Below are 46,826 nucleotides of genomic sequence, written 5' to 3'. Positions count from 1 at the left end.
GGGGCGGGCGGAGGTGGGTCGGCGAGCGAGAAGAGGGAGGATGCAGAGCATCCGGACCGTGCCCCGAAGGGAGACCGGCGGGGGAAGAGAATGAATCGATACCGATTCCAAGCGCCCCGGACTCCGAGAGGGATACCCCGTCCGTCCCTCTCCCCCCACCGTGCCCCGAAGGGAGAACGGCGGAGGAAGGGGCCGCGCCGCGGCCGAAACCCACCTCTAGAACTGCCGCTCGTACCGCTTTTTATCGAAAGGTTCCTTCGGGCGGGGATTCCAGTACGACTCCGCGGAACGATCGATCTTCCTGGAAAGGAGATCCTTTCCGAAAAGTCGCAGGAGAAGCCCGATGGGGGTGAAGACGACGTAGAAAAGTAGAATCAGGATGAGCCGCGTGTTGAACCAGCCGAGGGCGTGGGCCACCTTCATCAGAAGCCAGTGCGTGGGGCGGAGCGCCGCCGGGAGAAAGGCGAGCGAGAGCAGCGCGTAGGCGACCAAAGCGTAGAGCACGCGCGCCGAAACCGGGTGTCCCCTCCAGAGACGGATCGTCGCGATCGCCCCTAAAAAGACCGCCATCGCGATCCCGAACTTGCGCAGCTCCCTCCGCGTCGGCGCCGCCATCGCTCCCCTCTAATCCAGCTCGAACTCGGACCGCCAGTCCGAGTCCTCCTCGAGCGGTTTCTGCTCGCTCTTGTCGAGCAGGTAGTTGCCCATCACCAGGTAATCCATCTCGGTCCGCATAAAACAGGTGAAGGCGTGCTCCGGCGTGCAGACGATCGGCTCGCCGCGCACGTTGAAAGAGGTGTTGATAATCACCGGGCAACCGGTTTTGGCTCGGAAGGTGTCGATGAGACGATGGTATCGAGGATTCGTCTCTTTCTCCACCGTCTGGATCCGCGCCGAATAATCGACGTGCGTTACCGCCGGGATCTCCGAGCGGGGAACGTTCAGCTTGGCGATTCCGAAGAGGCGCTTTTCCCCGTCGGTCATGTCGATCCGCCGCTCCTTCCGCACCGGCGCCACCAGAAGCATGTAAGGGCTCGGCCTGTCGATCTCGAACCAGTCGCTCACCCGCTCCGCCAGCGCCGTCGGCGCGAAGGGACGGAAGGATTCGCGGTATTTGATCTTCAGGTTCATCACCGACTGCATCTTCCCGGAGCGTGAGTCGCCCAGGATCGAGCGGTCGCCGAGGGCGCGCGGCCCGAACTCCATCCGCCCCTGGAACCAACCGAGCACCTTCTCGCCGGCGATCAGATCGGCGGCGCGATCGAAAAGCTCGTCGTCCTCCAGCCGGTGGTAGGGAGCGCCCACGCCTTCCAGAAAGGCGCGGATCTCCCCGTCGTCGAACCCGGGACCGTAATAAGAACCGTTTTGCGAGTCCCGGCCCGGCGTGACGGTCCGCCCATTCTCCAGGTAGCGGTGCCAGACGAAGAGTGCCGCGCCGAGGGCGCCTCCCGCGTCTCCCGCCGCCGGCTGGATCCATATGTCCTCGAAGAGCCCCTCCCGCAGAATCCTCCCGTTGGCGACGCAGTTGAGCGCCACGCCCCCAGCGAGACAGAGGTGCTTCAACCCCGTCTCCCGGCGCACATGGCGCGCCATCCGCGTCATCGCCATCTCCGTCACCTCCTGCACCGACCGGGCGAGGTCCATCTCGCGCTGGGTGAGGGCGCTCTCGGGGCGGCGCGCCGGCCCGCCGAACAGCTCCTCGAAACGACGGCCGGTCATGGAGAGGCCGGAGAGATAGTTGAAATATTTCATATCGAGACGGAAGCTGCCGTCCTCTTTGAGGTCGATCAGCTTGTCCAGGATGACGTCCACGTATTTCGGCTCGCCGTAGGGGGCGAGGCCCATCACCTTGTACTCGCCGGAGTTCACCTTGAAACCGGTGAAGTAGGTGAAGGCGGAGTAGAGAAGCCCGATGGAATGCGGGAAGTGGATCTCCTTGTCGATGGCCACCGTGTTCCCGCGGCCCGCGCCGTAGCTGGTCGTGGTCCACTCGCCCACGCCGTCGATGGTGAGGAAGGCCGCTTCCTCGAAGGGGGACGGGTAGAAGGCGGAGGCGGCGTGCGACTCGTGATGATCCACGAAGAGGACCTCTCCCGCGTAGCCGAGTTCCTTCCGGATCGTCTCCTTCATGAAGAGCTTCTCTTTCAGCCAGAGAGGGACCGCCTTGATGAGCGACCGGACGCCGAGGGGCGCGGTCATCAGGTAGGTTTCCAGGATCCGCTCGAACTTGGTGAAGGGACGGTCGTAGAAGACCACGTAGTCCAGGTCGGCGGCGGTGATCCCCGCTTCGCGGAGACAGTAGGCGACGGCGTCGCTCGGGAAGCGAAAATCGTGCTTCTTCCGGCTGAAGCGCTCCTGCTGGGCGGCGGCGACCACCTCGCCGTCCCGCACCAGGCAGGCGGCGCTGTCGTGGTAGAACGCCGAAATCCCCAGGATGTGAATCGCGCCCATGATGCGGCTCCTCGTCTCGATCCCCCCGCTCCCTTCCTCGTATCGACAAGGGGACGGCCGGACCGGACCTTTCTTAAGTGTATTCTATTAAGGGGATTCACGGAAGCGCTTCCGGCCGGGGAATGACGGCTCCGGCGACGACCGGCCGGGGCGAAGAAGGCGGGTTCGGGGGGGCGTTCGCCGCCCGCGCGGGCGCTCCCGTGGACCGGACCGGACCGATCCCTTACCATGGGGGAAAATCAGGGAAGGAGCCCCATGATGCTGGAGAGAGAAAAATCCCTTCTGGTGGTGATCGACGTGCAGGAGCGCCTGCTCCCCGTTATGTCCGACCCGGATCGCGTGCTCGATCGCGCGGTGCGGGCGGTGAAAGGGTGCGCCGCGCTCGGCGTCCCGATCCTCGTCACCGAACAGGTGCCGGCGGCGCTCGGACCCACGGTGGAGGCGCTCCGGGAGGCGCTCGAACCGTACGAACCGATCACCAAGGACAGCTTCTCCTGCTGCGGCGAACGCGCCTTCGTGGAGGCGGTGGACCGGATCGACCCGCGCGAAGTGCTCCTCTCGGGGATCGAAAGCCATGTTTGCGTCTTCCAAACCGCGCGGGCCCTCATCGAAGCGGGCCGCCGCGTGCACATTCTTTCCGACGCCGTCGACTCCCGGGATCCGGAGAACCGCGCCGTCGCCCTCCGGCGGATGGAGAAGGAAGGGGCGATCCCGAGCAGCGTGGAGATGGCGCTCTTCGAGATGCTGAAAGGGGCGTCGGCGCCGGAGTTTCGAAAAATCGTGAAGATCGTCAAGTAGGACGGATGGCCCTAGAAGCCGAGAAAGAGCCGGGTGAAGAAGAGATAGATCGGGCTGATCACGAAACGGAAGAATCCGACGTAGAGAAGCCCGAAGATGATGAACATCCCGTACGGCTCGAGCTGGGCGAGCACGCGGCGGAGGCCGACCGGCGCGAAGGGGATGATCACCCGCGAGCCGTCCAGCGGCGGGATCGGAACCATGTTGAAGACGGCGAGGATGATGTTGATCGCCACGCCGTAGACGAGCATTGTGGCCACGAAACCGGGGCCGGTGATCCAGCCGAGGGCGACCGCGACTCGGAAGGTGATCGCCGCGAGCACCGCCAGGATGATGTTCGCCCCGGGGCCGGCGGCGCCGACCAATCCGATTCCCACGCGCGGGTTCCGGAAATTGCGCGGGTCGATGGGCACCGGCTTCGCCCAGCCGAAGAGGACCGGGCTCTGCACGATCATCAGGAAGAGGGGAAGCAGGATCGTTCCGAAGATGTCGATGTGCGGGATCAGATTGAAGGTGAGGCGCCCCGCGTCGCGCGCCGTCGGATCGCCGTTCTTGAGCGCCATCCATCCGTGGGCGATCTCGTGCAACACGATGGAGAAGAGAAGCACGAACAACTTGGGTAGCGCCTCGATCATGACAACCTCCCGGAATCCCATAAAAAATAAGGCTCTAGAGCCGTTTGCGCAAGGGGAACCCGCGCGGCCGGCCGGAGCGCGCGGCGGAAGGCCGGCCATCACGCCCCCCCCGCCGCTCGGTACGCCCGCGGCGGCCGCGCCATGGAGGTCCTCGTGAACGACCCCGACGTTTATACGGTGCTCGCCTCCGAAGGGTTCGCCGAAATCAAGGTGAAGGGATCCCGTTTTCTCGGATTCGCCTTTCCGATCCGCGACGCCGGGGAGGGAGCGGCGCGCGTCGAGACGCTCCGGAAAAAATACCACGACGCCACCCACGTCTGTTTCGGCTGGCGGATCGGCCACGGCGGGGGATACGAGCAGAAGGCGGCGGACGCGGGGGAACCCTTCGGCACCGCCGGCACGCCGATCGTACACGCCCTCGAACGGGTCGGAACAAGCGACGCCGCCGTCGCGGTGGTCCGCTACTTCGGGGGGGTGAAGCTCGGCACGGGCGGACTGATCCGCGCCTACGGCGAGTGCGCCCGCGAGGCGATCGACTCCGCGACGCGAACGACGCGCACCCTCCGCGCTCCCCTCGCCGTCCTCTTCCCCTACGCGCACGCCGGCGCCGTACTCCGTCTCGCCGAGAAGCACGGCGCCCGGACCGACGGGTCCGATTACGCCGAAGAGATCCGCCTCCTCCTCGCCGTCCCGGCGAGCCGCGTGGAACGCCTGAAGGAACAACTGATCGAGGCGACCGCGGGGGCCGTCCGTTTTCCGGGGGAGTGAGGCCGGAACGCCTCTCCCCTTTTTCCCGCGACCGCGTCGCTTCTTCGCGCGTCTAACCATCGGAACCGCTCGTCGACGAGAAAGGACCGGCTTGCGCGAATTCGAAGAACGATTGTCCGAGATCTATCCGGGCGCGATGCGTTTCGCCCGCGGCCTGGAGGGATCGGAGACCGACGGCGACGACCTGCTGCAGGACGCGCTTCTGCGCGCCTGGCGGGCGTACCCGAAGCTCCGCGATCCGGATCGATTCCCGGCGTGGCTCTACGCGATCATTCGCAACACCCACAGGAGCCGGGCGCGTAAGCGTGCGATTCGAAGGTGGATCTCCCTGGACCACGCCGCCGAGCGGCCGGCGCCGGAGGGAATCCCCTTCGAGGAGAAGGACGCGGTCCGGCGCGCCCTCGCCCGGCTTCCGCTCCCCGAGAGGGAGGCGATCCTCCTCTACGAGGTGGTCGGGATGCCGGTGAGCGGGGTCGCCCGCCATCAGGGAGTGACCGAGTCCGCGGTGAAGAGCAGGCTCGCCCGGGGCCGGGAACGTCTCCGGAAGACCTATGAACGGATGAACCGAGCGGGAGGGGCGAAATGAAACCGAACGATCCGATCGAGCGGGGGCTCCGGCGGCTCGCCGAGGAGACCCCTCCTCCCGGTCACATGACACGGACGCTCGCCGCAGCGCGCGCGGGCGTCCGGAGGAGAGAGAGAATGAACCGTCTGTTCGGACGAACCGCGATGGCCGGCGTCTTCGCGTGCGTCCTTCTGCTCGTTCTCGTTTTCATCCCCGTCTCCTACGATCTTCGCGTCGGAAGCGTCGTCGAGGCGGAGCTGGTCCCCGACTTCGGCCGGAGTCCGGAAGAGTTGGACCGCGCCCTTTTCCTCATCCAGGAGAGGATCAGCCGCGCGGAGGGCATCGTTCGCGGGCGCGCCGAACGGATCGAGGACCGCGTCGCGGTGCGGCTCCTCGCCGCTCGTGGACCGGTGGAAGCACAGGCGATCATCGACGGGATGATCGACAAGGAAACCGGGCTCCGGCGGACGGCGCTCGAAGTCAAGGAGCTGAAGATCCGCCTCGGCGGAAACGTGCTCGCCTGGGCCTCGGGCGGGCGGATCCGGATCAACGTCCGGGGGGCCACCGCCGAGGAGCTGGAGGAGGCGATCCGCGAGGAGTTGGCCCGCCAGGGGCTGGAGGCTTCCGAGGTTCACGTCGAAACGAGCGGAGACGGGAACATCACGACCGTCGAGATCACGACCCCCGAGGGCTCGGCCCCGGAAGGGGAAGGAAACGGCGAGGTGACCATCGATCTCCAGATGACCCTGGAGGAAGAGTAGAGATCCGGACGGCCGGCGCCGGGGCGTCGCCGAAACGCGAAAAAACGACGGGGGGACGGACCGCGCGGTCCGCCCCCCTTTTTCTCGTTCGCCCGGCCGGCCGCCTGCCGGGATGTTCCGGGCGCTCCTCGGCGCTTCTCAGTCGCCGGGGCTGATCGCCTCGACCGGGCACTCCTCGGCGCAGGCGCCGCAGTCGGTGCACAGATCGGGGTCGATCATGTACTGGTCATCGCCTTCGCTGATCGCTTCGACCGGGCAAACCGGCTCACAGGATCCGCACTTCGTGCACTCATCGGAGATCACGTACGCCATCTCTTCTCTCTCCTCCGTAATTATCCGGATTATCCGGTTGTGGCGTTCGCCGCCGGCCCTCTCGGGAATCGGCCGGCTGCCGTAAACAGTATACGGCATATTATGCGGCCCGAAACCCCGGGCAAGAAAAAAATAGAACTCTTATTATCACAACCGGTTGCGGGCGCGGACGGACCGGGGGCGGACACCGTTTCGGGATCTTTTCGGGGCGATCAACGATCCGCGGTCTCCGCCTCCCGCCTCAATCCATTGAGAAACGAAGCATCGATTCCATAAATATCACCGTCACCGCCCACGATCCGCGTGAAGAAGAGGATCCTCCCGTCCGGCGAGAGGGAAGCGCACATCTCCGTCTCCGGCGTGTTGATCGGCGGGCCGAGGGGAAGGGCACCGGTCCACTCCCCGTCCCGGTCCCGGAAAGAAACGAAGAAATCCATGTTCCGGACCCCGTCGCCCCGGTCCGCGTCGAAGAGAAGGAGGCTCCCCTCCGGCGCGACATAGGGGTGCGCGCCGGGACGGGGGGCGTTCACCGCATCGCCGAGAAGCTCCGGCAGTCCCGCTCCCTCCGGTCCGGGACGGGAGACGCGAATTCCTTTTTTCGTAAAGTACAGGTTTCCCTCCCGGTCCGGGCAGACGCCCATGGCGAAGCCGTCGTTGAGCGGCGCATCGAGATAGCGAGGCTCGGACCACCCCTCCCCTTCTCGGTCCACGCACCAGACCGGGCCCTTCCAACGCGCCTTCTCCGGTGCCGGCCGGTCGGAGACGTAGTAGAGCCTCGATCCGTCCGGCGTGATCATCGGCTCCATCTCCCCTTCGGGCGAGGCGAAGGACGCCGGCACCGGCGCGGTCCACCCTTTCTCGGTCGACCGGGTAAAGAGGATCCGGTTGGGCCCGGGATCGATCCGGCGGGTGAAGTAGTACTCCCCTCCGTCCGGCGTGAAGCATCCGGCGAACTCGAAGGCGGCGGTGGAGACCACGCCGGGCGCGAACACCACCGGCCGGTCCGCCGGGGGATCCCATTCGAGATAGGAGAACATCCCGGGAGCGGCGTCCCCCGCCGCGGCGGGGATCGCGGCGGTCGCCGCGAGAAGAAGGACGCAGGCCACGGCCGATCGCTTGTTCCCCATCCTTTTTCCTCCATGAGCGGTCCGGTCGATCGCGGTGGGACGAAAGGGGCGGTTCTGGACGGGGATACGCCCCGGAAGCAAGGACGGGAGAAGGAAGCGAAGGAACCAATAAAAAAGGGCGGCGGCACCGTTCGATTCGATCCCGCCGCCCTCGATTTTCCTTTCCCGCGCTTACTCCACGACCACCTCGCGCCGGAATTCCATCTCATCGGTCAGATCGACATCGGAGAAGCGGAACTCTTTCTTGGTGTCGTAATCGACGACGAGGATTTCGTACACGCCGGGTAGAACCGTGAAAGTCGCCCGGCCGCCAATCGACGTGTCCCCCATCTTCAGCCGTTCACCCTTCCCGTCGAAGAGGATCACGTCGCCGTAGCGGGACTCGCCGGAGGCGCCGTCCCGGAGCGCGATCTCGATGGTCCGCTCAGCGAAGATCGCCCGGCGGACGGTGACGTCCGTCTCCACCACCTCCACGCCCCGGAACCAGATCTCGTCGCCCGTCTCGTAGCTCTCCACCCGGATGTCGTAGGTCCCCTCCGGCACGAAGGCCCGTCCTCGGTTGCCGAGGGAGTTGTCCCCGGAGGCGACCGGCGCGGATTCGTCCCCGGCGGGAAAGACGTCCCAGTCCATGTACACGCTGCTGCCGGTGTCGTTCACCGCGGTGATTTCCAGATTGTGGGCGAGGGAGCGGGCCACGATCCGGTCGAAGGCGGCGGCGAGTTCCTCCGTGTTCCCCGCGCCGACGAGGAGGCCGCCGGACGGCTCGACGATGCAACGAAGGGTCGCGAGGGCGTTCTCGTCCAGTCCGAATCCGACCACGTGCGTTTTGGTGACCACCCCCGATTCACTCAATTTCCGCGCCGCCTCGCAGGGGTCGCCGTCGCAGCTTTCCAGCCCGTCCGTGATGAGTACGACGACCTTCCGGCCCGGCGCGTCCGCGCGGAAATCGTCGATCGCTTCGAGCAGCGAATAGGTGATCGGCGTTTTCCCCTTCGGATTGACCTCGTCGATGAAGGCCCGGAGCGCCCCGGCGTCCACCGGCCCGATGGGGAGGACCAGCTCCGAATCGTCGCAGCTCTTGGTCCGGTGCCCATACACCCGGAGTCCCACCTCGATGTTCTGCCGAGTCGCCAGATCGTCCACGATCCGCCCCATCGCCTCCCGGGCCATGGCGATCTTCTTCACTCCGCCGATCTCTCCCCACATGCTCCCGGAGGCGTCGAAGATCAGCTCGATCTGCGTCGCCGGTTCCTGCGCCTGGATCGTTCCGAAGAAGAAAAGAGTCGCGGCCAGTGCGGCGATCGCGTGAAACACGTCATGTGAAAACCGTTTCATGGTTCCTTCCTTTTATACGCCGGGATCGATGGTGATGCCTTCATTTTGCCGGAGACCCCGGTTTCCCGCAACACCGGATCCGCCCCGGCTCTACCCGCGAAAGTAGATCCAGATCGCGGCGACGGCGGCGACCAGGACCACGCTCCATGCTAGATCCCTCCGGCGCCGGGCCGGGTGGGACGCGCGCAATCCGAGCGACCCCTCCCCCTCGGCGGCGGTGGCGAAGGTGAGCCCCGCGAGACGCCGGCGCTCGGGCGCGGCGGTCGCCAGGCTGACCAGGACGAGCACCGCCCCGCAGACGAGAAACAGGTAGAAGGCGAAGTGGAGGAAGTTGATCCGCGCGTAGCGGAGCAGAGGACCGCCGAGTCTGTCCGCGTTCAGCTCCGTGACGAGCCGCGCCGCGCCGAGCAGAAAACCGGTGAGCAGCGTGACGATCGCCCCGCGCGCGTTGGCGCGCCGCCAAAACACGCCGACGAGAAAGACGGCGGCGATGGGAGGCGCGATGTAGGCCTGTACGCTCTGCAGATACTTGTAGAGCTGCCCCGAGATGTTCCGCATCAGCGGGATCCAGAGGATGCCGAGGACGACGAGAAAGATCGTCGAGATCTGGCCGACCAGCACGAGCCGCTTCTCCGGCGTGTCGGGGCGGAGCTTTTTATACAGGTCCCAAGTGATCAGCGTGGAGCAGGAATTGAAGACCGAGGAGAGGCTGCTCATCAGCGCCGCCAGCAATCCCGCGACGACCACCCCTTTGAGACCGACCGGGAGGAGCGCGCCGATCAGCACCGGAAGCGCTTCGTCGGAGCGGCCGAGGGCGATGCGGCCCGATCCGGCGAGGGCGGTGGCGATCACGCCGGGGACGACGAAGAGGAAGAGGGGGAGGAGCTTCAGAAAACCGCCGAAGAGGCTGCCGCGCCGCGCGTCGTCGATCCCGCGCGCCGAAAGGACCCTCTGCACGATGTACTGGTCGGTGCACCAATACCAGACGCCCAGAATCGGCGCGCCGAGAAGGATCCCCGTCCAGGGGAAATCGGGGTCCGACGCCGGCTTCCATATGTCGAAGAATCCCGCCGGCACGGCGCTCCGAAGCGCCCCCCAACCGCCCAGTTCCGCCAGTCCGATCAGGGTCACCGTGGCCGACCCGCCGATCAACACGAAGGCCTGCAGGAGATCGGTGTAGAGCACCGCCCGGAGACCGCCGAAGACGGTGTAGATCCCGGTCGCGATCACCACGATCAGCGCGCCCGTCCAAAAGTCGACGCCCATCAGGCTCTGGAAAACGATCCCGCCGGCGGCGATGGTGACGCTGATCTTGGTGAGCACGTAGCCGAGGACGGAGACGGCGGCGAGGTACCAGCGCGAGGCGGGCGAGTAGCGCCTCTCCAGGAACTCCGGCATGGTGTAGACTCCGCTCTTCACATAGAAAGGAACGAAGACCCAGCCGAGGAGAAGCAGGATCAGGCACGCGAGCACCTCGAACTGGCCGACGGCGACGCCGCTGTCCGCGCCGGTGCCGGCGAGCCCGACCAGGTGTTCCGATCCGATGTTGGACGCGAAGAGAGAGGCGCCGATGATGAACCAGCCCGCGTTCCGTCCGGCGAGAAAGTAGCCCGCCGACGTCTCCCGCGTCCCCTTCTCCCGCGTGGTCGCCCAGATCGCCACGCCGAACACCAAAACGAAATAGAGCCCGATCACGAACCAGTCGAGATTGCCGAGCATGGGGTTCGTCCTCCATCGTTCACGCGGATTCCGCGGTCTTCGTCGCGCTTCGACGCGAGAATCTTAGCGGATTCGCGGGCGATTCCCAGGAGGAAAAGCGCCGGCGGGGCGCCGGCCGGAAACGGCGCGGGCGCCGCACCGGCGCCGGATCGTGCCCGTGCGTTCCGTGAGTGTCGGGGGGCGCGTCAGCTCGATTGAACCCGAATGCTCGGCCAATCATAAATGGAAGCGATGGCGCACAGAACTTCGAAGGAGAGTTCGAGGCCACGCACGCCGTTCGTCATGACCACCGCTCCCTGGCCGGTTTCCGGAAAGCCGAAGTAAAAACAGGTCGCCCCCGGCATGTTATGACCGGGATGACAAAAACAGGGGCCGTGGTCGGTCTGCAGAAGAAAAACGCCCAAGCCCTGCGCGGCGAATCCCAGAAATCCGTCCGGCGAGAAGCGTCGCTCCGCGGAAAATGCGGCCCGAACGATCCGCGGCGAGAGCAATCCCGCCGTTTCGCCGCGGTAGCAGGCGGACATCTCGGCGATGAGGCGGGCGAGGTCCGCCGGCGTCGTGCGGAGACCGCCGTGCGCGAGAGCGCCGGGGAAAAGCGCCGATTCCAACGGCTCGCCGTCGGCTCCGTGATGCCGCGGGAAATCGGATCCGCGCGCGCCGCCGGCCTCCGTTTCGTAGCCGCTCCTCTCCATGCCGAGCGGGAGAAAGACCTCGTCCTCCATCAGCTCCGGAAAGGGTTTCCCGCCCGCTTCCTCGAGGAGCAGCTGGAGAATGACATATCCCATGTTGGAGTATTGGTGCATCGAACCCGGGATGAACTCGACGGCGGCGGCCGTGTTCACCGCGGGTCTTTCCCCGCGAAGAACCTGCGCCGTCGTCGGCGCGCTCCCCGGCTCGACCGAGAACCCGCCGTCTGGGCGGTTGATCCCGGCGGTGTGGGTGAGAAGACGGCGAACCGTCACCTTGTGCGCGCCTGTGTGCTCGTTCTCCGGCGCATTCCAAGAGGTGAGAAGTGTATTCACGTCGGCGTCGATGTCGAGCAAACCACGATCGACGAAGCGAAGCACCGCCACGGCCGTGACCGCCTTGCTCGCCGAAGCCGCCTCGAACCGGGTGAGCCGGGTGACGGGGGCTTCGCGGCCCGCCTCGAGCACGCCGTATCCCTCCGCCCACGCGACGGCGCCGTCCTGGACCACGGCGATCCCCAAGCCGGGCACGCCGTAGTGCGCCATGCGCGCCAAAAGACCCGCGGTGGGGAGCGCCGCGCCGAGGGTGTCCCAGGGCACGCCTTCCTGGAACCCATTCAATTCCAGGGCGGGCAACCCCCGTTCCACGGCGGATTTGAGATCGATCGGCGACCGGTCCGCTTCCGACGCGGTCGCGGCGACGAGGACCAGAATGGAAGAGGCGATCAGAGAGCGGGCGCGCTTGCGCATTCCGTGTACCTCCCGAAACGTGTGGTCGATCGTCCGACTCTTTCTCCGCGCTCTTCGCCTATGAACGGAGGACCGCCGCCCACGAGTCCAAAGGAAACGAGCCGCAACGCCCTAGACGAAGATTCTGAAAAGATGGATGCGCCGAATCGGCGGCCGGAACGCCCGCGGTGGGTGGAGAGACGTCCGGCCTTATCTCCTGGCGTCGGGGTTATCTACGAAGGGGAAGAACATCCGGTTTCGTGGGAAGTGCAATCCGGTCCGAACGCCGGCGGTTCTCCCGGGCGCGCTCAGGGCCAGCCGAAGCGGGCGAGGTCGACGCGGCCGCGGTCGTCGAAGAGAACGCCCTCCTCTTCGAGCAGCGCGCGCTGCACCTCCGCGCCGTAGCCGCCTCGGCGCGCGCTCACCTCGCCGCGCGCGTTGATCACCCGCTGCCAGGGGACGTCGATGTCCGGCGTCGCCGCCGCCATCGCGTAGCCGACCACCCGCGGCGACGGGCACCCGACCAGGGCGGCGATGCGCCCGTAGGTGGTGACCCGCCCGCGCGGGACGCGGCGCGCCGCCGCGTAAATCCGCTCATAAAGATCGGAGCGCCCGCGAGCGCCGCGCCCGCCGCCTCCCCTCGCCCCGCTTCTTTTCCCCATCAACGTTTTCCCTCCGGCGTGAGGATAAACGAAAACCCGCCGATCGATCCAGGGATCGGGCCGATCCCTCACTGCCGGAATCGCGTCTTTGCGCGATAAACCGGGAGAAGAGATGGTATGGTTTCACTCATCACGGAGTGGTTCTTTCCTTCAGGAGGCTGCCATGCGTTCCATCCCGGCTTTCGTTTTGTGCGTCTTTCTTTTCGCCTCGTGCGGCGACGACGGCGCATCGCCCGACTCGGGCGTCGCCGAACCGGACACGCTCCTCGTGCGGCCGGACGGCTCGGGCGTCTTTCCCACGATTCAGGCGGCGATCGATTCCGCCGGCGACGGCGACCGGATCCTTCTCGCCGACGGCTTGTTCGAAGGGGACGGCAACCGGGACATTCTCTTCCGAGGGAAAAAGCTCGCGGTCCGTTCGGAGAGCGGCGACGCCGCCGCCTGCGCCGTCGAGTGCGGCGGCGGCGAGGAGGAGTACCACTGGGGGTTCCTCTTCGTCGACGGAGAATCGCTCGACACGCGAATCGAGCACATCACGGTGCGCGGCGCATTCGGCCAATCCGGAGGGGGAATGATCTGCGGCGGCTCTTCTCCGACGATCGCCGATTGCGTCTTCGAATCGAACAAAGCGGTCCTCGGCGCCGCTCTCAGCTGCGTGAGCGGCGCGGACCCACTCGTCCTCCGCTGCCGGTTCCGGGAAAACCACGCCGATGCGGGGGGCGCGGTCTGGTGCCAAGACGCCTCGCCGACCTTCGAAGAGTGCGTGTTCGACAGCAATCTCGCCGGAGCGGCCGGCGGCGCGCTGGCGGGACAGAGTTCCTCCTTCCATCTGACCGGTTGCCTCTTCGACGGCAACGAGGCGGGGGAAAGAGGCGGGGCGGTTTCCGCGCTCTACGAATCGCCGGTGATCGAGGAATGCGTTTTCCGGGGGAACGAGGGGGGGGCGGTCGGCCTGGAGAACACGGATCAAGCGCTCGTGGAGAGCTGCCTCTTCGAAGAGAACGACGCGGAGGTCGGCGCGGCGGTGCAGTGCGGCGGCTCCACCGTTCTACGCGGCTGCGTCATGACCGGGAACAGCGCCTCTCTTTTCGGCGGGGCGGTCTGGTGCTGCGGCTCGGCCTTGATCGAGGAGTGCACCTTCGCCGGAAACGACGCCCCCGCGGGAAGCGCGCTCTACGCGTCTTGCGGCGACACGGTCCGCGTGGAACGCTGCATCGTCTCCCATCAGGGCGGCGGAGAACCGGCGGGCGCCGGATCGAGCACGACCGTCCGTTTCCTCTGCGCCGACATCTTCGGCAACGCCGGCGGCGATTGGGTCGGCCCCGCGGCCGGCCAGGAGAATAGTGAAGGGAACTTCTCGGGCGATCCGCTCTTCTGCGACCGCGAGGGGGGCGATCTCCGTCTCGGCGAAGGTTCCCCCTGCCTGCCGGGCGGGCACCCGGCAAGCGTCGATTGCGGGCGGATCGGAGCGAAGGACGCCGGCTGCGACTGACCGTTCTTAATCCGCGCCCGGCGTCTCGTGCAGAGGGGAGAACTGGTCCGCCGCGATCCACCAGCGGTCGTCCTCGAAAACAAGGGTCATCATGTCCCGGCCCTTGAGGTCGTAACGTTCCCCCTCGATCTCCACGACGATCTCGTACAGGTAGGTGACCACCGCCGCGTCGCCGAAGAGGCGCACGTCCTCGTCGGTCTCCTTCCAGGAGAGGATCCGCGCCTTCTCGGTGAAGGAGGTCCAGTCGGCCACGCACGCTTCGCGCCCGACGATCCGCTCGTTCCGGGAGGGGGTGATCAGCACCATCCTCTCGTGGAAGTGCTCCTTCAGCTTCGCCGGTTCGCCCCCGGTCCAGCAACGATTCGCGGCCCGGACCGCCTCCCAGGCCTGGCGTTCCCGTTCGTTCATGTCAAAACCTCCCGCCGTTCCGGATCTCGGCGCCGCGGTCCGGGGCGATGCGCCCGTCCTCGGGCGGCTCGGGTGGAGTGATCGGATCGAAATGCTTGAACCCGAAACGAGGATACACCGAACGGACCGCGAAAGCCAGAGTTTCCGGGCGAGGCGACGCGCGGCGTGAAGGCGCGGCGGGGACGTTTTCCTCCGGCCTAGTCCGCCCGAAGAGTCTCCCGCACCCGCCGCAGCTCCCGCTCCGTCTCCTCGATAAGGATCTTCAAGATCTCCCGCACCGGCCGGACCCGGTCGACGAGGCCGACGGATTGCCCCGCCATGAGCGATCCCCGGTCCACGTCGCCGTCCATGACGGCGCGGCGGAGGGCGCCGACCCAGAATTCCTCCACGCGCTCCTGCGCCTCGACGCGGCCGATCTCGCCGGCGTCCATGCGCCGGAGCAGGTCGAGCTGGAGGCGGCCGAAGTCGTCGGTGCTCTTGTTGCGGAGGGCGCGGACCGCCACCACGGGGAGGCGGCTGTCGTACTGGGGCGTGGAGACGGCGTCCCGCGCGTTCGCCCGGATGAAGCGCTCCTTGAACGCGGGGTGGGCGATGCTCTCCTCGGCGACGGCGAACAGCGTGCCGAGCTGCACCCCCGCGGCGCCCATCAGGAAAAGATGGGCGAGCATCCGGCCGCGCCCGATGCCGCCGGCGACGAAGACGGGAACCCGTTCCACCTCGAAGAGGACCTGCTGCAGGAGAACGCTCAGGCTGACGTGGCCCACGTGGCCGCCCGCCTCCATTCCCTCCAGGATCAGGCCGTCGACGCCGAAGTCGAGCATGCGGCGCGCGATCGAGTGGGTGGACGCGAAGGCGAGGACCCGGGCGCCGCTCTCCTTGGCGACGCGCACCTCCCTCTCCCGGGGAAAACTACCGGCGAAGATCACGAAGGGGAGGCCGAGATCGCGGACGATGGCCAGGTGTTCGCCGTAGTTGGGGGCGATGGTGATCAGATTCACGCCGAAGGGCCGGTCGGTGAGGCGGAGCGTTTCCTCGATCTGCGCGCGAAGAATCTCCGGCGGGGCGTTTCCCCCGGCGAGGGAGGCGAAACCGCCCGCGTTCGCCACCGCCGAGACGAGGTTCGGTTCGCTCACCCATGTCATGGCGCCGCACAGGATCGGCGTCTCCACGCCGAGGAATTCCCGTCCGCGCGCGAAAAATCGATCCGACAATCGTTCGCTCATCTCTCTCCTCCCCGGGGCCGCGTCGAAGAAAGGACGGGCGGCCGAAATGAGAGATCGCCCGGCCGCGCAGGGGGCGTAAAGGCGGCCGGCCGGGAAAGGGGCGGCGCGGCCCGCACTAACGCGGCTGGTCGGGATCCTTCGGAGCTCTCGGTGCCGGCTCCGCCTCCTCCGGCTCCAGATGGACCACCACGTCGACCACCGCCGGCGCGTATTCGAGAAGCCGCCTCTTCACCTCCTCGGCGATCTGGTGTCCCCGGCGGACGGTCATGCCGCCGTTCACGGTGACGTGCATGTCCACGAAGACCCCGGAGCCCATCCGGCGGGTGCGGACGGCGTGCACCGACTTCACATCCTCCATGGCGCGCGCCACCGCGCCGATCCTCTCCCGGATCGGTTCCGGCGCGCCTGCGTCGGCCAACTCGGCGAAGGCGGGTGCGACGATCTTCCAGGATGCGTGGATGATGAAGAAGCAAACCACTACGGCGCCCAGATGATCCACCACGGCCCAGCCGGGCCGAATCAGAGCGGCGATCACCGCCGCGGCGGCGGGAATCGAACTGAGCGCGTCGCTCCGGTGATGCCAGGCGTTGGCGATCACAGCCGAGGAACGCACCCGCCCTCCCACGGCGATCGTCCAACGATAAAGGATCTCCTTGACGACGATCGAAAGGGCCGCGCCCGCGAACGCGATCCACCCCGGCCGGGCGAGATGCATGGCCCGAACCGAGAGGACGGCGTGATACCCGATCCCGATCGCGACGAGGAAGAGGAGAACGCCGATGGAAGCGGTGATCATCGTCTCGATCCGGCGGTGGCCGTAGGGATGTCCCTCATCGGGCGGCGCGGACCAGAAGCGGACGCCGAGGAGAATGGCGAGATCGGTGGCGGTGTCGGAGAGAGAGTGGACGGCGTCCGCGACGACCGCCTGGCTCGACCCCAGAAATCCCGCGGCGAACTTGACCGCGGCGAGGAGCAGGTTGGCGACGAGGCCGATCCAGGTGATCCGCCGAACCTCCGCCGTCTCGGAGGCGGGGGGGGACGCCGCGCGCGCCTCGCGTCGCCGGCCGCCGGTATCGTGCCGATGCCGCATGGGGTCCCCCTCGAAAGCCGCGATCGCCTCGCCGCCGGGTGCGGCGGCGACAAAAGTACGATACGCGATGGAAAGGAGGGGAAACAAGCGGCGATCCGCGCGCCAGGAGAAGAGAAGCCCCGGCCGGCGGCGGTCGGCGCCCCCTCCCTTACGACCCCCCGGTGGCCGCCGATGAAGCGATGACCGGGATGATCACGGCGACCATCACCGCCGCGGCGACCGCGTCGTCGATCGCCTGTCCCGTCTCGCGGGCGACCATCTCCCCTTTGGCGATCCGCTCGATCCTTTTTTTGCGATCCTTCAGCACTCTCTTGTCGATGACGTTCCCGAGGAGGTTCCCCCGTTTCGTCAGGCCGATCAGGATCGCCGTGCGCGGGTCGAGGGCGCGCGCGTCGGAGACGATCGCGCGGCGGAGACGATCCACGAGCGCCTTCTCCGGCCGCGGATCGCGCTCCGGCCATCTCGTCGTCGGGAAGATGCCGAGCACCTTCCCCTCCTCCTTGCGCAGGATTCCCTTGCGGCGAAGCCCCTCGGCGGTGGTCTTCTTCAGCTTCCCCCAATGGGCGATGCGAGAGACCCAGCTCTTCACGTCGGAGCGCCTCTTCGACCGGGCGATCTTGCCCAGAAACTCGTCGAGCACCGGATCGCCGAATGGAGTGCCGTCCTTCAGTGTGATCAGTTTGCTCTTCCAGCGGGACTCCTCGATCTTCACGCGGCCGCCGAGGATCAGCTCGGCGATCACCGCCCCCCCCATCGCCATCGGATAGCAGGAACCGATTTCGGTGGTCCCCTTCTTGTCGCGCAGGGCGAGGAGGAGAATCTCTTCGTGCAGGTGGAGGTTTCTCTTCTCACGCATCGTCGTGCCGCCTCCCTCGATTGCCGTGTCGTTTCATCCGGGGCCGCCCATCCGCCCCCGAGTCGGATCCGTCATGCATACCGGATGGGGGCGCGCTCTATTCCCCGGGAATCGCCGCCCCACACTGTCGCCCCACCGAGTCTAGCGGAACGGCGGGTCCGCCGCACCCCTCGGGCGCGCGGGCGACGACCCGCCCCCAACACCCTGGTTCTCCGGGAGCGAAAAGGCTAGAATGGTGCTTCCGCCCCGCCTACGCGGCCGGGGCGGTCCCGGGACTACTTGGGAACCATCAGGGACGTGTGCCCGCAACTTGTTGTTTGGGCACGGGTTATTGACTTTCCACACAGGAGAGTGCGGACAATGAAGGACTTCTTGACTCGACTGGGAATTCAGGAAATCAACAAGGGCGCGCACCACGGCGCATGGATCGACACGAAGGGGGACGAGCTGGTCTCCTACTGCCCCGCCGACGGCGCGCCGATCGCCAAGATCATGCAGGCGACCGAGGCGGATTACGACAAGGTCGTCGAAAAAGCGCAGGAAGTGTTCCGCGAGTGGCGGATGCTGCCGGCGCCCAAACGGGGCGAAATCGTCCGCCAGATCGCCGTCGCTCTTCGCGAAAAGAAAGAGGACCTGGGAAAGCTGGTCTCCTACGAGATGGGGAAGATCCTGACCGAGGGTCTCGGCGAGGTGCAGGAGGCGATCGACATCGCCGACTTCGCCGTCGGCCTCTCCCGCCAGCTCTACGGCAAGACGATGCACTCCGAGCGGTCGCTCCACCGGATGTACGAGCAGTGGCACCCTCTCGGCACGATCGGCATCGTCACCGCCTTCAACTTCCCGGTCGCGGTGTGGGCGTGGAACGCGATGATCGCCATGGTCTGCGGCGACACGATGATCTGGAAGCCCTCCTCCCAGGCCCCTCTCTGCGCCATCGCCACGCAGAACGTGGTGAACGAGGTGCTCGAGAAAAACGGCTGGGCGGGCGTCAGCGGCATCGTGATCGGGCGCGGCTCCACGGTGGGCGAGAAGATGATCGCCGACCGCAGGCTGCCGCTCATCAGCGCGACCGGCTCCTGCCGGATGGGACGCCGGATCGGCGGCGTGGTCGGCGAGCGGCTCGGCCGCTGCCTCCTCGAGCTGGGCGGCAACAACGCGATCATCGTCGACGAGAGCGCCGACATCGAGATGACTCTTCGGGCGATCCTCTTCGGGGCCGTCGGCACCGCCGGCCAGCGCTGCACCAGCACGCGCCGCATCTTCGCCCACAAGAGCATTTACGACGAACTCACCAAGAAGCTGGTCGCCGCCTACAAGTCGGTCTCCATCGGCGATCCTCTCGACCCCAAGACGCTGATGGGGCCGCTCGTGAACGCCGGCGCCGTGACCACCATGGAGAAGGCGATCGAGCAGGCGCTCGCCCAGGGCGGAAAGATCCTCGTCGGCGGCAAGAAGAAAGAGGGGAAGGGCCACTACGTGGAGCCGACCATCATCGCCATCAAGCCGGACGCCGCGATCGTGCAGGAAGAGACCTTCGCGCCGATCCTTTATGTCTTCCCCTTCGACGACGTGGAGGAGGCGATCGCGCTGCACAACGCCGTCGACCAGGGGCTCTCGTCGGCGATGTTCACCAAGAACGTGCTCCACGGGGAGACCTTCCTGAGCCACCGCGGCTCGGACTGCGGCATCGCCAACCTGAACATCGGGACGAGCGGCGCCGAGATCGGCGGCGCGTTCGGCGGCGAGAAGGACACCGGCGGCGGCCGGGAGGCCGGCTCCGATTCGTGGAAGGCGTACATGCGCCGGCAGACGTGCACCATCAACTGGGGGAAGGAACTGCCGCTGGCGCAGGGGGTCAAGTTCGATATCTAGCCCTCCTTTTTTGACAAAAGGAAGGGCCGTCCGGGCTTTCGGACGGACAATCTGGCAAAGAGAAAGACGGGTTCCGTGGGCGCGCATCGAGGCGTTCCGGGACCCGTCTTCTTAACTACGCTTTTATCCGGCGGTTATATAGAGCTTCCGATTTCGCCCGCCGCCGGGGACGATTGGCACCGCTGATGCAAGGAGGTAGAGACGTACGGCGAGCGACAGAGGGCCGCCGGAAAGATCTCAAGAGATTGTGAAATCGTGAGATCGGCGGCCGACGGAGGATGGGAATCGAGGGGGGAAGCGGCGCCGTTACGCTCAGTTGGCCTAACTCTCTGCCGGGGGAGGGATCGGCCAAACAGCGAAGGTCCGCTTCTCCCTTCGAAGCCCATCCGTGAGATGAGACTCGGGAAAACAGAATAATAGACACGGAACCGGAACCCTTCGGCCGGAATCAGTAACCCGCCTCGCCCGTCCCTTGCGCCGAAACCGGTTCCGTATCTTTTTTTTCCGGCGGGGGAGAGTGGGATTCTGCTGCGGATTCGTTCCGCGGGCTACGGACCCTCCTTTCCTTCGCCGTTTTTCTCAACGTAGCAAGCCTGGATTATGCGCGAAGTACGGTTACGAGGGACCGGATCGCGAGGCGAGAGGCTGACTTGGACAAGCCGCTCCCGGAGGCGTAGTCTCTGCACTACGTTGAGGAAGCGGCGCCGGAAAGTCGGCCTCGCAGGCCGCGAGCCGGTGCCGCAGTAGGAAGTTTGTGCATAATCCAGGCTAAGGCTACGCCTCGAAAAACGCCTCGTCCAAGTCGGGCCCTCGCCTCGCGCACCGAACCCTCGCGACGAATCCTCCTCTCCCCCGCCGGAAAGTTGAAAAGCCGAAACGCTCCTCGTGACGAATTCGAGGCGGAAGGGCGCCGGAGTCGACCAGAGAAAGGAATGAGGGCTGCTAACCCTCGCGACGAATCCTCCTCTCCCCCGCCGCCTCTCCCTTCGGGGCACGGTCCGGAGAGGGAAAAGGTATCTGGTACCGAAGCGCATCAATCCGAGTGGTCGCCCCCTCTGACGAAGGCGGCTATTTGCGGGTCGGTGTCCGCCAACGCTTTGAACATCTCCTGTGGCGCGCCGGGCATCACCAGTTCCCGTTTCAGTTGCGTCACGGAGGATCCTTCGGCATGGGATGCGACGAGGAAGAGACATCCATCCGCGAGATCGTACTCGACTCCATCGATGACGACGAATCCCGTTATCCCGTCCGTCGTCCGGCAGGTATAACGGAAGCCCCGACCGTCCGTCGTCTGATAATCCCCCTCGATTTCGGTCTTTCTTGCGGAGGAGGAGGAGCCGGATCCTCCATGGCCGCCGCCGGAGCCGAGAGATCGAATCATGTCGTGCCAGACGACCAAGAATACGCGCTCGCCGGAGGCGTAATAAGACGCCATCGTCTCTTCGACTTGTACCGAACCGCTCGCGGTCACCAGTGATCCCCCGTTTTGCCCGCATCCGATGAGCGCGAGCAAACAGAGGAACGCAATCGCCACACAGGATCTCTTCATCTCGCCCCACCTCCGAAAAGAGAATCTTCCCCGTTCCCCTTCAGATTCACGTACACGATACCTTTTCACGTGCGTGTACAGTTACGAGAATTGTGAACGAGAGGAGGAGCGAGCGGAAAGGTATCCGGTACCCAAGAGTGAACAGGATTAAAGAAAGCGATGAACAATACTGGATACAATATCGACCACCCTATCTCCTCCGGAGCCGACGAGAATGGACGTCGCGTTGGCGCACATGCTGACGAATAAAGCCCCACTGAATCGAATCCCTGGATCGGCGACGTCCGCCGGTCTTCTGTTGCACAGCTTATAGATGACCCATGCCTCGACGAACACGACTCCGATCTCGAAAACGCCGACGCTAATGACACGGGCGACGGGATCCATGGCGTAATTTGACGCCATCAGCACCACCGTAAAAAACAACAAAGGAAACAGAAGGAAGGGCGTAATGGCATTGAGTAAAACGAGGTAAATGAAGTGTGATTTCCCTTTGCTCGTATAGGCACTCGAGAGGGCCCATGCGACTATGGCATCGAGAAACTGTGCCAGAACAAAATATGCCCTCTTTTTCGCCTCACGATCACGGGTTTCCCCTTCATCCTCGTACCATAATTCATCGGGGGGCAAATTCGCACTGCAAATACCCGCCACATTCACCGACATGAGAATCATGATCCCGATTATGATGTTGCGCTTCATGATTCCCCTCCTCTCGCCAAGGGGCAGCCGGCATTCCTCAATCCCTCCTACACATCCAAGACAAACGTATCTCTCGATGCATTTATATTATTGTATGTCTCTTTCGTCCCTGAATATTCTACTCCACTATTTCCCGATCGACTAGACATCGACCTCGTTTTAGAAAATAAAACCCCGTAACGAGGATTCGTTCACGTGCGCGTTCCAGTTCACGCACTTGATACCTTTCTTGAACGTAAACGGAAAAAAGGAAGAGGAAACCTACTTGTGCTCCGCCGCTTTACGGAAGAGCCGCGCGGAGATGAGCCAGAGAACGAGGAAGAACGCGGTGAGGAGGAGAATGTCGTAAGGATAGTTTGCGGTTTCTCGGCCGAATCCGGCGACGAGAGCGATCGCGGCGACGACGACTTGGGCGAGAGCCATCGCGATGAGTGCGCGCGCCATGCCACGGGGCCGGAAGCGCGCGAACATGGAACCGATGATTCCGACGGCGAGCACCCCGAAGTACATCCCATTGGAGGGATCGCAATCCTTCCCGATGATGCCGACGCCAAGACTGAGCCAGACGAGGAGGAACGCCGCCGCGAGCGCGACGGCGGCGGCGGCTCGGTACGCTTTGCTGCCCGTCCTTCTCACCGCGAGTTCAAAGGTGACACCGGCGCTGACCAGGAGTGCGCCGAGAACAACGAAATCCCCCACGCCCCATTCCACCTCGTCGGTGACCTGCATGGCGATAAGCGGGAGCAAGAATACAATCGCCGCAATGCCCCAGAGCACTATTCTCATTCAGTCCAGCCTCTCGCTTCTGTTCTCCATCGTTGCTCTTCTTGTTCACAAGGGACGTAGCTGCGTTCCGGGCGTTTCCTGTCCGACAAGCCCAACCGCAACACCACCTAATATAACGCACCGAACACAGCTACGTCCCCTGGAGCTACATCGCGGTTCCATCCTGCTTGCCACCATCCGGTTCTCCTCCGCGGGGTGCCGACCGTAGCGCCGACCGCAGCACCCAGAACCCTGGTGTTGCGATCATCCCGGCAACGAGCAGTTGCCACGCGAGCGGAGAGCTGCCTGCGATCACGAGCAGCCTGATACCGTTGAGAACAAGGCCGAGAGAGACCATGAGGTACAGCCACACCCCGACGCTGGGACGCAGCCACAGCAGAGCTGCTGTCAACACCAACCAAGCGATATCAACGGCGATAGCCGGATTCGCCGCGAGCGGAACGAGAAACACGACGGTAACGACGAGGATACTAATGCTGTAGACGGCCACGACGCGCGGAGGGGGACTCCACCACCGCCGGCCCGACGGGACTTCTGGTCTCTCTGGAAAACCAATCATACAGCCGGACCCTCGACTGCGGATCTGGACCGCCTAATGAACCGCGCATCAGCCGCGGTTTCGATGACAGGCTATTGAAATATACCGCTTCGAGATACCGGAAAAGCAAAACAAGTTCGGTAGCCTGTCACCGGAATCACATAATCCGTATTGTGTCCCCAGAATACTAATAAGCGGGAGCAAGAGTACAATCGCCGCGATTCCCCAGATAGCTATCCTCATTCAGCCCAGCCTCTCGCCTCTGTCTTTACTTCCGGGCTTTTTGTTCCGGGGACACAATACGGAATTCACCATTCGTTTTAGCTTCCCTTATGGTGTGATTCGGGGTTATCACTCGGGACAGCCTCACGATCGGGATGTATACATTCCCGTGATACAGGGTTTTTGAATATTCCGTATTGTGTCCCCAGAATTCGAGCCCGATTTCCGCACCCACTGCGAAGCGAAGTCAAGACGTCGAGAGTGACCGGACACCATCGTCGCCTCTCTTAGAAGACGGTGACCCAGGAGGTTTTTTTGCCTTGCGCCCAGGGGGCCTTATAAGTGTTGGACATCCAATATTGGCCTAAATGCTCATTCGTCAAGGGTACTGTGAGAATCAAAAGCCTAAATGGAACCAACGGGCATCTTTCCTGCTGTATTCGTAAGTTGCCATTCCAATGTCACTGCTATCACTTCCTCTTACTACAAAAAATATTGCTCCTGCGTAAGGATGTTGACTGTCCTCAGTGTCTATGATTGAAGCTGACATGAGGGTGACCATGATTTGAGCCGTTGGATTAGTCCAAACGTTTTGATCAGATGGAGCATCTTTATAAGGTTCAAATCCGAGTAAGGCATTGCTCAGGTCAGATGGTTCGTGAAGAACCGTCACGGTGTCAGCTGGATAAAGTATTCCATATGTGATGACATCCTTACTAAATGCTTCAACGAGACTTTCTTGAGAAGGTGGACTCTTAGAACATCCAATCGAAACAATCATAACTAGGAGTGCTGCGAACGAACACATAGATTTCATATGCTACTTTCCTTCCTGGGGAGTTGTTTGAGTTGACACTAGTGTCCATATTAAGACGTCCAACGCTCCGCGTAAGCTGCGGGCGCCGAAGGCGACCGCCAGCTTCACGCGGCTGTTAGGCACCCGTCCGGGGCTTCTCACGCAGTGCATTCAGAACCGACTCCATTGCACCTGCCTGACATCGATCAGAATATACTGTCACTGACGACCGCTTCTCCTTGCTACCATCCATGGCCACCGTATTTGAATCCACCTTCATAAATCCGCTGTGACAGTGATCACACACATGCAATTCGAGTTCTGTAGAAGGGTAGAGCTTCTTGGTGGCCGTCCACTCGTGAGCCTGAAGTGTGCCTTGGGACAGTTCAGATAGGACACGGTTCAGCTCAGACTGGGCGAAGAGATGCTGTTGCTTGACCATATACCTCGCACACGCCTCACAGTAAGGCCTCATCTTCGGCAAGAACGCGAAGGCGGCGAATGAGACGATGCCGATACCGAGCAGGGTCTCTACCCAGTAGACAGCGGGAAGATCCAGAATCCCTAGGGCCCCAGCTGCCCGGGGCATGTCAAGGAACCTCAAGGAGACACTGGTGACTAGAATCCGAAATACAAGAGACAGCGCGATAGTTGCGGCTAGGACCGCTCGTTCCACCCGTGGGTTCCTACAATGCGCGCGTTTCGTGGCCACACTGAGAAGATAGGCGAGGATGCCACCTGTGATGAGAAACGCAATTCCGCCGAAAAGAAGGGGGGCCACAACGACGTAGACGCCTGAGGCGAAACGGAGACAGAATCCGGCGACCGCATGCGACAAGCCCAATGGAACCTGTATCAGCACTGCGATGATCAGCGCCAAGAGCGCATATGTACGCCGTGTGGAGGGAGAAGACCGGCCGCTAGGGACGTACGTCTGCCCTGGGTTCGCAATACTCACGTTTCCCGAGTGCTCGTTCATGGGTTACCTCCTCTATTCAGGTGCCTAACAATGCTTATATAGTTTCTCTCTAAAACCCCTTGGCCGCAAGATAGCAATAGAACCCCTCTAGACTGGAAATACTGAAAGTCAGGTTTTTGCAACGCAGTACGGAGGCTACCGCGTTGGTCATGGGGTGATATATGGTTTCTGTATAACACACTCGACCCTGGTTATTCTACATCATTCGCTCTGAAATGCCCGGGGACTTCGATGATCGCCACCGGCTTCCTCCCCCCTTCCTCCCCACCCCTCGCCGCGATATTCTCCCCCTGCCCGCATTTTTCCGTGAAGAATGGGGGCGGTGGTTCGTTTCTATCTTCGAGAGGAGAGAATGGAAGTGGACCCGAAGGCGGAGAGGAGCGACGAGATGCTGATGGGGGCGGTGGCCGGGGGATCGGCGGAGGCGTTCGAGGAGATCCTCCGGAGATACCAGGACCGCGTGCTCGGGCTTCTCGTCGGGATGACCGGCGACAGGGAGACGGCGAGGGATCTCACCCAGGAGTGTTTTCTCCGCCTCCTCCGGAGCGCCGGCCGTTACCGCCCGAAGGGACGCTTCTCCTCGTACCTCTTCACCATCGCGCGAAGGCTCGCCTACGACGAGACGGGGCGGGCGTGGCGCAGGCGCGAATCGATTCCGGAGACGCTCCCCGACCCGGGCGAGAACCCGGCGGAGCGTACGGAACGGCTCGACCGGGAGTCGCGTCTCCGCGAAGCGATCCGGAAACTGCCGGACGCGGAGAGGGAAGTGCTGCTTCTGAGCGAAAGGGGCGGTCTCCGGTACGCGGAGATCGCGCGCGTCGTCGGCTGCCCGGAGGGGACGGTCGCGTCGCGCAAGAACCGCGCCCTCCGTATGCTCCGGGAGGCGCTCGGGGAGGTGAGGTCGTGAGCGAGAGGAACCGTCCGAACTGCCAACGTGTCCGGGAGAACCTGGGCCGTCTGTTGGACGGCGAGCTGCCCAAGAAGGATCGGGAAGAGCTGCTCGCCCACATCGGCGTTTGCGTGGAGTGCGCCGCCGAGTGGGAGACGGTGCGCGAGATCCGGAGGGCGGCCGGACGCGGGGCGGAGAGAGGGACCGAAGAGGAACGCCGGGCGATCCTGCGCGCGGCCGAGCCGGAGCTCGCGAGGCTCCGCGCGCGACGCGGACGCGGGGGGAGGACCGCGACGGCGCTCCGCCGCGCCGCACATTCCCCCCGCGTCCGGATCGCCGCCGTCGTCGCCGCCGTGATCGTCTTCGCCTTCCTCGTTCCGACCCGTGGCGGGCGCGCGCCGGCCCCCGCGGCGATGGTGGTGTGGACCTACGCGGAACTGGACCGGCCCGAGGCGAACAGGTCCTTCCCGCTCGGATCGTACGACGCGGGGAGCCCCTTCGCCGGGGAAAGGAGTGAACGATGAAACGGAACACGCGCCCCCTCGCCGCACTCTTCGCCGCGGCTTTTCTTCTCGCCGCCGCCGGCGTCGTCGGCGCGGAGGAGATCCACAAGATCGAGCTCGAGAACCGCAAGTTCATCGAGGGGTCGATCCTCCCGGTGTCGGACTGCAACGTCCTGATCCGCACCGAGACGGAATGGTCGATCGTCCCCATCGACAAGGTCCGGTCGGTGGACGGCGGCCGCGACTTCGCCCCCCTCCTCATCGGCGGCGCCGGCCCGGTGATCCGCTACGAGACCTTCGAGGAGGTCGAGCCGAACGGCGACATGGTCCTTCACTCCTCCTTCACCAACAGGAACGCGGGGAGCGAAGTGGTCCGCAGCATCGATTGGGGAATCGCCCCGCACGAGAAGGAGCTTCTGGACGGCTGGCGCGTCTTCGACCCCTTCGGAAATGAACTCCCCCTCCGGTTCGAGGAGAGAAGCGGCGGCGGCGGGCGCGTGACCGCCGATCTGGTCCGGCCGATCCTCCCCGGCGAGGAAGTGCGATTCGCGAACCGCATCGTGTATCACGGCTATACCAAAGAAAATCAAGGGGTTTGGCGATACGTCCACGCCGGAAACTACCCGGAGGATCGCCTCGTCCAGAAGATGGTCCGTCTTCCGAAGGGGGCCCGCGTCGAAATGATCGAGCCGGAGCCGGTGCAGAGCTTCGACCTGGACGGATCGCCTATCGTGGTGTGGAGGCGGATGTTCGACGCCGGCGAGGAGACCCCCCTCACCATCACCTATCGACTGGGATCCTGATCCGGCCCCGACCGCATACCGCCCGAACGCTCGACCCGGACCGCCGCGCGGCCCGGGTCGAACCGCTGGAACATCCGATTCTTATAGGAGTTGCACCCTCCTTTCCTTGACATCCTTCTCCAGGCGATCTATCATTTGCACCCGAACCAGACCCCCTGGCGGAGTGATTGCTAATGAAGAATTTCATCGATAACGAAAGGCTGGTCGTCGGCGTCGACGTCGGATCGATCAGCGTCAAGATCGCGGTGGTCGGCGCGGGCGCCGCGCGGGACCGGATGAAGGGGATCCCCTTCGAGGAAAACGGATACCGTCTCTTCGAGAAAGAGAACGCCCTTGTGGCGCTCTCCCCCTATCGCCGGCACATCGGGCGACCCCGGGCGACGGCGATCGAAATGCTCCGCGATCTGTTCGCCCTCCTCCCCGAGGAGCGGGTCGACCGGATCGCCGTCACCGGCTCCGGCGGCAAACACCTGGCCGCCTCCCTCGGCACGGGGCACAAGAACGAGTTCCGCGCCGTCGCCGCCGGCGTCAACCTGCTGCACCCGGAGGTGCGGACCATTCTCGAGATGGGCGGGGAGAACTCCAAGTACATCCGCATGACCCCCACCGACGACGGCTCCACCGGGATCGTCGATTACGAGACCAACGGCGACTGCGCCGCCGGCACCGGCTCCTTCATGGACCAGCAGGCGACGCGGCTCCTCTATAAGATCGAAGATGTGGGCGGCTTGGTCGCCGAGGCGCGGCGCACGCCGACCATCGCCGGGCGCTGCTCCGTCTTCGCCAAGAGCGACATGATCCACGCCCAGCAAAAGGGGTACGAGCCGCCGGAAGTGCTCAAGGGGCTCTGCGAGGCGGTGGCGCGCAATTACAAGGCGAGCATCATCCGCGGGAAGGCGATCGAGCCGCCGGTGGCGTTTCTGGGCGGCGTCTCGGCCAACCAAGGCGTGGTCGAGGCGATGCGCTCCCTCCTCGGAGTGGACCGGTCGGACGACTTTTTCGTCCCCGAGCACTACGCCTGGATCTCCGCCGTCGGCGCCGCCCTTCTCTCCGCCCGCGAGGACGGCGACGGCGGGGCGCGTTTCCTCTCCCCCGCGTCGATCCTCATCGACATGGACGAGGAGGCGGAGCGCTTCCCCCGGTCGAATCCTCTCTCGATGGAGAAGGTCGTCCTCCTTCGCGACAGGATCCGCCCCTACCACTTCCCCGAGGGGGGAGGTCCGGTGGACGCGTGGCTCGGCATCGACATCGGCTCCGTCTCGACCAACCTGGTCGTCACCGACGACGACCTGAACGTGATCTATGAGATCTACACGCGGACCGAGGCGCGCCCCATCGAGGTGGTGAACCGGGGGCTCAAGGAGATCGAGCGGGCCGTCGGAAGCAGGATCCGCGTGCGCGGCGTCGGCACCACCGGCTCCGGCCGCGAGCTGATCGGCGAACTGGTCGGCGCGGACACGATCAACGACGAGATCACCGCCCACAAGACGGGCGCCTCCGCCATCGGCCGCAAGCTGATCGACCACGAGGTGGACACCATCTTCGAAATCGGCGGCCAGGACTCCAAGTTCATCTCCATCGAGGACGGCGTGGTGGTCGACTTCGCCATGAACGAGGCGTGCGCCGCCGGCACCGGCTCCTTCCTCGAGGAACAGGCGGAGCGCCTCGACATCTCCATCAAGGACGAGTTCTCACGGCTCGCGCTCTCCTCGACCGGACCGATCCGCCTCGGCGAGCGGTGCACCGTCTTCATCGAGAAGGATCTGATCCCCTATCTGCAGAAGGGGGCGAAGAAAGAGGACCTGGTCGCCGGGCTCGCCTACTCCATCGCCATCAACTACCTGAACCGGGTGGTGCGGGGGCGGCACATCGGCGACGTGATCTACTTCCAGGGGGGGACCGCCTACAACGACTCGGTCGGCGCCGCCTTCGCGACCATCCTGGACAAGGAGATCATCATCCCGCCGCACAACGGTGTGGTGGGCGCCATCGGAATGGCGATCCTGGCGCGCCAGAAGATCCGCGGGACGGGCGCGTCGAGCACCTTCCGCGGTTATTCCCTCGACGCGGTGAACTACTCGATCCGCGACTTCACGTGCAAGGGATGCACCAACTACTGCGAGATCCAGGAATTCACCGTGGAAGGGGAAAAGACCTACTGGGGGGACAAGTGCTCCGAGCGTTTCCGGAAGAAGAGGAAGGTGGATCGGCAACCGGTGGTGGCCGATCTGGTCCGCTTCCGTGAAGAGGCGCTCCTGCGCGGGTTCGAGCCGGAAAACGGCGGCGCGCCCCGGGTCGGTATTCCGCGGGCGATGTATTTCTACGACCGGTTCCCCTTCTGGAACCGCCTCTTCGCCGAGCTGGGCTGCGAGGTGGTGATCTCCGACCCGACCACGAAAGAGATCGTCAACCGCGGCCTCGACACGACCGTCGCCGAACCCTGCTTCCCGATCAAGGTGGCCCACGGCCACGTGGAGCAGCTCCTGGACCGGGAAATCGACGTCCTCTTCATGCCGAACGTGATCAACGCCGAGACGGACACGCCCGAGTTCGAGAGCTTCCTCTGCCCCTGGGGGCAGACGCTCCCGTTCGTGGTGGGCCAGTCGGGGATGCGCGAGCGGATCGGCGACAGGATGCTGGCGCCGAACATCCACTTCCGGGACGGCATGGACCGGGTGAAACGGGAGATGGCGCCGGTGTGGGAGAGGATCGGCGTGCCGCGCCGGCAGGGAGACAAGGCGCTCGCGGCGGCCTACGAGGCGCAGCGCGACTTCGACCGGGCGCTCCTGGCGGAGGGCGCGAAGGCGCTCCGCGTGCTCGAAGAGACCGGCGAGCCGGGGATCATCCTCTTCGGCCGCCCCTACAACATGTACGACCGGGGCGTGAACATGAACATGCCGACCAAGCTCCGCGAGCAGTACGGCGTGAACCTGATCCCCCTCGACTTCCTGCCGCTTTTCGGAACCGACATGCGGGGCGTGAACGACAACATGTACTGGAACTACGGGCGCAAGATCCTGCAGGCCGCCCTGTTCGTCAAGGAGCGCCCCCACCTGCATGTCATTTACATCACCAACTTCAAGTGCGGGCCCGATTCGTACATCAAGCATTACATCCGGCGCGCCTCGGGGAAACCCTTCCTCAGCCTCACCATCGACGGGCACGCCAACGACGCCGGCGCGATGACCCGCTGCGAGGCCTATCTCGACTCGAAGGGTTTCCTGCGGCGCTGGTCCGACGAGACGGTCGCGGAGGAACAGGGACGATGAAGACCCCCGTGCAGGAGCACCCGCTTCGTGGGCGCAAGCTCTACATCCCCCCGATGGCCTACGGCTCCGCGTCGGCGCTGGCCGCCGTCTTCCGCTCGCTCGGCGTGGACGCCCAGCCGACGCCGCCGTCGAACGAGAGAACGCTGGAACTCGGCGGCCGCTACGCTTCCGGCGACGAGTGCCATCCCGAGAAGGTGACCCTCGGCGACTTCCTCCGGATCACCGAGGAGAAAGACTTCGACCCGGAAAAGACCGCCTTCTTCATGCCCACCGCCGGCGGACCCTGTCGCTTCGGCCAGTATTCGAACCTGCTCCGCGCGGTGCTGGACGACCTGGGGCTGGAGAACGTGCTCGTCTTCGCGCCCACCTCGAAGGACGGCTACGCGGGGATCGGCACGGAGAACGTGGAGCGCGCCGCCTGGCGCGCCCTCGTCGGCGCGGACGTGCTCCGCAAGATGCAGCTCCGCACACGCCCCTTCGAGACCGTGAAGGGAGACACCGACACGGTCTATCACGAGGGGATTCAACGCCTCATCGAAGTATTGGAGAAGCAGGGCCTCTCGACGGGGAAGCGGCTGGACAGGATCGTCGAGGTACTGACCATATCCCGGGACGCCTTCCGCGCGCTCCCCTCCCGCTACGACCCGAGCCGGCCGCTCATCGGGATCGTCGGGGAGATCTTCTGCCGCCTGAACCGCTTCGCCAACGAGGACCTGGCCCGCAAGGTGGAGGAACAGGGCGGCGTCACCTGGCTTTCGGACATCTGCGAATGGGTCTGGTACACCAATTCGGAGAAGAAGATCCGCATCCGCGACGAAGGGAAGAACGTGGCGGCCCGTCTCGCGAAGCAAAAGGTGACCGCCTTCGTGCAGCACGCCGACGAGCACGCCATGTACAAACCTTTCGAGGAGGACTTCGTCGGTTTCGAGGAGCCGGAAAGCATCGAGGAGGTCCTCGATCTCGCCCGCCCCTACCTTCCGCAGCGGGGCGCCCTCGGCGAGATGATCCTCTCCGTCGGAAAGACCTGCTACCTGCACAAAAAGGGGGCGGACGGCGTGATCGACATCTCCCCCTTCTCCTGCATGAACGGGATCGTCTGCGAGGCGATCTATCCGCGCATCTCCGAGGACCACGACGATATGCCGATCCGCAACTTCTATTTCGACGGCACCCAGGTCGATATGGAACAGCAGATCGGGATCTTCATCGAACTCGCCCGCAGCTACCAGGCGCGGAAAAAGACCGAACGCCGCCACCCGAAGAGCTTCGCGTAGACGGCGGGCGGACGACGGCACCTATTTTCTTGTTTTTCTCGTCATGAACAATCTAAACTGGGATGGTTCATTCGTGGCCGTCCCGTACGGATGTCCTTTGCTCTACACCATTCGATCGAAAGGCGATGATCATGAAAAGGTATCCCCCCGTTTATTCGGCCATCGTCCTCTTTCTCGGTCTCCTTCTGCTCGGCGGTTGCGGCGGCGGGGACGGCGACGACAACCCGGCCGGGACGACCGACGTGACGCCGCCCGCGGCGGTTGACGACCTCGGGGCGACGGCGATCACCGGCTCCTCCATCACACTCGCCTGGGCCGCCCCGGGCGACGACGGCTCCACCGGAACGGCCGCTTCCTACGACATCCGTTACTCCACCTCGTCGATCGATACCTCCAACTGGGCCTCCGCCACACAGGCGACCGGCGAGCCGTCTCCGCAGGCGGCGGGCACGACCCAAAGCTTCACCCTCACCGGCCTCGCGGACAGCACCGCCTACTGGGCGGCGATCGTCACGGCGGACGAGGCGGCGAACCTCTCCCCCCTCTCCAATGTGGTCGCCTGCACCACCTCCACGGGAACGGTGCCGGCACTCGACCTGACCGGTTACTGGGACTTCCGGCTGGTCTACGATTCCTCCCCCGATCCGGAAGAAATCGCGGACTGTCCCCACGTGGAGCAGACCGGCACATCCCTCGTCTTCACGCCGTTCTACTATCCGGAAAACCCGGGGCTGACCGGATCGTTGACGGGGGACAGCCTCCATCTCACGGACACCGGAGGCGAATGGACGTTTTCCGGAAAGGCGAACGCCGACAGCATGTGGGGAAACTGGTCGGAGGAAGAGCCGGGCGAGGAAGAGAAAACCGGCACCTGGACGGCGGTGAAGAGAAGCACGGCGCCCGATTCCGAGGACTGGGTGGCGGTGAACGCCGATGTCATCTGCGGACGCACGACCGAAAACGATTATCATATCATCGCGCAGTTGGACGACGAGGAGGGGATCGTGGAGAGCGCCACACTGAGCGGCGATCTGCTCACCGGGAGCTTCGATCTCTCCAACACGCTCTACGCCCAAGAGGAGGGGACGGACGAGTGGTGGACCGACTTCTCCGACTCCGATCTCATCGTCTCCCAAGGATCGTCCCCCTCCTTCCCGCTCGACTACACCGTCCACATCGAGTTCGCCGGCGGCTCCTCGCGTGATGTCCCGATCACCGTCGGCCGGTATTACGACATCGAAACCCCCTGCGCCTGGCGGACCGTCTTCTTCGATGATTTCAATTCCACGACGCTCGATCCCGAATGGTCGCTTTATACAGGAGACGCGACGGTCTACACCTTGACCGGCACGGTCATCGCCGTGGACGATTCCCCCGCCTACACGGACGGCCCCTTCTTTATCTACGCCGACTCGACGGCCGGCGAGAAAACACGTCTCACCTGCGAGGTACGCACGGAGGAGATGAACGGCGAAGTGCAGTTGGTCTTCGTCCTACGCGCCTCCTCATCCGCCGGTAACTACGTGTTCGGTCTCTGGGACGGTTTGCGCATCAAGAAAGAAACCGGCGGCGGTGAGGAACTGCTCGCCTACGCCCCCTCCTACGCAATGGGAGACTACGAGACGCTCGTCTTCGAATGCATCATCGAAGAGGGCGACCTGACCTTCACCGTGCGGAACCTCTCCGGCGGAGTGGTCGCGGAAATCGAGGCGACCGATCCCTCTCCCTTCGTGGGCGGGGCGGCCGGTTTCGGCGGCGAAATCGACGGCACCACCGGCGAGTACCTCCACTTCGACGACTTCAAGCTGGAGGTGTGCGAGTAGGAAGCGTCTTCCCGGGCTCCGATCTCGACTGAGGATGGACCGTATCTCCGCGCGATCGGATTCGCTTGACTCGATTGACTACAAAGTGTAGTTGTTTGACTACGTTCTGTAGTCAATGCATGCCCGCATAGGGGTCAACCATGGCGAGAGACAATGTAATTCATTCAATAACAAGGCTTTTCCCGAATCAGGCCGTACCGGATATCCTCTCACTCTTTCTGATGAATCCGGATCGCGAGTTCTATCAACGAGAGATCGCCGAGAAAGCGGGAGTCACGGTCCTCCAGGTGCAGCGCGCGCTGAAACGAATCGAGGAAGCCGGTTTCGCCGAGAGAAATCGCCGGGGGAACAGAGTGTACTACCGGGCGAGGAGAGACCATCCCGCCTATGAAGATTTGAAGGGAATCCTATTGAAGACCGTGGCGCTCGGAGACCGACTGCGGGAGGTGTTTCGACCGCTTCGCGGCGAAGTGACGCTCGCCTTCGTTTTCGGATCCTTCGCCTCCGGCGCCGAATCGAAGGGAAGCGATATCGACCTGATGATCGTGGGATCTCTCTCTTCCCGGAAAGCCGCCTCCCTTATCGGACCGTTGGGACGCGAACTCGACCGGGAGTTCAACCCCGTCCTTTATCCGGTGGAGGAGTTTCGTGCGAAAGCGAGAGAAGGCAATCCATTCATTCGATCGGTGATCTCGGGACCGAAAATCTGGCTGATCGGCAATGAAGAAGAACTTGAATCAATGGTTGAGTGAGCGTCGTCTTCGATCACATGAATCCAGCCGTCGGGAAATCGAATCCCTCCTTCGCGTGGTGGATCGGGATCTCAAGGACGCGGCGGTCGAGGGCGTGTCGGTCGACAGGCGATTCACCATCGCCTACCACGCGGTGCTCCAGCTTGCCACGATCGTTCTTCGCGCGTCGGGATACACCGCGTCCGGCGCCGGACACCATTGGATCGCTTTCCAGGCTCTTCTTTCGGTCCTGGGTTCATCGGAACAGGAACGAGTCGACTATTTCGACCACTGCCGGCGAAAGAGAAATGCAGCCGACTATGACGCCGCCTTCGGAATCGCCGAGGCGGAACTACGGGAACTGATGAAGGAGGCGTGGGGCTTCCGGCGGGACGTGCTGGAGTGGCTGAAAGAGCATCATCCGGAGCTTGTACATACGGAATAATGATACAATCAACATAGAAAGAGAATGATCCGATGTCACAGAATCCGATCGAAAACTACCTGACCGATATCGCGGAGATTCAACGTACCCGTTCTCATACCCCAGAAACATCATTCTATTCCGCTCTTGAGACACTGTTGACTTCGATCGGCAAGGAACTGAATCCCAAGGTCCGTTGCGTGATGCAGATTTCGGGAAAGGACTCGGGATTCCCCGATGGAGGCTTGTTCACCGGGGAACAGTTCCGGAAGCGCCCGAAACAAGTCGATCGAGGAGACCCGCTCCTATCAACCCAAAATCCAGCACGGGGCGTGATCGAAGTCAAAGCTCCGGAAGAGGATGTTCGAACCACGGCCGAATCCGAGCAGGTGGGCCGCTATTGGAAGAAGTATGGAGCGGTTCTTGTGACCAACCTCCGTTCTTTCGCCCTCGTCGGCAAGGACTGCAACGGCGATCCACGTATTCTAGAGACGTTCACTCTGGCCGACAGCGCGCAAGATTTCTGGAACCTGACCGCACATCCGAGGAAAGCGGCGTACGAGCACGGCGAGCGCATGGTCGAGTATCTCCGCCGAGTGTTGCTCCACAAAGCGCCGCTTGCCCGGCCTCAGGACGTGGCGACCATTCTTGCCTCCTACGCACAAGACGCCCGCCTCCGCATGGAGGGGACGGATCTTCCCGCGCTCGCGAGCGTTCGCCGGGCTCTTGAAGATGCGCTCGGTATCCGTTTCGAGGGGAAAAAGGGGGAGCACTTCTTTCAATCCACTCTCGTACAAACCCTGTTTTACGGTGTTTTTTCCGCGTGGGTCGTTTGGGCCCGCAAGCGGTCATCCCATGAATCCGGCGGCGGTTCCTATTCCGAATCTCTAAGGGAAGAAACGCCCCATATACCCGGCCGAGAAAGGACTCCGCCGGTTCTTCGTAAGAGGGCTTTCCGCCGCCGAGCACTCTCCGCCACTCACCCCACTCGGAAACCGGTCCTCCATCGGACAGGAGGTTCGCGCCGGAGCGCCGTCCCCCGCCCGGAAAGGGGGAACGGCGCCGCGGGAGCGCATTGCGGCGCGGCGGCGGCGCGAAAGGGGCCGGGCCCTCCGCTCAACGGACCAGAACGACTTTGCGCGTGAACACCTTTTCTCCCGCCTTCAGCCGCGCGTAGTAGACGCCGCTGGGGACCTCTCTTCCCGCTCCGTCCTTCCCGGACCATTCCGCGTGATGCGTCCCCGCGTCGCGGAATCCCTCGTCCAAACCGGTCACGCGCCGGCCGGCGGCGTCGTACAGATCGAGGCGCACACGCGCGGGCTCGGCAAGGGAGTAGGAAAACACGGTGAGCGGATTGAAGGGATTGGGCGCGTTCACGAAGATCCTGCCGGACGTTTCCGGAACGGCGCCGCCCACGGCTGTCTGGATTTCGAGAGGGAGCTTGGCGATGAAATAATCGGACAAACCGTTCGGCGTCTGATCGTATGCCCCTTGCGTCACGGGGAAGTTCGCGGACCTCGTGTACCCGGCGACGACGGCGTCTCCGTTCCCGTCGATCACGAGTCCCCCTTTGTTGTAATCAAGAGCATCGCCCCCGATGTAGGTCGAATAATCCACGGCGGTCAGGTCCGTAGTGAACCGGGTGACGAACACGTCCCAGTCCCCGTTGTAGGTCGGGTCCGCCGATCCGATGGTGACGGGATAGTCGGCGGAATGCGTATGGCCGGATACGACCGGTTTTCCATCCGGATCCAGATCGACGATCCAGGCGTCCTCATCCTCGGTTCCGCCGAAATACGTGCAGGCGTCGATCGCGTTCGCGGTGAAGTCGAATCGAAACAGGAATCCGTCGACCTCCCCGATCGCCGCTTCGCGATACGCGCCCGGTGTGGTCGGGAAATCGAGAGAAGTCGTTCGTCCCGTGACGACCGCGTTGCCGTCCGGGTCCACCACCATCGCCACGGCACTGTCCAGACCGTCCCCGCCGATATAGGTGCAAAAGAGAAGACCGTCCAGAGAGGAGGGGAAACGGGCGATGAAGGAGTCCTGCGTTCCGTCCAATGTGCTGTCACAAGCATCCATTAAAGGGAGATCGAGGGAGGCCGTTTCTCCGACCAGCAAGACGTCCCCTCCGGGAGCCATGCGGACTTCGCGGGGATTGTCACAATCTTGTCCGCCGAAAAATGTGGAGGCGAGAAGCTGGAGCCCGTCCGCGCTCAGCTTGGATAAGAACGCGTCGCTCTCTCCATTCGACGTCGTGTCGAAAGCCCCGGCCGTCGTCGGGAAACCGGCGCCGGCTTGCCCGATCACGAACACATTGCCCTCGTCGTCGACGGTCAGGCCGCGACCGTACTCGCCCCCCGGACCGCCGAGGTACGTGGAGAAGACGAGAGAGTCGCCGTCCGCGCCGAGTCTCGTCACAAACACGTCGCCCCAGTTGGCCAGGCCTCCCGAGAAAGTGTCACAGTACGCGCTTTTCGTGGGGAAATCGGTGGAATTGGTCTTCCCGACGATCGCAATCGATCCGTCCGAGGCGAGGGCGACCTCCCGCGCGGCATCGAAATTATCGCCCCCCAAATAAGTCGAAAAAACGAGCGCCGATCCGTCGGCCGATAGTTTGGTGACCGACGCATCGGTCGCCACGCCGGTCGATTCCTGGAAAGAACCGGCCGTCGTGGGGAAGTCCGAGGAAAGGACTTCGCCGACGAAGACCGGCCTGTTCTCCGAGTCGAGCTTCAGAGAAAAAAGATCCTCCGGGCCGCTCCCCCCCAGATAGGTGCTCCATGTCAGGCCGGGATCGATGGTGAGGGGGCGGGACCGGTCGACGCCGGAGAGGGTGTAGCCGATCTCGTTCCGGCCGAGTTTCTTGTAGGCGCCGGTTCCCCTCTCCCCTCCGTCCTGCAGAAGAAGGGGGGGCTCCTCCCGGAACACCTTCCCGCCTGCGTGGACGGCCAACGCGCCGTCGCCGCCGATCCGAACCGAATCGGCCCCTTCATACCGCAAGACGAAGGATTCGAGATCCGCCTCCGGGGAGACGTCCAGATCGTATTTCAGAAGGCCGCCGCGGAAGGAATAGATCATGTCGATTCCGGGACGGATCGATCGATAGGTGATTCCGCGAAATCCGGGAACGTGCGTCGCCCAACCCTCCGGATCGCTCCCGCGAAAGACGTTCAGCGTTCCGGGCAGTTCCTCGCCGGGAAGGATCCGCGCGCCCCCGCCGGCCCCCTCCCAACCGACGCGGATCACCGTTCTCCGTGCGCTTCCGTCCTCCCGCGGCGCGTCCCGGACATCCGTAACCATCGACGACTCGGTGAAGAAAACCGTCCCGCCGTCGATGGACGCGTAGTACTTCACCTCTTCCGGGTATTGGCCGTCGTTCCTCCAAAACCGCTCGCCCCGCAATGCGAACACTACGGACTCGCCCGGGGCTTGCGTCGCTTCCGAAGCGCGGCTCTCCGCACCGAATCCGATTCCGAAAAGAAGCAGGCCGATCGCGGACACCGAGACGGATACACGCTTGTTCATGACGAGCCCTCCACTACTAGTCGGATTCATGGCACACTACGGACGGATGGATACGCAAGTATACCAAAGCATGCTCTAACCGTCAATTATCCATACGTTTGTCCACGGGTCCGGCCGAGGGGCGATTTTCTACCGCCCGCCGCCTCCCGGGCCCCGGGACTCCCCGACGGGAGAGAGTGGTTCCGTGCTGGAGCCCGCCCCCTCCTTCCGCTAAGATGATCCCCGTCGCGGCGTTCCGGGCGCGGCGCGTAACGACCGCGGGGGAGGGATCATGACCGAGGCGGGACGACTGACGAGAAACGTGCTCTACGGGGCTTCCACCCACGGCACCAACTTCCTCGTCCTCCTCCTGTTCATCCTCGCCGCGCGCGTTCTCGGCGACGAGGACTTCGGCAAGTTCTCCTACGCCTTCGCCCTCGTCACCGCGTTCATGCAGCTCTCCCTCTACTCCATGCACAACCGGACCATCATCGACGTCGCGCGCGATCCCTCGCGCGTCCCGCGCGTCTTCGGCAACCTGCTCGGCATGCAGCTGATCGCCTCGGCCCTCACCATCGCGCTGGTGACGGCGATCGGCTTCCTCATCGACCCTCGCCCGGAGATCCGCCTTCTCGTTTTCCTTCTCGCCGTAGCGATGGTGAGCCGCGGAATCAAGATGGCGGTCCGCCTGCTGCTCAAGGGGCTGGAGCGTTTCGGCGTAGAGGCGATCGTGCAGCTCGCCGGCCAAGGAGGACTCTTCGCGGTCTGTCTGTTCGCCCTTCTCGCCTCCGGCGACCTCGTTCTCTTCACCGTCGTCTTCGCGGCGGCGCGTCTTCTGGACGCGCTCCTGGTCCATCTCTGGGCGCTCCGCGGAGTGGGGGGAGTCCGCCCCCGTTTCGACTGGGCATCGTGGCCGCCGCTCCTGAGGGCCGGTATTCTCTTCGCCGGCGTGAACGCCGTCCGGGACGTTTACTTCCGGATCGGCACCGTCGCGCTAGGCCTCATCCGGACCGACGCCGAGGTGGGCTGGTACAACGCGGCGACCAAACTCTACGACGTCACGCAGGAGATCCCCGTCGTTCTCGCCTACGCGCTCCTTCCGACGCTCTCCGCCGTGGCGATTCTTCCCGGCGATCGCCTCGCCCGTCTCTACCGCCGCGGCTTTCGCTACCTTCTCGCCGCCGGCCTCCCTCTCACCCTCTACTTCTTCCTTACCGCGCCGCGGCTGATCGGCACGATCTACGGGAGCGAGTACGGGCCCGCCGCGGGCATGCTCCGCCTTCTGGCCCTCGCCGTCTTCCCCTCCTTCCTCGTCGTCTTCGGCGCCTATGTGCTGATGGCGCTGGACCGGGTCCGGGCGGTGCTCGTCCTTTCGGCGACGACGACCGCCGTCGCCTGCGCGCTGAACCCGATTCTGATCGCTTCCCACGGCGGCGCCGGCGCCGCGGCCGCCCTTCTCCTCACGCAGATTTTCGGCGCGCTCTGGATGTCGATATTGATCGCTCGGGCCGGACAGGCACCTCCTCGGTGGGGCGGTCTTCTCCCCATACTCGCCGCGGCGCTCCCCACCGCCGCCGTGATCCGCCTCCTCGCGGAGCGTTCGGTCCTCCTCTCCGCGCCCACCGCCGCCGCGGTCTACGTCCTCTTTCTCCTTCTCCTCCGCGTTCCGGACGAGCAGGAGCGGGGCGTGATCCGGAGCGTTCTCCGCGTTCTCCTCCGCCGGTCGCCGCGCGGCGATTCGCTCGACGAAAAGGGGCCGGACGGGTAAGGTCGAGGCCGAACCGCGACGCGAAGGCCGTCGCGCCCCGAAGCGGAGATCCCATGGAACCTTTCACGCTGATTCTCGTTCGCCATGGCCAGACACTCTGGAACCTGGAGGGACGGCTGCAGGGGCACGGCGACAGCCCTCTCTCCGACACGGGCATCGCCCAGGCGCGGGCGGCCGCGGAGCGCCTCGCCTCCATCCCAATCGACGCGCTCTACGCCAGCGATCTGGGGAGGGCGATGGAGACGGCGCGGATCGTTTCGGAGACGACCGGCCGGCCGCTCCTCCCCGAGCCGCGGATCCGTGAGAGAGGGCTCGGCCCGCTCGAGGGGCTCACCGCGGGGGACGCGGCCCGGGAGCACCCATTGGTGTTCCGGCGTTACATGAGCTGGGACCCGGACTACGCGATTCCGGGCGGAGAGAGCGAGAGGGAGGTTTTCGAGCGGGTCGGCGCCTGGGCGGACCGGGCGGCGGCGCGCCACGGCGGCGGCGCGGCGGCGGCGATCACCCACGGCGGCGTCCTGAACGTCTTTCTGCGGCGTGTGCTCGGCGTTCCGCTCCACGTTCCCCGGAGGTTTCGTATTCAGAACGCTGCGCTCCATTTCTTCGTCTATGAAGACGGGGCCTGGCTCCTGGAGCGGTGGGGGGACACGAATCACCTGCCGCCGCCGCTCCTCTTCGACGACCAGAAGACGGTCCGCCACTGATACGAAACCGGGGAGGGAACGATGCGCCGATCCGCCGCGACCGCAGCACTGCTTTTCCTCGTCCTCGCCTCCGCTCCGGCGGGCGGCGCGGACCGGGAGGAAACGGCACGGGAGACGATGAAGCTGAACGATCTGAAGCTGACCGTTTTATACGACAACTACTCCGCCGACGAGGGCCTGGAAACGGCCTGGGGTTTCGCCTGCCTCGTCGAGGGGATGGAGGAGACGATCCTCTTCGACACCGGCGGCGAGGACGATCTCTTGCTCCGCCACATGGAGAGCCTCGGCGCGGATCCGCGGGCGGTGGACCGGGTCGTGCTCTCCCATTACCACCGCGACCACATCGGCGGTCTCTTCGGATTTCTCGAGAAGAACCCGGACGTGACCGTCTACGTTCCCTACAATTTCCCGCCCGGATTCCGCGCCCACGTCGAAGAACGGGGGGCGAAGGTAATCGTCGTCGACGAGCCGGTCCGGGTCACGGCCTCGGCCCTCACCACCGGCGTTCTCGGCGGGGGCGTGCCGGAACAATCGCTCCTCCTCTCCACCGACAAGGGGGTGGTGGTCCTCACCGGCTGCAGCCATCCGGGGATCGCTCGAATCGTGGAGCGCGCCCGCGAGGTGACCGGAGGGGAGATCCTCCTCATCGCCGGCGGCCTCCATCTTCTCCGCCACGAGGACGACGCGGTGGACCGAATCACCGGCCGGCTCCGGGAGCTGGGCGTCCGCTGCGTCGCCCCCTCCCACTGCTCCGGTGACCGGGCGCGGGAGTTGTTCGCCGCCGCCTATGGAGATCGCTTCATCGATCTCGGCGTGGGGCGCGTCCTCACCGGAGCGGACATCCCCCTCCCCTAAAGCGATGCGGGGGCGGACACCCATTCCTCCGCTGCTCGGGTGCCCGTCCCCCACCCCGCGAAATTCCCCTGCCGACCCGCTCGACAGACCGCGGGGCCGCCTGCTATTCTTCCCACCGACGGCGGGTGATTCGATTCATGGGGCCGCAACGCGCCATCCCGGAGTCCTTTCCGGGCTTCGCCCCTCGACCGACCCCCCGGGTGGAATCGGCGATCCCGTCGCGAGGTGCCTCGGCGCCCCGCCGCGCGCTGAAATCGTTCCCGGTTCCGCAGGGGGAAATCATTGATGAGAAAAACAGACGGAAGCGACGTCCCGATCCGGCGACGCCCGGTGCGTTCGTTCGTCCGAGCGACGGCCGGCGCGGCGGCCGCCGCCCTCCTTCTCGGAGCGCCGGCGGCGAGCGCGAGCGCCGACGAACCGGCGCCCGGCCGGACGCTGGCCCGGCAGGCCGTGGAAGAGAGAGAGCACTGGAACACGACGGACCACTCCAAACACGAGGAGCTTCAGGCGGAGTTCCACGCCGGCCCGGAGGTGACCCGCGCCTGCCTCTCCTGCCACACCGAAGCGTCCCTCCAGTTTCACCAAACCATCCACTGGACCTGGGCGGATCCCTTCGCGGACCCGGCGAAGCGGAACGGCAAGGGAGGCTGGACGGTCAATAATTTCTGCATCAACATCCATTCCAATGAACCGCGCTGCACCTGCTGCCACGCCGGCTACGGCTGGAAGGACGACACCTTCGACTTCACCGACCAGAACCGTGTGGACTGCCTCGTCTGCCACGAACAGACCGGCACGTACGTCAAGTTCCCCGCCGGCGCCGGCAACCCGGCGGCCGAGGAGATGGTGTTCAAGGGGAACGGCAAAACCTACTACCCGCCGGACTGGAACCGGGTCGCGCAGAGCGTCGGGCGGCCGACGAGACGGAACTGCGGCGTCTGCCATTTCGACGGCGGTGGCGGCGACGGCGTGAAGCACGGCGACCTGGACAGCTCCCTCCGCGAACCGAACCGCGAACTGGACGTTCACATGGGGACGGACGGCGAGGATTTCGACTGCGTCCGCTGCCACACCACGCGTGGCCACCTGATCGCGGGGCGGATCTATTCCACTCCCGCCGCGCCGGACCGCCGGAGCCTGATCGAGGACGACCTGGCGCCCAAGATCATGTGCGAGTCCTGTCACAGCGACAAACCGCACAAGCCGGGCGTGAAGGCGAACGACCACACCGACAAGGTCGCCTGCCAGAGCTGCCACATCCCCACCTTCGGGCGCGGCCTGCCGACCAAGATGTGGTGGGACTGGTCGAAGGCGGGGAACAAGAAAGACGGAAAACCCTACACGGAAAAGGGCCCCTACGACCGCCCGGTCTACGACACGAAGAAGGGAGAGTTCGTCTGGGCGGTGGACGTGGTTCCCGAATACGCCTGGTTCAACGGCTCGATACCGACGCTCACCGCCGCGGACGAAATCGATCCCGGGTCGACGCCGGTCCGGGTCAGCTGGCCCCTCGGCGCCCGGAGCGACCCCAACTCCCGCATCTTCCCCTTCAAGGTGCATCGCGGAAAGCAGCCCTACGACACGGAGAACAAGACGTTTCTCGTCCCGCACCTCTTCGGCAAGCCGGATTCGGACGCCTATTGGGCGCACTACGACTGGCAGCGCGCCCTGGTGAGCGGGCAGCGCGCCGCCGGCCTTCCCTTCAGCGGTAAATTCGATTTCATCGAGACGAGTTTCGTCTATCCCACCACCCACATGGTGGTCCCCAAGGAGCGCTCCCTCGCCTGCGAGGAGTGCCACGCCGACGAAGCGCGCCTCGCGAACCTGACCGGGTTCTATATGCCGGGCCGGGATCGGAGCCGACCGGTGGACGTCGGCGGCTGGGGGCTGGTCGGATTCAGCGTGGTCGCGGTGGCGGTTCACGGCTCGATCCGGTTCGTCTCCTACGGCTCTCGCAAGCGGAAGGGCGGACGAAAAGGGGGGAACGACGCCGCGAAGGAGGAGCGGTCATGAACGCGCGCGAAAGGCTCGTCACGATCTACCTCTACACTCGGTTCGAGCGTTTCTGGCACTGGGTGCAGGCCGCGCTGATCCTCACGCTCATCCTGACCGGCCTGGAGATCCACGGTACCTTCACCCTTTTGGGATTCGATCGGGCCGTCGAAATCCACAACTTCGTCGGCGTTTCCTGGCTGATCCTGTTCGTGTTCATCGTCTTCTGGCTCCTCACGACGGGAGAGTGGAAGCAATATATCCCCACGTCGAAGAGGATGTACGATGTGGTCTGCCACTACTCGATCGGCATCTTCCAGGGGAAACCGCATCCGATCCAGAAATGCGTGGACCGCAAACACAATCCGGTGCAACGACTTGTGTACCTCACCATCGCGGCGATCCTGCTCCCGATTCAGATGGTGACGGGGCTGCTCTATTTCACGTATAATCATTGGGAGGCTTGGGGAATCGATTTCCTGGGCCTCGCCGGCGTCGCCTCGGTCCACATGATCATGGCGTTCTTTCTCCTCGCCTACCTGGTGGTGCATCTGTACATGACCACCACGGGACACACGCTGAGTTCCCACATCGCGGCGATGTGGACCGGCCGGGACCTGGTGGTGGAGGGGACGACCGTCGAGGACTGGGAGCGGGCGAAAGACAAGACCTAAACCGAAAAACGCGGGCGCGTCTCCGGCGCTTCGGCGCCACCCTCTCGGGTCCGGAGGGAGCGCGCCCGCCTTTTCCTTGTTCGAGTGCCGACACGGCCCGCGGGGAATCCGCGCGGAGGAATGACATGGCTCGGGATTACGACATCCTCACCATCGGGCTGGGACCGGCCGGCATGGCGGTTTCGGTCATGGGCTCGGCGATGGGGCTGAAAGTGTGCGCCGTGGAAAAGCACAAGATCGGCGGGGAGTGCATGAACGTGGGATGTATCCCGAGCAAGGCGCTCCTCCGGATGGCGAAGACCCGCGCCTTCACCGAGAAGCTGGAGGAGATGGAGCTGGAGGGGCTCCCCTCGCCCGGGATCAAGCATCCCTTCGAACGGATTCAGGAGAAGATCACCTACATCAACGAGAAGAAGACGCGCCGCATGTTCGACAAGGTCGACCTGATTCTCGGCGAGGGGGAGGCGAGTTTCGTCGACGGGCGAACCGTGGAGGCGGCGGGACGGCGGATCACGGCGAAGAACTTCTTCGTCTGCGCCGGCACCAAGCCGATGATGCTGCCGATCCCCGGTGTCGGCGACGTGGACGTCCTCACCAACGAGAACATCTTCCATCTCGACACGATCCCCAAGAGCATGATCATCATCGGCGGCGGCGCCATCGGCTGCGAGATGGCGCAAGCATTCCAGAGACTCGGCTGCGGTGTGCGGATTGTTCAGATCGACCCGTACCTCCTCCCCTTCGGCGATCCCGAGGCGGGGCACCTATTGGAGAAGGTCTTCCGCGAGGACGGGATCGAAGTCTACAACGGCCGGCACATCAGCCGGATCGCCCGCTCCGACGGCGGCGTCGTCCTGGAGACGGAAGAGGGGGATCGCCTCGTCGCGGACCGTCTCCTCATGGCGGCGGGACGGAAGCCGGCGCTGGAGTCGCTCCGCCTCGACCGCGCCGGCGTGGCGACGACGAAACGCGGGATCACCGTGAACCGCCACGTGCGAACCAACCGCCGCGACATCTACGCGCCCGGCGACTGCAACGGCACCTACCTCCTCTCCCACGCGGCGATGCACCAAGGGATGGCGGCGCTCATGAACTGCATGATCCCGCCCCCCTTCCGCATGAACTTCCGGAAATACGTCGTCCCCTGGACCGTCTTCACCGAACCGCAGGTGAGTTTCGTCGGCGAGCACGAGAGGGCGCTGAAGAACCGCGGCGCGAAGTACGAAGTGACGGAAATGAAGTACGAGGACTACGGCGCGGCGATCGCCGAAGGGGTGGGCGTGGGTTGGGTCCGGATCCTCGCGAGCCCCGCGGGACGGATCTACGGGGTCGGCGTGGTCGGCGAAGGCTCCGGCGACATGATCAACCAGTGGGGCCTCGCCATACAGAAGAAGATCCGCCTCCACGAAGTGATGCTCCTCCAACACTCCTTCCCCACCATGGGCTACCTGAACAAGATGGCCGCCGAGCAGTGGATGATGGGCAAGATGAAATCCCCTCGGCTCCAGCGGATGGCGAAGTGGATGTATCGGATGTAGGGGCGGTGCTCTCCATGCCGTCGCCCCCTCCCCCTCCGGGGCACGGTCCGGATGCTTCCGCATCCTCCCTCTGCTCGCTCGCCGACCCACCTCCGTCCGCCTCGCTGCGCTCGGCGGGCTTCGGTGGGTGCCCGGCTCGTCGAGACGGCCCCGAGAGGGGGAGGGGGCGACGGCATGGCGGCACCGCTGGGAGGATTGAAATGTGTGATTCGAAATGGCGGACCAGTTTTATTGAGGGAAGAATCGGCATCGTACGCAAGTTGACGGACGAAAATGTCGGAGGCACCTACGCCGAAGCAATCCTCATATTAACAGCACTCATAAGCGCTACCGCGGCGAAATGCTGGCCGAAACGAAAAGGAAGAGATCCTATTGATAGAAAGAGATTTGTAGAGACCATTCACCGATTCGCTGGTCACAAATACCTGGCAGATTTAATCAGCACAGACTTGCTGGTTAGGTCATTGGAGGATAAAAAGAAGAAGGAAGCTGGCTTCCTCAAACACCTCACTACTTTCAAACCGGGGGATATGCCTTCCGGGGCGGACATCAGCAAACCTGATTCCGAGATAACTCGTTTTTGTCCCTCTCTCGAAAAAGGCACCATTCGCAACTACTGCTATTCCAGTCTACTCTATGATCTTCTTCGCTCGCCCTATGTTCATGAGTACCGCCACCATGAAGATGTAGTAACCTGGATACTCGATCACCTATGGTCAAACAATATGTATTACAGAGACTCCGGCAGATTACTTGATAAGACAACACGCCGATACAGATTATACTTTGGATTAGGTTGGATCGCCGGTGTCGCTCACTCGATTACACAAAACCTTGACGAACAGATACCGAAGGACGAGGAAGTAGAACGTCCCGATAAATGGTGGATTGATGGCGGTTAGAGTCGTCCTCACCTCCCTTTCGGGGCCGTTCGGCCGTTCCCGTGATTGAGACGCCCAGCCGGCCCATCGGGCCGGGGCGAGGGTGGGCGGCGAGTTGCGCAGCCGCCGG

At 64.3% G+C, this 46,826-nt stretch carries 42 protein-coding genes; 21 read left to right on the top strand and 21 right to left on the bottom strand.

Annotated features, from left to right (window positions below; all coding sequences use genetic code 11):
- Window positions 1-216 precede the first annotated feature (216 nt).
- Both JW958_09145 and JW958_09140 read right to left on the bottom strand, forming a co-directional pair.
- Window positions 217-615, bottom strand: coding sequence for a hypothetical protein (locus JW958_09145; GenBank protein ID MBN1826420.1), 399 nt, complete (start codon window positions 613-615; stop codon window positions 217-219).
- A gap of 9 nt (window positions 616-624) precedes the next feature.
- Window positions 625-2,442 (bottom strand): carbamoyltransferase, encoded by a 1,818-nt coding sequence (locus JW958_09140; protein ID MBN1826419.1) that lies wholly within the window; start codon window positions 2,440-2,442, stop codon window positions 625-627.
- Window positions 2,443-2,706: 264 nt separating this feature from the next.
- Here JW958_09140 and JW958_09135 point away from each other — a divergent pair, with 264 nt between their 5' ends.
- Window positions 2,707-3,249: a hydrolase gene (locus tag JW958_09135; GenBank protein MBN1826418.1), complete on the top strand. Its 543-nt coding sequence runs from the start codon at window positions 2,707-2,709 to the stop codon at window positions 3,247-3,249.
- Window positions 3,250-3,260: 11 nt separating this feature from the next.
- On the opposite strand, the gene JW958_09130 is transcribed toward JW958_09135, so the two are convergent.
- Window positions 3,261-3,884 (bottom strand): site-2 protease family protein, encoded by a 624-nt coding sequence (locus tag JW958_09130; GenBank protein MBN1826417.1) that lies wholly within the window; start codon window positions 3,882-3,884, stop codon window positions 3,261-3,263.
- A gap of 153 nt (window positions 3,885-4,037) precedes the next feature.
- On the opposite strand from JW958_09130, the gene JW958_09125 reads away from it, so the two are divergent.
- From JW958_09125 to JW958_09115, 3 genes are all read left to right on the top strand, one after another.
- Window positions 4,038-4,652, top strand: coding sequence for a YigZ family protein (locus tag JW958_09125; protein MBN1826416.1), 615 nt, complete (start codon window positions 4,038-4,040; stop codon window positions 4,650-4,652).
- 91 nt (window positions 4,653-4,743) lie between these two features.
- The gene (locus tag JW958_09120; protein MBN1826415.1) at window positions 4,744-5,238 is read left to right on the top strand and encodes an RNA polymerase sigma factor; all 495 of its coding nucleotides are present in this window, start codon (window positions 4,744-4,746) and stop codon (window positions 5,236-5,238) included.
- Window positions 5,235-5,978, top strand: a complete 744-nt coding sequence (locus JW958_09115) for a hypothetical protein (GenBank protein ID MBN1826414.1) — start codon at window positions 5,235-5,237, stop codon at window positions 5,976-5,978. Before JW958_09120 ends, JW958_09115 begins: the two co-directional genes overlap by 4 nt.
- A 138-nt stretch (window positions 5,979-6,116) precedes the next feature.
- Here the strand turns inward: JW958_09115 and JW958_09110 are convergent, their stop codons facing one another.
- The 6 genes from JW958_09110 to JW958_09085 all read right to left on the bottom strand — a co-directional run bounded on the left by JW958_09110 (window position 6,117) and on the right by JW958_09085 (window position 12,548).
- Window positions 6,117-6,290: a 4Fe-4S binding protein gene (locus JW958_09110; GenBank protein ID MBN1826413.1), complete on the bottom strand. Its 174-nt coding sequence runs from the start codon at window positions 6,288-6,290 to the stop codon at window positions 6,117-6,119.
- A gap of 212 nt (window positions 6,291-6,502) precedes the next feature.
- Window positions 6,503-7,417, bottom strand: coding sequence for a PD40 domain-containing protein (locus JW958_09105; GenBank protein MBN1826412.1), 915 nt, complete (start codon window positions 7,415-7,417; stop codon window positions 6,503-6,505).
- A gap of 171 nt (window positions 7,418-7,588) precedes the next feature.
- On the bottom strand, window positions 7,589-8,752 hold the full coding sequence (locus JW958_09100) for a VWA domain-containing protein (GenBank protein MBN1826411.1): 1,164 nt from the start codon (window positions 8,750-8,752) through the stop codon (window positions 7,589-7,591).
- Between the two features lie 90 nt (window positions 8,753-8,842).
- Window positions 8,843-10,471, bottom strand: coding sequence for a sodium:solute symporter (locus JW958_09095; GenBank protein ID MBN1826410.1), 1,629 nt, complete (start codon window positions 10,469-10,471; stop codon window positions 8,843-8,845).
- Window positions 10,472-10,656: 185 nt separating this feature from the next.
- Window positions 10,657-11,907 carry a beta-lactamase family protein gene (locus tag JW958_09090; GenBank protein MBN1826409.1) on the bottom strand — a complete coding sequence of 417 codons (1,251 nt, stop codon included), beginning with the start codon at window positions 11,905-11,907 and terminating at the stop codon, window positions 10,657-10,659.
- Between the two features lie 287 nt (window positions 11,908-12,194).
- A complete protein-coding gene (locus JW958_09085) occupies window positions 12,195-12,548 on the bottom strand; it encodes an MGMT family protein (protein MBN1826408.1) in 354 nt (117 codons plus the stop codon).
- A 163-nt stretch (window positions 12,549-12,711) separates the two neighbouring features.
- Between JW958_09085 and JW958_09080 the strand changes: the two genes are divergently transcribed.
- On the top strand, window positions 12,712-14,040 hold the full coding sequence (locus JW958_09080; GenBank protein MBN1826407.1) for a right-handed parallel beta-helix repeat-containing protein: 1,329 nt from the start codon (window positions 12,712-12,714) through the stop codon (window positions 14,038-14,040).
- A gap of 6 nt (window positions 14,041-14,046) precedes the next feature.
- Here the strand turns inward: JW958_09080 and JW958_09075 are convergent, their stop codons facing one another.
- From JW958_09075 to JW958_09060, 4 genes are all read right to left on the bottom strand, one after another.
- Window positions 14,047-14,448, bottom strand: a complete 402-nt coding sequence (locus tag JW958_09075) for a nuclear transport factor 2 family protein (protein MBN1826406.1) — start codon at window positions 14,446-14,448, stop codon at window positions 14,047-14,049.
- A gap of 197 nt (window positions 14,449-14,645) precedes the next feature.
- Window positions 14,646-15,671, bottom strand: coding sequence for a nitronate monooxygenase (locus tag JW958_09070; protein MBN1826405.1), 1,026 nt, complete (start codon window positions 15,669-15,671; stop codon window positions 14,646-14,648).
- Between the two features lie 115 nt (window positions 15,672-15,786).
- Window positions 15,787-16,761, bottom strand: a complete 975-nt coding sequence (locus JW958_09065) for a cation transporter (protein MBN1826404.1) — start codon at window positions 16,759-16,761, stop codon at window positions 15,787-15,789.
- A gap of 148 nt (window positions 16,762-16,909) precedes the next feature.
- Window positions 16,910-17,617 carry a GPP34 family phosphoprotein gene (locus JW958_09060; GenBank protein ID MBN1826403.1) on the bottom strand — a complete coding sequence of 236 codons (708 nt, stop codon included), beginning with the start codon at window positions 17,615-17,617 and terminating at the stop codon, window positions 16,910-16,912.
- 360 nt (window positions 17,618-17,977) lie between these two features.
- Between JW958_09060 and JW958_09055 the strand changes: the two genes are divergently transcribed.
- A complete protein-coding gene (locus tag JW958_09055) occupies window positions 17,978-19,489 on the top strand; it encodes an aldehyde dehydrogenase family protein (protein MBN1826402.1) in 1,512 nt (503 codons plus the stop codon).
- Window positions 19,490-20,522: 1,033 nt separating this feature from the next.
- Here the strand turns inward: JW958_09055 and JW958_09050 are convergent.
- The 6 genes from JW958_09050 to JW958_09025 form a co-directional block, all read right to left on the bottom strand.
- Complete coding sequence (locus JW958_09050; GenBank protein MBN1826401.1) at window positions 20,523-21,038, bottom strand: hypothetical protein; 516 nt, start codon at window positions 21,036-21,038, stop codon at window positions 20,523-20,525.
- Between the two features lie 147 nt (window positions 21,039-21,185).
- Entirely contained in the window at window positions 21,186-21,740 is a 555-nt protein-coding gene (locus JW958_09045; protein MBN1826400.1) for a hypothetical protein, read from the bottom strand.
- Between the two features lie 261 nt (window positions 21,741-22,001).
- Window positions 22,002-22,526, bottom strand: a complete 525-nt coding sequence (locus JW958_09040; protein ID MBN1826399.1) for a hypothetical protein — start codon at window positions 22,524-22,526, stop codon at window positions 22,002-22,004.
- A gap of 145 nt (window positions 22,527-22,671) precedes the next feature.
- Entirely contained in the window at window positions 22,672-23,016 is a 345-nt protein-coding gene (locus JW958_09035; protein MBN1826398.1) for a hypothetical protein, read from the bottom strand.
- 667 nt (window positions 23,017-23,683) lie between these two features.
- The gene (locus JW958_09030; GenBank protein MBN1826397.1) at window positions 23,684-24,103 is read right to left on the bottom strand and encodes a hypothetical protein; all 420 of its coding nucleotides are present in this window, start codon (window positions 24,101-24,103) and stop codon (window positions 23,684-23,686) included.
- A 115-nt stretch (window positions 24,104-24,218) separates the two neighbouring features.
- Complete coding sequence (locus JW958_09025) at window positions 24,219-25,061, bottom strand: hypothetical protein (protein MBN1826396.1); 843 nt, start codon at window positions 25,059-25,061, stop codon at window positions 24,219-24,221.
- Between the two features lie 352 nt (window positions 25,062-25,413).
- On the opposite strand from JW958_09025, the gene JW958_09020 reads away from it, so the two are divergent.
- The 8 genes from JW958_09020 (at window position 25,414) to JW958_08985 (ending at window position 34,798) form a co-directional block, all read left to right on the top strand.
- Window positions 25,414-25,968, top strand: coding sequence for a sigma-70 family RNA polymerase sigma factor (locus JW958_09020; GenBank protein MBN1826395.1), 555 nt, complete (start codon window positions 25,414-25,416; stop codon window positions 25,966-25,968).
- A complete protein-coding gene (locus JW958_09015) occupies window positions 25,965-26,474 on the top strand; it encodes a zf-HC2 domain-containing protein (protein MBN1826394.1) in 510 nt (169 codons plus the stop codon). The genes JW958_09020 and JW958_09015 overlap by 4 nt, the downstream gene beginning before the upstream one ends.
- Window positions 26,471-27,256, top strand: a complete 786-nt coding sequence (locus JW958_09010; GenBank protein MBN1826393.1) for a hypothetical protein — start codon at window positions 26,471-26,473, stop codon at window positions 27,254-27,256. Before JW958_09015 ends, JW958_09010 begins: the two co-directional genes overlap by 4 nt.
- A gap of 173 nt (window positions 27,257-27,429) precedes the next feature.
- Entirely contained in the window at window positions 27,430-30,525 is a 3,096-nt protein-coding gene (locus tag JW958_09005) for a hypothetical protein (protein ID MBN1826392.1), read from the top strand.
- Entirely contained in the window at window positions 30,522-31,799 is a 1,278-nt protein-coding gene (locus tag JW958_09000) for a hypothetical protein (GenBank protein ID MBN1826391.1), read from the top strand. Before JW958_09005 ends, JW958_09000 begins: the two co-directional genes overlap by 4 nt.
- 131 nt (window positions 31,800-31,930) lie before the next feature.
- Window positions 31,931-33,622 carry a hypothetical protein gene (locus tag JW958_08995; protein MBN1826390.1) on the top strand — a complete coding sequence of 564 codons (1,692 nt, stop codon included), beginning with the start codon at window positions 31,931-31,933 and terminating at the stop codon, window positions 33,620-33,622.
- A gap of 140 nt (window positions 33,623-33,762) precedes the next feature.
- A complete protein-coding gene (locus tag JW958_08990; protein MBN1826389.1) occupies window positions 33,763-34,374 on the top strand; it encodes a nucleotidyltransferase domain-containing protein in 612 nt (203 codons plus the stop codon).
- On the top strand, window positions 34,367-34,798 hold the full coding sequence (locus JW958_08985) for a hypothetical protein (GenBank protein MBN1826388.1): 432 nt from the start codon (window positions 34,367-34,369) through the stop codon (window positions 34,796-34,798). Before JW958_08990 ends, JW958_08985 begins: the two co-directional genes overlap by 8 nt.
- Before the next feature lie 464 nt (window positions 34,799-35,262).
- Here JW958_08985 and JW958_08980 read toward each other — a convergent pair whose 3' ends face one another.
- Both JW958_08980 and JW958_08975 read right to left on the bottom strand, forming a co-directional pair.
- Window positions 35,263-35,559 (bottom strand): hypothetical protein, encoded by a 297-nt coding sequence (locus JW958_08980; protein ID MBN1826387.1) that lies wholly within the window; start codon window positions 35,557-35,559, stop codon window positions 35,263-35,265.
- 334 nt (window positions 35,560-35,893) lie between these two features.
- Entirely contained in the window at window positions 35,894-38,305 is a 2,412-nt protein-coding gene (locus JW958_08975) for an SBBP repeat-containing protein (GenBank protein ID MBN1826386.1), read from the bottom strand.
- Between the two features lie 271 nt (window positions 38,306-38,576).
- Here JW958_08975 and JW958_08970 point away from each other — a divergent pair, with 271 nt between their 5' ends.
- The 7 genes from JW958_08970 (at window position 38,577) to JW958_08940 (ending at window position 46,717) form a co-directional block, all read left to right on the top strand.
- Complete coding sequence (locus JW958_08970) at window positions 38,577-40,052, top strand: oligosaccharide flippase family protein (GenBank protein ID MBN1826385.1); 1,476 nt, start codon at window positions 38,577-38,579, stop codon at window positions 40,050-40,052.
- A 53-nt stretch (window positions 40,053-40,105) separates the two neighbouring features.
- On the top strand, window positions 40,106-40,756 hold the full coding sequence (locus JW958_08965; protein MBN1826384.1) for a histidine phosphatase family protein: 651 nt from the start codon (window positions 40,106-40,108) through the stop codon (window positions 40,754-40,756).
- Between the two features lie 21 nt (window positions 40,757-40,777).
- Window positions 40,778-41,611: an MBL fold metallo-hydrolase gene (locus tag JW958_08960; GenBank protein ID MBN1826383.1), complete on the top strand. Its 834-nt coding sequence runs from the start codon at window positions 40,778-40,780 to the stop codon at window positions 41,609-41,611.
- Between the two features lie 285 nt (window positions 41,612-41,896).
- Window positions 41,897-43,624: a tetrathionate reductase family octaheme c-type cytochrome gene (locus tag JW958_08955; GenBank protein MBN1826382.1), complete on the top strand. Its 1,728-nt coding sequence runs from the start codon at window positions 41,897-41,899 to the stop codon at window positions 43,622-43,624.
- A complete protein-coding gene (locus JW958_08950; protein MBN1826381.1) occupies window positions 43,621-44,277 on the top strand; it encodes a cytochrome b/b6 domain-containing protein in 657 nt (218 codons plus the stop codon). Before JW958_08955 ends, JW958_08950 begins: the two co-directional genes overlap by 4 nt.
- A 125-nt stretch (window positions 44,278-44,402) precedes the next feature.
- A complete protein-coding gene (locus tag JW958_08945; GenBank protein MBN1826380.1) occupies window positions 44,403-45,815 on the top strand; it encodes an NAD(P)/FAD-dependent oxidoreductase in 1,413 nt (470 codons plus the stop codon).
- A 200-nt stretch (window positions 45,816-46,015) separates the two neighbouring features.
- Window positions 46,016-46,717: a hypothetical protein gene (locus JW958_08940; GenBank protein ID MBN1826379.1), complete on the top strand. Its 702-nt coding sequence runs from the start codon at window positions 46,016-46,018 to the stop codon at window positions 46,715-46,717.
- The last annotated feature ends 109 nt before the right edge of the window (window positions 46,718-46,826 follow it).

The sequence above is a fragment of the Candidatus Eisenbacteria bacterium genome, assembly GCA_016930695.1.
GTDB lineage: Bacteria > Orphanbacterota > Orphanbacteria > Orphanbacterales > Orphanbacteraceae > JAFGGD01.
Note: the sequence above shows the minus strand (reverse complement) of the source record. Positions and strands in the feature narration are given on the sequence as shown.

What these genes read in the sequence shown, in the direction of transcription:
- JW958_09145 (MBN1826420.1), bottom strand. Translation starts at nt 615, where the DNA reads ATGGCGGCGCCGACGCGGAGGGAGCTGCGCAAGTTCGGGATCGCGATG.
- JW958_09135 (MBN1826418.1), top strand. Translation starts at nt 2,707, where the DNA reads ATGATGCTGGAGAGAGAAAAATCCCTTCTGGTGGTGATCGACGTGCAG.
- JW958_09130 (MBN1826417.1), bottom strand. Translation starts at nt 3,884, where the DNA reads ATGATCGAGGCGCTACCCAAGTTGTTCGTGCTTCTCTTCTCCATCGTG.
- JW958_09115 (MBN1826414.1), top strand. Translation starts at nt 5,235, where the DNA reads ATGAAACCGAACGATCCGATCGAGCGGGGGCTCCGGCGGCTCGCCGAG.
- JW958_09110 (MBN1826413.1), bottom strand. Translation starts at nt 6,290, where the DNA reads ATGGCGTACGTGATCTCCGATGAGTGCACGAAGTGCGGATCCTGTGAG.
- JW958_09105 (MBN1826412.1), bottom strand. Translation starts at nt 7,417, where the DNA reads ATGGGGAACAAGCGATCGGCCGTGGCCTGCGTCCTTCTTCTCGCGGCG.
- JW958_09100 (MBN1826411.1), bottom strand. Translation starts at nt 8,752, where the DNA reads ATGAAACGGTTTTCACATGACGTGTTTCACGCGATCGCCGCACTGGCC.
- JW958_09095 (MBN1826410.1), bottom strand. Translation starts at nt 10,471, where the DNA reads ATGCTCGGCAATCTCGACTGGTTCGTGATCGGGCTCTATTTCGTTTTG.
- JW958_09090 (MBN1826409.1), bottom strand. Translation starts at nt 11,907, where the DNA reads ATGCGCAAGCGCGCCCGCTCTCTGATCGCCTCTTCCATTCTGGTCCTC.
- JW958_09085 (MBN1826408.1), bottom strand. Translation starts at nt 12,548, where the DNA reads ATGGGGAAAAGAAGCGGGGCGAGGGGAGGCGGCGGGCGCGGCGCTCGC.
- JW958_09080 (MBN1826407.1), top strand. Translation starts at nt 12,712, where the DNA reads ATGCGTTCCATCCCGGCTTTCGTTTTGTGCGTCTTTCTTTTCGCCTCG.
- JW958_09075 (MBN1826406.1), bottom strand. Translation starts at nt 14,448, where the DNA reads ATGAACGAACGGGAACGCCAGGCCTGGGAGGCGGTCCGGGCCGCGAAT.
- JW958_09070 (MBN1826405.1), bottom strand. Translation starts at nt 15,671, where the DNA reads ATGAGCGAACGATTGTCGGATCGATTTTTCGCGCGCGGACGGGAATTC.
- JW958_09065 (MBN1826404.1), bottom strand. Translation starts at nt 16,761, where the DNA reads ATGCGGCATCGGCACGATACCGGCGGCCGGCGACGCGAGGCGCGCGCG.
- JW958_09060 (MBN1826403.1), bottom strand. Translation starts at nt 17,617, where the DNA reads ATGCGTGAGAAGAGAAACCTCCACCTGCACGAAGAGATTCTCCTCCTC.
- JW958_09055 (MBN1826402.1), top strand. Translation starts at nt 17,978, where the DNA reads ATGAAGGACTTCTTGACTCGACTGGGAATTCAGGAAATCAACAAGGGC.
- JW958_09050 (MBN1826401.1), bottom strand. Translation starts at nt 21,038, where the DNA reads ATGAAGAGATCCTGTGTGGCGATTGCGTTCCTCTGTTTGCTCGCGCTC.
- JW958_09045 (MBN1826400.1), bottom strand. Translation starts at nt 21,740, where the DNA reads ATGAAGCGCAACATCATAATCGGGATCATGATTCTCATGTCGGTGAAT.
- JW958_09040 (MBN1826399.1), bottom strand. Translation starts at nt 22,526, where the DNA reads ATGAGAATAGTGCTCTGGGGCATTGCGGCGATTGTATTCTTGCTCCCG.
- JW958_09030 (MBN1826397.1), bottom strand. Translation starts at nt 24,103, where the DNA reads ATGAAATCTATGTGTTCGTTCGCAGCACTCCTAGTTATGATTGTTTCG.
- JW958_09025 (MBN1826396.1), bottom strand. Translation starts at nt 25,061, where the DNA reads ATGAACGAGCACTCGGGAAACGTGAGTATTGCGAACCCAGGGCAGACG.
- JW958_09020 (MBN1826395.1), top strand. Translation starts at nt 25,414, where the DNA reads ATGGAAGTGGACCCGAAGGCGGAGAGGAGCGACGAGATGCTGATGGGG.
- JW958_09010 (MBN1826393.1), top strand. Translation starts at nt 26,471, where the DNA reads ATGAAACGGAACACGCGCCCCCTCGCCGCACTCTTCGCCGCGGCTTTT.
- JW958_09005 (MBN1826392.1), top strand. Translation starts at nt 27,430, where the DNA reads ATGAAGAATTTCATCGATAACGAAAGGCTGGTCGTCGGCGTCGACGTC.
- JW958_09000 (MBN1826391.1), top strand. Translation starts at nt 30,522, where the DNA reads ATGAAGACCCCCGTGCAGGAGCACCCGCTTCGTGGGCGCAAGCTCTAC.
- JW958_08995 (MBN1826390.1), top strand. Translation starts at nt 31,931, where the DNA reads ATGAAAAGGTATCCCCCCGTTTATTCGGCCATCGTCCTCTTTCTCGGT.
- JW958_08990 (MBN1826389.1), top strand. Translation starts at nt 33,763, where the DNA reads ATGGCGAGAGACAATGTAATTCATTCAATAACAAGGCTTTTCCCGAAT.
- JW958_08975 (MBN1826386.1), bottom strand. Translation starts at nt 38,305, where the DNA reads ATGAACAAGCGTGTATCCGTCTCGGTGTCCGCGATCGGCCTGCTTCTT.
- JW958_08970 (MBN1826385.1), top strand. Translation starts at nt 38,577, where the DNA reads ATGACCGAGGCGGGACGACTGACGAGAAACGTGCTCTACGGGGCTTCC.
- JW958_08965 (MBN1826384.1), top strand. Translation starts at nt 40,106, where the DNA reads ATGGAACCTTTCACGCTGATTCTCGTTCGCCATGGCCAGACACTCTGG.
- JW958_08960 (MBN1826383.1), top strand. Translation starts at nt 40,778, where the DNA reads ATGCGCCGATCCGCCGCGACCGCAGCACTGCTTTTCCTCGTCCTCGCC.
- JW958_08955 (MBN1826382.1), top strand. Translation starts at nt 41,897, where the DNA reads ATGAGAAAAACAGACGGAAGCGACGTCCCGATCCGGCGACGCCCGGTG.
- JW958_08950 (MBN1826381.1), top strand. Translation starts at nt 43,621, where the DNA reads ATGAACGCGCGCGAAAGGCTCGTCACGATCTACCTCTACACTCGGTTC.
- JW958_08945 (MBN1826380.1), top strand. Translation starts at nt 44,403, where the DNA reads ATGGCTCGGGATTACGACATCCTCACCATCGGGCTGGGACCGGCCGGC.
- JW958_08940 (MBN1826379.1), top strand. Translation starts at nt 46,016, where the DNA reads ATGTGTGATTCGAAATGGCGGACCAGTTTTATTGAGGGAAGAATCGGC.